This window comes from Curtobacterium sp. MCLR17_040 (assembly GCF_003234735.1).
GTDB classification, from domain to species: Bacteria; Actinomycetota; Actinomycetes; order Actinomycetales; family Microbacteriaceae; genus Curtobacterium; species Curtobacterium flaccumfaciens.
In genome coordinates, this window is the sequence record NZ_QKTE01000016.1 from 1 (window position 1) to 56,571 (window position 56,571).

Sequence of the window (56,571 nt, forward strand, 5' to 3'; positions counted from 1 at the left end):
CACCCCCACCGCCGCACCCGTCCCTCCACCCGAAACGGAACCCGACATGTCGCAGCAGCACAGCGAGCTCTCCGCACAGCAGCAGCTCGAGGCCTACGGCTACAAGCAGGAGCTCAAGCGCTCCGTCTCCACCACCGACCTGCTCATCTACGGCCTGGTCTTCATGGTCCCGATCGCCCCCTGGGCGATCTTCGGGACCGTCTACAACGCCTCCAGCGGCATGGTGCCGCTGGTGTACCTCGTCGGCCTCGTCGCGATGATCTTCACCGCCCTGGCCTACGCGCAGATGGCGAAGTCGATCCCCCTCGCCGGCAGTGTGTTCTCGTACGTCGGCCGCGGCATCCACCCCGCCGCCGGGTTCTTCGCCGGCTGGGCGATCCTGCTCGACTACCTGCTCGTCCCGACGCTGCTCTACGTGTTCGCCGCGGAGAGCATGGTCGGCATCTTCCCGGGCACGCCCCGCTGGCTGTGGGCACTCGTGTTCGTCGCGATCAACACCGTCATCAACCTGGCCGGGGTGTCCTCGCTCAAGCTCGCGAACCGCATCTTCCTGCTCATCGAGCTCGTCTTCGTCGCGATCTTCGTCGTCATCGCCATCGTCGCGCTGACCGGTGGCACGATCCCCGACGCGTCCTTCGGCACCGAGCAGATCTGGGACCCGGCCAAGGTGTCGGCGCCGCTCATCGCCTCGGCCCTGTCGATCGCGGTGCTGAGCTTCCTGGGCTTCGACGGCATCTCGACGCTGTCCGAGGAGTCCACCGGCCGTCGTGGCGGAGCCGGCACGGCGATGATCCTGGCGCTCGTCATCGTGGCGTTCCTGTTCATCCTGCAGACCTGGCTCGCATCCGCCCTGGCCGCGGGGCGGGACTCGTTCTCGGACAGCGAGGCCGGCAACGCCTTCTTCACCATCGTCGAGCAGGCCTCGTCGAGCGGGTGGGCCACCGCGTTCTTCGCCGTCAACGTGCTCGCCGTCGGCATCGCGAACGCCATGGCCGCGCAGGCCGCGACGAGCCGCCTGCTCTTCTCGATGAGCCGCGACCGTCAGCTGCCCGCGTTCCTGCACAAGCTCAACGGGCGCCAGGTGCCGCAGAACGCGATCATCGTCGTCTCGGTGCTCTCCGCGATCCTGGTGCTCTTCTTCGTCGGGCAGATCGACACGATCTCGTCGCTCGTGAACTTCGGCGCGCTCTTCGGCTTCATGCTCCTGCACGTGTCCGTCTTCGTGCACCACGTCGTCAAGGGGAAGTCGCGCAACTGGCTGCTGCACCTGGTCGTGCCGCTGGTCGGGTTCCTGATCATCGGGTACGTCCTGCTCAACGCCGCGGTCGAGGCGAAGGTCGGCGGGATCATCTGGCTGATCGTCGGCGCGGCCGTGTTCCTGTACTACCGACGCACCGGCCGCTCCACCGAGGTGGGCTCCGAAGCAGAACCGACGACGGAGGACGCACGATGACCCCGGACCACTTCCTGCCGAACACCCTCGGCCGCCCCGGGTTCTCCGCCGACCGGGAGCCCGTGCTGCGGGTCCGTCCCGGCACCGGCGAGACCATCGGCTTCGAGACCACCGACGCCGTCTACGCCGAACTCGACCAGCACCACGACATGGCGCAGCTGCAGGCACCGATCAACCCGGTGACCGGCCCGGTGTTCGTCGAGGGGGCGGAACCCGGCGACACCCTCGTGGTGACCATCCACGCCATCGAGCTGACCACGCACGGCTGGTCGGTGTCCCTGCCCGGCTCCGGGGCCCTGCAGCACGTGATGGGCGACCGGGTCTTCGCCCGCCGCTGCCCGATCTCGGACGACATGGTGCAGGTGTCCGACCGGCACCGGTTCCCCGTCCGGCCGATGATCGGGTGCATCGGCACGGCCCCGGCCGAGGGCGAGAACTCGACGATCATGCCGGCCTACCCGGAGGGCGGCAACATGGACGTCACCGAGGCCCGCCCCGGCTCGACCGTGTCCCTGCCCGTCCGGGTCCCCGGTGCGCTGCTGTCGATCGGCGACATCCACGCGCTCATGGCCGAGGGCGAGTCGTCGTTCGTCGCCATCGAGGCCCAGGGCACCGCGATCGTCTCCGTCGACCTGGTCAAGGGCGGCCCGGTGCTCCGCGCACCCCGCATCGAGACCGCCGACGACTGGCTGTTCGTCGGCCTCGGCGACCCCGTGCAGGAGAGCGTCCGGCGCGGGTACGAGGACGCCTTCGCGTTCCTCGTCGACGAGCACGGCTGGACCGCCGAGGACGCCTACGCGGTGCTCAGCGCGGTCGGTGACTCGAAGCTCGGCGGGCCGACCGGCTCCACCGCCCCGGACCCGTTGCACCCCTTCGCCGCCGTCGGTGCGGTCACCCTGCACCGGGTGCCGAAGTCGGTGCTGTGAGCGTTCGCTGATGCGGGTTCCCGGTACAACGGTCGCGCCGGGAACCTGCACAGGCATGTGCACGATGATGGGCGCATGCACGACACCATCCGCTACGTCGCGATCGGCGACAGCTTCTCGGAGGGCATCGGCGACGCCGGACCCGCTCCGTTCCCCGGCTGGACCGGACGACTCGCGAGCGCGATGGCGGGAGCCTCGGACGCCCACGTCTCGTACGCGAACCTCGCGGTGCGCGGCCGACTGCTCGCCGGCGTCCTCGACGGCCAGCTCGAGGCCGCCCTCGCGCTCGACCCGGCGCCGACCCTGATCACCTTCTGCGCCGGCGGCAATGACCTCCTGCGCCCGCGCTTCGAGGTGGATGCGCTGATCGGGCAGGTCGAGGCCGCCGCCGACCGGGTCGAGGCCACCGGGGCGCGCCTGGCACTCCTCAGCCCGGCCGACCCGAGCGCCCGCCTGCCCCTCGGTTCCCTGATCAACCGCCGCGGTGACGCCTGGGCCGAGGCGCTCGGCACCCTCGCCCGACGCCGTAGCCTGCCGTTCGTCGACGTCTCCCGCGACCCGCACCTGCGCCGCGCGGAGTTCTGGTCGGACGACCGGCTGCACATGAACGCCACCGGGCACCAGCGCGTCGCGGACCTGGCGCTGCACGCGGTCCTGGACGGCCCCGCGCCGGTCGAGCCCGCGGACCCCGGTGCCGCCCGGACCCGTCTGGGCGAGGAACTCCGCTACTACCGCGAGTACGTCCTGCCGTGGGTCCAGCGCCGGATCACCCGCACGTCGTCCGGCGACGGGCGCTCGGCGACCTACCCGACGTGGACGCCGGTGCGCGGTCAGGACGCGTAACCAGCGTCAGCCCGCGACGTACACGCGGGTGGTGACCCCGCTCAGCGCGTGCGCGAACTCCTCGCCCGTCGCCACGAAGCCGCCCGCCTCGTACAGCCGCACCGCCCGGTCGTTGTCACCGAGCACGTGCAGCACCACGCGGGGGTGTCCGGCGGCCCGGGCGTCGTGCACCGCCTCGGACAGCAGCGACCGTCCGACCCCGCGGGCCTGCACCCCGGGACGCACCGCGAGCAACGACAGGTAGGCGGCGTCCGCCGGGTCCGTCGACCGACCGGTGCCCGGTGCCGTGACGAGCACGAAGCCGTCGACCGCGCCGTCCGGGCCGGGAGCCACCAGCCAGGCGACGTGCTCCGCCGCGAACTTCTGCCGCGCGCGCTCCCGCACTGCCGGGTCCTCGGAGGCACCGTCACGGGCAGCCACGGCCGCGGCCCAGAGGTCGATGCAGGTGTCGGTCTCGTCCGGGGTCGCAGGGCGCACGACCACGGACGACTCGATCACCCGATCAGCCTACGACCGCCCGGCTCCCGATCCTGAACGACGCCCCACGGTGCTCGTCGGGCAGCCGGTCTCCGCGGCCGTGCAGCTTCTGGCGGAGTGACCCCGGCTCGTACTCCTCCGGGTAGGCCCCACGGGCACGGAGCTCCGGGATCACGAACTCGATGACGTCCTCCCACGTGCCCGGGGTCACCGCGTACGCCAGGTTGAAGCCGTCGACGTCGGTGAGCTCCTGGATCTCCTGCAGCCGGTCGGCGATCGTCGCTCCCCCACCGACCGCCACCGGGCCGAGCCCGCCGATCGCCGTCTGCCGCGCCAGGTCACGGATCGTCCACTTCGACCCGTCCTCCCCCGTCGCTGCCGCGATGTTCGCCGCCGCCGACTGGATCGCGTTCGACTCGACGTCACCGAGGGGCTGGTCCGGGTCCCACTGCGACAGGTCGACGCCCATCCAGCCGGAGTTGAGCACCAGCGCGCCGAGCTCCGACGCGTACGACAGGTAGTCCTCGTACTTCGCCTGGGCCAGCTCGTCGGTGGCGTCCGTGATCACGGTGAGCAGCGTGTAGACGCGGGCGGCGTACCGGTCGCGACCAGCTGCCTCCAGGGCGTCCCGGACCTTCGCGACGGTCGACGCGAGCTGCTCGACGGTCGGTGCGCCCACGAAGACCGCTTCCGCGTTCTCCGCGGCGAAGCGGATGCCGCGCGGTGACGCGCCCGCCTGGTAGATGACGGGCGTGCGCTGCACCGACGGTTCGGACAGGTGGATGCCGGGCACGTCGAAGTGCGTGCCGTGGTGCTCGATCGGGTGCACCTTCGCCGGATCCGTGAAGACGCCGGCTTCGCGGTCGGCGACGACGGCGTCGTCCTCCCACGAGCCCTCCCACAGCTTGTAGAGGACCTCGAGGTACTCGTCCGCCACGTCGTACCGGTCGTCGTGCGACAGCTGGTCGGTCTGGCCCATGTTCCGCGCGGCGCTCGGCAGGTACCCGGTGACGACGTTCCAGCCGACCCGCCCCTTGGTCAGGTGGTCGAGCGTCGACATGCGTCGGGCGAACGGGTACGGGTGCTCGTACGCGGTGCCGGCCGTGATGCCGAAGCCCAGGTGCTCGGTCACCGATGCCATCGCCGACACGAGCAGGATCGGGTCGTTCACCGGCACCTGCGACCCGGTGCGGAGCGCGGCCTCGTTCGAGCCGCCGTACACGTCGTAGGTGCCCAGGACGTCGGCGATGAAGATGCCGTCGAACGCGCCGCGCTCGAGCGTCTTCGCCAGGTCCGTCCAGTAGGACAGGTCGCGGTAGTCCCGCGACCGGTCGCGCGGGTGCCGCCACAGTCCGGAGGACTGGTGCGCGACGCAGTTCATGTCGAACGCGTTGAAGCGGATCTGCCGGTGCTCGCTGCTGGTGGTCACGGGTCGAGACGCTACGTCGGACACCTGCGACCGTCACGGATCGTGACGAAGCGTGACGGCCGGCTCCGGCACCGGCCTGGAGGCCCGCCCCGCGTCCGCCGCGTCGCCCGCGCCGGGCGCGTGGCCGGCTCCAGGGCTCAGGCGCGGTCGTGGAGCGTGACGTGGTAGCCGTCGGGGTCGGCGAACGTGAACGTCCGACCGAAGGGCCCGTCGATCGGCGCCGAGACGATGCGGTGGCCGTCGGCGACCAGCGCGTCGTGGATCGCCTGCACGTCCGTTGCGTGCAGCCAGACCGCGGCGCCGACGCCGGGCTGCGCCACCGCGTCGAGGTCCGTGCCGGGCACCAGGTCGCGCAGGGCGAAGGCGATCGGCGTGGTCTCGAACACGACGGCGTGCGGCGGACCGGCCTGCGAGCGGACGAGGCCGAGGTACCGCTCGTAGAACGACTGCGAGGCATCGAGGTCGCGGGTCTGCAGGGAGATGAAGTCGGGGCCGGTGACTGGCATGTGGTGCTCCTCGGGTTTGTGTCAGTCTTCTGACACAGGACAAGCTATGTCAGACTACTGACATGCGTCAAGACGACACCGGTATCCACCTCGAGACGTCGATCGGTTACCTGCTCAAGGAGACCGCGAGTGCCCTCCGCGCGTCGATGGAGGCCGTGCTGCGCCCGCTCGGCATGACGGTGACGCACTACTCCTGCCTCGAACTGCTCGCACAGCGGCCCGGCCTGTCCAACTCCGAACTCGCACGAGGAACCTTCGTCACCCGGCAGTCGATGAACGTGCTGCTGCAGACGCTGGAGCGGGACGGCTTCGTCACCCGCGCCACCGAGCCGTCGGTCGGCAAGGCACTCCCGACGCAGCTGACCGACCGCGGACGACGGAGCCTGGCGCAGGCGAGTGCGGCGATCCGGGGGGTCGAGCAGCGGATGCTCGCCGATCTGACCGCCGACCAGCAGACCGAGGCACGTCAGATCCTGCGGAGCATGGTGACGTCGCTCCGCAGTCAGGGCGCGTAGTGCACCGACGCGGCGTCCTTCGGTGCGTACCGATCCTCGAAGTCACGCTCGTTGGGGACCCACACATCTCGCCAGAGCGCATCGTGCCTGCGCCCGAGCGCGCGATCACGAGCCGTGCCCCGACGCACCGCCGTGTCGAGGTCGACGTCACACCAGATGCTGACGTCGAGGTGCGGGAGCGCCTCGGGGTGGAAGAGTCCGATCAGGTCGACGATCAGGACGTCCGTCCGCGGCAGCGGCTCGGCCGGGCCGAGGGCCCGCACCGACCAGTCGAACCGCTGGAACGTGCTCGCACGACCGGCTCGGTGCGGTTCGAGCACCGACGACACCAGACGGGGACGATCGACGCCGTCCCAGTCGGCCGACCGCTGATGGGACCGAACGGGGTCGAGGAAGTCGTCGCCGCGGATGCGGACCGCGCCGGGGAGCCCCTCGACGAGGGTGCGCGTCAGCGTCGACTTGCCGGATCCGCAGTAGCCGGAGACACCGACGACGATCGGTGCACGGGCCGAGGCGCGGCGGGACGCGACAAGGTCGATGACGCCGTCGCGGTCCATCGGGCAAGCGTACGAGGTCGATGACGGTGCACCGGAGTTCGTAGGCTGAGCGGATGGACGTCGCACTGCGGGACAGCACCACCGAGGACCTCGAGTGGCTCGTCGAGCTCCGAGCCGTGGTGCTGCGCGACGACCTGATGCGCCTCGGGGTGTTCGACGAGACGCGCGTCCGACAGCGCCTCCGCGACGCGTTCCAGCCGGAGCTGACCCGCATCGTCGTGGTCGACCGCCGCGACGTCGGGTCGGTCACCGTGCGGGTCGAGGACGACGTCCGCTGGGTCGAGCACTTCTACCTCGCGCCCGACGTCCAGGGGCGTGGAGTCGGGTCGACCGTGCTGCGCGCCGTCCTCGACGAGCCCCACGACGGCCCGACGCGGCTCAACGTGCTGGTGGGCAGCCTGGCTCGCCGACTCTACGAACGACACGGCTTCGTGCTCGACACCGACGACGGCATCGACGTGTTCATGACGCTGCGGGCCGCCGATCGAGCACCCCACGGAGCGCACTGAGCTGCTCGTCCACCACGTCGGCCATCCGGCGCTCGGCCGGTCCGGTGAGCCAGGCCTCGAGGGCCAGGTGGAACAGCATCACGGTCGTCTCGGCGATCACCGCCGCCTCGGACGGATCGAGCCCGCGGTGGACGAAGGCCTCGCGCACCGCGTCCGTCAGGTCGGCACGCTTCCGGGCGTCGCGCTCCCGGAGCGAGGACTCGGACAGCACCAGCCGCCGCACCGAGCCGACCTCGCCGTGCCGCCCCTCGAACCGCTCGTCGGCGACGGTGCGGAGGCCGTGCACGACGATGTCGAGCGGGTCGATCCCGGCCGGTGCACCCTGGATGGCGGCCCGGGCGAGGTCGGGGATCTCGTCACCGGCGAAGATCACCTCGCGCTTGTCGGCGAAGTACCGGAAGAAGGTGCGGGTCGTCAGGCCGGCCCGTGCGGTGATCTGCGGCACGGTCGTCGCCTGGTAGCCCTGCTCGGCGAAGAGCTCGAACGCCGCACGCTCGAGTCGCCCTCGGGCATCCGGAGACCAACGCATGTGTCCACAGTAGTGGTGATGACACGTCGTGTCATGGTTGACTGGGCGATGACACGTCGTGTCATGACTCACTTCGAGCAAGAGATCGGGACACCATGTCGCCATCGGGCAACGCAGCACTCTGGACCACGTCGACCGGGCGGTTCACCGTCGGGCCCGCACCGGTCCCCCAGCCCGGCCCCGGCGAACTCGTCGTCCGCGCCGAGGCGGTCGCCGTCAACCCGGTCGACGCCGTCGGCGGGCTCTTCCGGCACCTGGTGTTCCCGAAGCTGCGGTTCCCCGCGGTCCTCGGGTCGGACGTCGCCGGCACGGTCGTCGCGATCGGCCCGGACGTCGAGCGCTTCCGCGTGGGCGACCGGGTCGTCGGGCACGCCGCGGGGCAGGAACAGCACCGGAACAGTGCTGCCGAAGGCGCCTTCCAGCACCTGGTCCTGCTGCTCGACTGTGTGACGACCCCGGTTCCGGATACCCTGCCCGCCGAGCAGGCGGCGGTCCTGCCACTCGCCGTCTCGACCGCCGCGGCCGGGCTCTTCGAACCGGACCAGCTCGCGCTGTCGCTCCCGACGGCCGACACGTCCGAGCAGCCCGGGGTCGTCCTGGTGTGGGGTGCGTCCACGAGCGTCGGCGCCAATGCCGTCCAGCTCGCCCGGGCCGCCGGGTACGCCGTGATCGGTACCGCATCGCCGAAGAACCACGGGTTCGTGCAGGACCTCGGGGCCGAGGCCGTGTTCGACTACCGCGACGACGGTGCCGCACGCCGCATCCTCGAGGCACTCGCCGACCGGGAGCTCGCCGGCACCCTCGCCTTCGGCCAGGGCTCGCTGACCCGCACGCTCCCGATCGTCCGAGCCGCCACCGGCTCAGGTCGACTCGCGTCGGCGTACCCGACACCGGTGACGACGATCCGGGCGCGGCTCGAGCGCCGACACGGGGTCCACGTCACCGCGATCTGGGGCGGCCGCCCGACGGAGTCCGAGGTCGGCCCCGCGATCTACCGCGATTTCCTGCCCGAAGCGCTCCGCACCGGGCGGTACCGGGCGACGCCGACCGCGTCCGTCGTCGGATCGGGACTCGCCGCGATCCCGGACGCCCTCGCCGAACTCCGCGCCGGTGTCTCCGCCCGGAAGCTCGTCGTCACGCTTCCCTGAGCCGGTAGCGTCAGCGACGTGACCGATGCCGACGTGCCCGACGACGAGACCTTCAGCTTCACGATGTCGGGCGGTGGCACGCCACGGGGACACCTGCAGGACCCGAGCGCCGTCACGCTGCACCTGGACCCACGGCTCCTCGGCGACACCGCCAGGGGCAAGGAGATGTTCGCCCGAGCCATCGAGCAGCAGCACACCGCACTCTCCGACTACGCCACCGCCATCGCGGCCGCCGACGGTGACGTGACCGCTCCGGCGGTGCAGGACGCCGCGACCGCACTGCACCAGGCGCTCCAGTTCCTGCCGATCGCCCACACCGTGTACACGGGCGTCGGCTTCCCCACCGCCCGCGTCGGGGACGACCCCCGCCCGACCTCGCTGCGACCGGAACGCGGCGAGCGCGGCCTCGGCGTCCACCCGGACATGCTCACGGCGATCCACGGGGACACCTCGCAGCGCTGGGAGCTCGCCTGCGAAGAGGACCTCCCCCTCGCCGTCGAGATCACCCTGGCGACCGATCCGGACGAGAACGTGCGGTCCGCCTTCCTCATGATGACGAGGTCACGAGCCGTCGTCCTGCTCATGGAACAGCGAGAGACCGACCCGGGCGTCCTCGACCAGCTCGCCCAGCAGAGCTACGCGAGCCCCGAACGGAAGTTCCCGCTGCGGTTCATGCACCTCGCACCGCGTGAGCTCGACGGGCTCTACGAGCTCCTGGGTCTCGACGACCAGGCCATCGCGCGCGCGGAGGCCCGCTGGGAACAGGCGCAGGATCGGAACGAGCGCATCAGTGTCGGTGACGCGCTGCGCGAGATCGGCGTCATCAGCTGATCCGCTTGGCGTACCAGCGGTCCGAGTACGGATCGTCGTTGAACGCTGCCACCCGGACGAAGCCGAGCCGCTCGTAGAGCGCACAGGCCTCGGCGAGCTCAGCGCGGGTGTCCAGCCGCAGCGACGTGATCCCGCGTCCCCGGCAGACGTCCTCGACGTGGCGCAGGAGCGCCGAACCGACGCCTCGGCCGCGGTGCTCCGGCAGCGTGAACACCTTCGTCAGCTCGCCGACGACACCGACGAAGCGCACGCCGGCGCAGGCGACAGCGGCTTCCCCGTCACTCGCGACGACGAACACCCCGGAGTCCCCCTGCAGGTCGTCGTACGGCTCCTCGTCGAGCGCCCGGTCGACCTCGGCCGGCGTCGCCGCCCGCCCGTACCACCGCGACGCGACCTCCGTCAGGTAGGCCCGCACGATCGCGTCGGCCCGGCCTGCGCCGGGTCGCTCCGTCTCGATGATCATCGCGCCCCTTGCGTGGCCGCAGACGGGTCAGTGGGAAGCGGTCGCCTCGCGCGCGGCGGCTTCCGCCGCGACCCAGGCGAGCATGCCGCACTTGACGCGCATGACGAACTTCGAAACACCGTGGAAGGCGACGAGGTCCTCGAGGACGTCCTCGTCGGGCTCACCGACACCGCGCGAGCGCATCATGGTTCGGAACTCCTCGGTCAGTGCGAGGAACTCGGGCACCGTGCGGCCGACGGCCATGTCGGTGAGGACCGATGCCGAGGCCATCGAGATCGAGCAGCCGTCACCCTGCCAGGCGAGCCCGGCGATGCGGTCGGTGCCGGGTTCGAGCCGCAGGCTGACCGTGATCTCGTCGCCGCACGTGGGGTTCCGCTCGAAGTGCGAGGCATCCGCGACGGGCATCGCACCGTCGCCGTGACGCGCCTTCGCGTGGTCGAGGATGACCTGCTGGTACAGGCTGTCGAGGGCGTTCACGCGGTCGCTCCGAAGTAGTCGCGGATCTCGGCGACGGCTGCGAGGAACCGGTCGACGTCGTGCTCGGTCGTGTAGACGTAGGTGCTCGCGCGGCTGGTGGCGACCAGACCGAGGCGGCGGTGCAGGGGCTGGGCGCAGTGGTGGCCGGAGCGCACGGCGATGCCCTGCGCGTCGAGGTACTGCGAGACGTCGTGGGCGTGCACGCCGTCGACGTCGAACGCGACCAGGCCGGAGCGCGGGACACCGGCGGGCGGACCGACCAGGCGGATGCCGGGCACGGCGGCGAGACCGTCGAGCATCCGGCGAGCCAGGTGCTCCTCGTGGGCGCGGACGCGTTCCATGCCGATGCCCTGCAGGTAGCGGACCGCCTCGGCGAGGGCGACCGCCTGGGACACGGGCTGCGTGCCGGCCTCGAACCGCTCGGGCGCCGGCATGAACTCGGAGCCCTCCATCGTCACGGTGGTGATCATCGAGCCACCGGTGCGGAACGGCGGCAGGGCGTCGAGCAACTCCGCACGGCCCCAGAGCACGCCGATGCCGTTCGGGCCGAGCATCTTGTGCCCGGAGAACGCGGCGAAGTCGACCCCGAGCTGCTGCACGTCGAGGGGACGGTGCGGTGCGGACTGGCAGGCGTCGAGCACCACGAAGGCGCCGCGGGCGTGGGCGAGGCCGACGACCTGCTCGACGGGGGCGATCATCCCGGTGACGTTCGAGACGTGCGAGAACGCGACGACCTTCGTGCGGTCCGTGATCAGGGCCGCGGCGTCGTCGGCGGTCCAGGTGCCGTCGTCGGCGACCGGGATCCAGCGCAGGGTGGCACCGGTCAGCGCGGCGAGCTCCTGCCACGGCACGAGGTTGGCGTGGTGTTCGGCCTCGGTGACGAGGATCTCGTCACCGGCGCCCAGGCGGAAGCGCTCGGCGTCGGCACCGCCGCGGCCACGGCTGGCGTTGGCCATGCCGTAGGCGACGAGGTTGAGGGCGTCGGTGGCGTTCGCGGTCCACACGACCTCGGTCGGGGCAGCGGCGCCGATGAAGCCGGCGACGGTGGCACGGGCGTCCTCGTAGGCGTCGGTGCTGAGCGCCGCGAGCGTGTGGGCCCCGCGGTGGACGGCGGCGTTGTCGTGTTCGAGGAACCGGCGCTCGGCGTCGAGGACCTGGCGCGGGCGTTCAGCCGTCGCCCCGGAGTCCAGGTACGCCAACGGCTGTCCGTTCACGTCCTGCGCGAGGATCGGGAAGTCCCGCTTGATCGCCTCGACCTCGGTCTCGGTGAGCGGCTGGTTCGGCGCCACGACTGTCACGTCTCGTCCTCCTGGTGCTGCTGTCCGGAGCAACCCGTCCATGGTGTCCGTTGTTCCCGACCACGTCCAGTCGGCACGGCGACGGCCCAGGACCACGCCGGGTCCTGGGCCGTCGCACGTCGTTCGCTACTCGTTGCCGATCTTCTTGTCCGCTGCGTCGCGGGCACCGTCGATCTTGTCGTCGTACTTGCCGCCCGTGGCCTTCTTGACCGCGTCGGCAACGCCGCCGAGCACCTTGTCGCTGACGCCCTCGGCCTTCTCGCTCTGCAGGGCGTCCTGGACCTTGCCGTCCTTCAGGAACTCCTGGGCCTTCTTCGTGATGTCGTCGAACCCCGCCATCGGCTGCTCCTCGTCTCGGTGCGGAGCCCGTCGCTCCGTCCTGGCGCCGACAGTAGGCCCCGGGGCCGCCGTCCGTACCGGAACGCTCGGGGTCTTCACACCATCTGGGCGCTGCGACGGCGCGCGAGCACGTACCCGACGGCGACCGCACCGGACACCGCGAGCAACGAGGGCACGAGGATGTCGGTGCCCTGCTGGGTGAACTCGACGACGAGCACCAGGGCGGTGAACGGCGCCCGCATGGTGGTGGCGAGGAAGGCCGCCGCACCGACGAACGCGAAGGCCGCGAGGCTCGGGCCGTCGGCCGGCCACAACAGCAGCCACGCACCGCCCAGGCCACCGCCGATCGCGGAACCGATCGCGATCGAGGGTGTCAGGGTGCCACCGACCGCACCCGCTCCGATGGTCGCCGAGGTGGTCACGGTCCGCAGGACCCCGAGCAACAGCAGCAGGACGATCGGTGAGAGGCCGGCGAACGAGGCGTCGTCGAGCGTGGTGTTCATCGCGACGAGGCCGAGCGCCCGCCCGTTGCCGAGGATCTCCGGGAACGGGATCGCGATGAGCCCCACCATCGCGAAGACCACCGGCAGCACGACGAGCAGGTGCCAGCCCTTCGGCGCGATGCCCTGCAGCCGGTTGGTCAGCTTGACGAACCCGACCCCGGCGAGTCCCAGCACGGGTCCCACGACGATCGCCCAGACGAGCAGCGACGGCGACAGGTGCATCGCGGGCACGTGGTAGAGCACCTCGTCCGGGATCACGAGCCGGGCGGTGATGGCGGCGACGGCACTCGTGGCGAAGGCGGGCAGGGCGGTCGCGAAGCTGATCTCCCCGAGCAGGACCTCGACCGCGAACAGCGCACCACCGAGGGGTACGTCGTACACGGCGGCGAGGCCGGCCGCAGCACCGCAGGCGACGAGGATCTTCGTCTCGCGCGCGGTCAGCCCCGCACGACGGGTGACGAGCTGGGCGAGCCAGGCCCCGACCTCACGCGGCGCGACCTCTTTGCCGATGGACGCGCCGAGCCCCACGGCCAGGATCTGGATGCCGGCGTTCGCGAGCGTCGCCAGGGCCGGCATCCGCTTGCCGTCGACTGCCGCGGTGACCGAGACGATCGAGCGCCCCCACCGACGGAGCGCCCACCAGGCGAACCCGGTCAGGACCCCGGCCGCCGTGAGCGCGAGGAACCGGTTCAGACCCGACGATGCGTCGGCGGCCTCGAGGTGCCCGCCGAACCCGTACCCGAAGGCGACGAACTGGATGAGCTGGAGCGCGAGCCAGACCGCGATGCCGGCGATGCCGCCGGAGACGCCCACCAGGGCGGTGACGACGGCGAGCTTGAGGGCCCAGACCGGGGTCGCGTGTCCGGAGTGCGGCATGACCGGAAGCCTAACGGGCTGGACGCACCCGATGACGGACCGCAACGGGCCCGCCGGACGCGGGACGGGCCTCCAGGCCGGGAGCCCCGACCACCCGCCGTCAGACGGCCGTCACCCGGAACGGCACCACGCAGTCGGCCGGCATGAGCGGCGGCTGCAGGCCGACGGTGCCGAGCACCCGGCCGCTGAACACGCGCGGGCCGGACCACCAGTCCGGTCGCACCAGGTCGTGGCCGTCGCCGATGACCACCGGGTCGACGCGGTACGCCGTGTCGGGGTCGAGGTCACGGAAGGTGACCCGGCCGGTGCCGGAGACCTCGGAGCGGCCGATGCTGGCGAGGAAGAAGACGGCCTGCTGCCGGTCCGGCGCGACCGTGCCGTACACGAGCCGCGCGTCGTCGACCTCGTCGGAGCGCACCAGGTCACCGCCGTGCAGGAGCGGGCGGAGCTCGCGGTACAGCGCGATCCACTCGGTCAGTGCAGCGGACTCGTCGGCGGTCGCGCCGGCCAGGTCCCACTCGATGCCGAGGTGGCCGACCAGGGCGGTGCCGGCACGGAAGGCGAGGTCGTGGACGCGACCGGTCGTGTGGTTCCGGCCGCTCGCGATGTGCGACCCGAGCAGCTCCGGCGGCAGGAGCTGCTGCGTCCACCGGTGCATCTGCTGGCGCTCCAGCGGGTCGATGTCGTCCGACACCCACACCCGCGCGGTGTGCTCGATGACGCCGAGGTCGACCCGACCGCCACCCGACGAGCACGACTCGATCTCCAGGGACGGGAACCGCTCGCCGAGCGTCGCCATCAACCGGTACGCGGCGAGGGTCTGCTCGTGGACCGCCGCGCCGCCGCCCGGGAACCCCGCCTCGACGAGGTCGCGGTTGTGGTCCCACTTCACGGCGTCGACCGCGTACTCGCCGATGATCGCCGTCATCCGTTCGAGCACGTGGTCGAAGGCCTCGGGGATCGCCAGGTTCAGCACCTGCTGGTCGCGGGAACGCGCGGGCAGCCGACCGTCGGCCTGCAGGATCCACTCCGGGTGGGCACGGGCGAGGTCGCTGTCCTCGTTCACCATCTCGGGTTCGAACCACAGGCCGAACTCCATGCCGAGCGCACGGACGCGGTCGACCAGCGGTCCGAGACCGTCCGGCCAGACGTCCTCGTCGACGTACCAGTCACCGAGGCCGGCGTGGTCGTCGCGGCGGCCACGGAACCAGCCGTCGTCGAGCACGTAGCGTTCGACGCCGAGGGCCGCAGCACGCTCGGCGAGGTCGACGAGGCGGGCCAGGTCATGGTCGAAGTACACGGCCTCCCACACGTTGATCGTCATCGGGCGGGGCGTCATCGGGTGCTGCGGGCGGCTGCGGAGCCAGCGGTGGAACCGTCGGGCCTGGTCGTCGAGGCCGTCCCCGTGGGCGAAGTACACCCACGGCCCCTCGTACGTGGCGCCGGTGCCGAGCCGGACCTCGCCGGGCAGCAGGAGTTCGCCGCCGCCGATGACCTGGCGGCCCGTGGCGAGCCGTTCGGCGTGGTGCCGGTGGTTCCCGCTCCAGGCGGTGTGGACGCCCCAGACCCGGCCGTGGGCGAAGCCGAAGCCCGGCTCCCCCACCGTCAGCACGGTCGCGGCGTCGGTGCCGGTGCGGCCCTTCCGTCCCTCGCGCTGGTGGGTCCCCACGACGAGTTCGCGGCGCTGCGGGGTCCGCTCCTTGCCCCAGCGGCCGGCGAAGTCCAGGATCTCGCGGGCCCCGGACGGGATCGGCATCGCGAGCGTCAGGTCGTCGACGGTGTAGACGCCGTCGGCGGTGTTCGTCACGCTCGCGCGGGCCCGCACGAGCCCGGAGCCGAGCATCTCGATGGTGACCCGGACGGTGAGCCCGGCGGTGGTGTCCTCGGCGTCGGCGGTGACCGCGGAGTCGGTGACCGCGAGCGACGTCACGGTGAACGCCGGCGACCAGTCGGCGCCGTCACGGTGCCCGGCGAGCCCGGGACGACCGCTCCAGCCCCGGTGTGGCTCGGGCAGCACCGACAGGCGGACCGGGTCGTCCATCTCGTTCGGGGACACCGGGGTGACGTCGGCGTCGGCGAGGGCCGTCAGCGCGTCGGTGTCGAGCGGTCCGAGTGCCGCTCCCCAGTGCACGACGGCGGGGAGCGCGTCGTCGCGGCAGTCCAGGACGAGCGAGACGCCACCGGCGGTCAGGTGGACGAGTTCGTGCGGCATGCGGGGCTCCAGTCGGCGTCGTTGCACGTCAGAGCTTTCCGGTCCGGGGCTGTCCGCTGCAAATCCTGCTGCGGCGCGGCTCCGGTTGCGCCGCAGTCCAGGCTGCGGCGCGGCTCCGGTTGCTGCTCAGAACCAGCGCTTGACCTTGAACACCACGTACAGGATCGCGGCGAACAGGACCATCGCGACGATCGACAGCGGGTACCCCCACGTCCACCCGAGTTCGGGCATGTGCGTGAAGTTCATCCCGTAGATCGCGGCGATGAGCGTCGGCGCGAACAGGATCGCCGCCCAGCCGGAGATCTTCTTCGTGTCGTCGTTCTGCTTCTGCGCCGCCAGGGTCGAGTCGACGGTCAGGGCGTTCTGCAGCAGCTGCCGGAACGTGTCGAGGCGTTCCACCACCCGGATCGCGTGGTCGAGGACGTCGCGGAACCGCCGCTGCATCTCGATCGGCAGGTGGTACTTCTCGGCGCCGCGGTGCAGGTTCTCGATCATGTAAACCAGCGGACGCGCGGCACGCTGGAAGTCGACGACCTCGCCGAACAGCTCGTACACGCGGCGGGACACCCCGGCCTCGCCCGAGAACAGCTGGTCCTCGATCTGGTTGATGTCCTCCTCGAGTCCGTCGATCACCGGCACGTAGCCGTCGACGATCGAGTCCATCAGCGCCCAGAGCTGCGCCTGGGGGCCGACGGTCACCAGCCCCGGCTTGCCGCTCAACCGCTGTAGCGCCTTGGGAACGGTCTGCTTGCCGCGGGGGTCGGCCTTCACGACGGCGAGGAAGAAGGTCTCACCGACGAAGGCGTGCACCTCGCCGAACGCCACCTCTTCCTGCTGGTCGTTGTACAGCGCTGGCTTGAGCACCACGAACAGCGTCGAGCCGTAGCGCTCGAGCTTCGGTCGCTGGTGCCCCTCGGCGGAGTCCTCGACGGCGAGTTCGTGCAGGCCGAGGGCGACCGCGACGTCGCCGAGTTCCTCGGCGTCGGGCTGGTGCAGGACGATGCACGCGCTGGCGCCCTGCTCGTCGAGCATCCGGAAGCTGTCGTCGAGGGATGGACTCGCGATCGGTGCGATCCGGTCGATGTAGACGGTGTTCAGTTCGACGCTCACGCGCCCACCGTACGCAGGGTGGCCGGTCTCCGGCCTGGAGGCCCGTGGCGGCCCCGCCACACGCCCCGCGTCCTGCCTGAACGTGCGCTGCACGACCGCCGCCACCGGCCGCCTACGGTGCAGGTCATCAGCATGCTGACGAAAGGGACTGTCATGAAGAGGATCTGGAAGCGCATCGCGGTGGCCGTGAGCGCGGTCGTCGCCGTCATCGGCGCGTACGTGGGGTCGGGCGCTGCCGGCGGCACGCCCATCCAGGACGCCGCCGGTGGCGCCCTGTCGGCGTCCTCGACCGCGATCGCCCCGGACGGCCCGGCCTTCTCGATCTGGAGCGTCGTCTACGCCGGGCTCATCGGCTACGCGGTGCTGCAGCTCTTCCGCACCGCGAACGACGAACGGCACGAGCGGCTGGTGGTGCCGGCGGTGCTCTCCCTGCTGCTCAACGCCGCGTGGATCCTGTCGGTGCAGTTCGGGTTCCTGTGGGCGAGCGAGCCGATCATCGTCGCACTGCTCGTCGTGCTGATCTGGACGTTCACGATCCTGCGCCGGACCCCGTCCCGCGGCGTGGTCGAGGCGATCCTGACCGACGGCACCTTCGGGCTGTACCTCGGGTGGGTCTGCGTCGCGACGGCCGCGAACACCGCTGCGGTGCTGACGGCGGCGGGCTTCCGGGGCTTCGGACTCGGGCAGGACCCGTGGGGCGTGGTCGTCGCCGCGGTGGCCGGGCTCGTCGGGGTCCTCATCGCGCTGTGGGGCCGGGGACGCCTGGCGCCGATGGCCTCGGTCGCGTGGGGTCTGGCGTGGGTCGCTGTGGCACGGTTCGAGGGACCGCTCGTCTCCGTGCCGACGGCGGTCGCGGCCGTGGTGGCTGCGGCGGCCGTGGTCGTCGTGACCGTGGTGGTGCGTGCCCGCGCCGGCTGGGTCGGACGCCGTGCCGGTCGGGCGGCGGCTCCGGCGGCGGCCTGACGCGCGGCTACCTGCGCGTCAGGCCCGCGAAAGCGACAGTTCCCGCGGCCTCGCACCCGTCCGGGCCGCGAAAGCGACAGTTCCCCGCCGATGTTCGGCGGGGAACTGTCGCTTTCGCGAAGTGGGCAGCCGGACAGCCCGACGCCCCCGGCCTCAGCGCGAAGAATCAGCGCGCGGGCGCGACCAGGCCGTGCGCGGCCGCGACCGCGGCGTTCGTGACCCGGCCGTCGTGCACGTTCAGGCCGGCGGCGAGGGCGGGGTCGGCCTCGAGCGCGGCCTCCCAGCCACGGTCGGCGATCGCGACGGCGTACGGCAGCGTGGCGTTCGTCAGCGAGATCGTGCTCGTGCGCGGAACGGCGCCGGGCATGTTCGCCACGCAGTAGTACACGGTGTCGTGCACGGCGAACGTGGGGTCGTCGTGGGTGGTCGGGTGGGAGCCCTCGAAGCAGCCGCCCTGGTCGATCGCGATGTCGACCAGCACCGAGCCCGGCCGCATGTCGGCGACCATCGCGTCGGTGACGAGCTTCGGCGCGGACGCCCCGGGGATGAGCACGGAGCCGATCACCAGGTCGGCGTCACGCAGGGCCTCGGCGATGGCGTGCGCCGACGAGCGCAGGGTCGTGACGCGGCCGTCGAACCGGGCGTCCAGTGCCCGGAGCCGCGGCAGGCTGATGTCGAACACCGTGACGTCGGCGCCCATGCCGAGCGCCATCGTCGCGGCGTGCTCCCCCGCGACGCCGCCGCCGATGACGACCACGCGGCCCTTCGGCGTGCCGGGGACCCCGCCGAGCAGCAGCCCGCGCCCACCGTTCGTGCGCATCAGGTGGAACGCGCCGACCTGGGCGGACAGTCGCCCGGCGACCTCGGACATCGGCGACAGCAGGGGCAGCGAGCGGTCCGGCAGCTGCACGGTCTCGTAGGCGATCGCCGTCGCGCCCGAGTCGATGAGGGCATCGGTCAGCGGTCGGTCGGCGGCGAGGTGCAGGTAGGTGAAGAGCACCTGGCCCGGCCGGATCATCGGGTACTCCGAGGCGACCGGCTCCTTCACCTTGAGGATCAGCTCGGCGCGCTCCCACACCTCGGCCGCGGTGTCGACGATCGTGGCGCCGGCGGTGCGGAACTCGTCGTCGGAGAAGGCCGAACCGGCCCCGGCACCGGCCTGCACCAGCACCTGGTGGCCGTGCGACCCGAGCTCGGCGACACCGGCGGGCGTGGCCGCGACGCGGTACTCGTTGTTCTTGATCTCGGTGGGGACGCCGATGCGCATGCTGACTCCTTCGTGGGCGGTGCGTTCGTCCCGTCCATTGAGCACCGGATTCGCCCACAGCAGCGCTGAGCCGAACATCCGGACAGCGGCAGCACGATCCGTGTCACGAGATTCGGCGGAACCGTTCGCAGCAGCAGTGTGTCAGCGCCCGCGCAGCGACTCGCTCGGCAGCTCCCCGAAGCGGCTGCGGTAGGTCGCCGAGAAGCGCCCGAGGTGCCCGAAGCCCCACGTCCGCGCGATCTCGGCCACCGTCGTCTCGTCGAGGCCACTGCCGACCAGGTCGGTCCGGGCACCGTCGAGACGCACGCCGCGCAGGAGTTCCCCCGGCGTCTGGTCGAGGTGCCGGCGGAGGGACTGCTGCAGCCCGCGCGGGCTGAGCCCCGCCGCCGCCGCGATGTCCGGGGTGCCGATCGCTTCGCGCGCGTGCTCGTGCACGAACTCGAGCGCCCGGCGCAGGCGGTCGTGCTCCGGGCCGCTGCCGGACACCGTCGCGCGCCACTTGTTGCGCTGCGGGAAGGCCCGGATCGCCGCGGTCGCGAAGGCCTCGGCGATGTCGTGCTGCACCATCGGACTCATCGACCGGTCGACGTCGAGCCACGTGGCCGAGTACTTCCGCACCACCGACCGCCACAGCGCGATGCCGTCGGCCGTCGGGCGGCGCATCGGCTCGAAGGCGAAGTCGTCGTCGCCGGCCACGGCTCGGACGAAGTCGCGGTCCAGGTGCACCAGGTTCAGGGCGATGTCGCGGTGGTGCAGCGCGTACGGCTCGGCGAAGGGCAGCACGACGGGCACCCCGGCCTCGAGCTCGTACGTCTCACCGCCCGAGGTGATCCGGCTCGAGCCGCTGCGCATCCAGGCGACCAGGAACTCGTCGTCGACCTGGCTCTCGCTCCGCAGGTCGACCATGAACCGTGACGAGCGCAGGGACATCCGCTCGTCACCGACGCCGGCGAAGTCCCAGTGGGCGTTCTCGTGGGTGCGACGGACCAGTGGCGCACGGAAGTCGTAGTCGCCCGTGAAGAACGCGAGCGCCTGGTCGACGTCGCTGCCGACCATCCGCCGGAAGTACCGCTGACCGGGCTGTTCGAGAGAAAGCACCATGGTGGAGAACCTAGGACCGACCACCGACAAAGTGCGTCAGGTCCTGACTCAGGGCTGCAGGATCGCCTGCCCCACGCTCTCGTCCAGGATCAGGTCCGTGATGAGCCCGGCGGCCAGCGCGCCCCGCAGCGACGCCGCCTTCGACCGCCCGGCGACGACGCAGACCCGCCGCGGCGCGCGCTTGATCGTGTCGAGGTCCGGAGCGCCGGCGCGGGCGTTCACCCCGATGTCCTTCCACGAGCCGTCGGCCCGGTAGAACACCGTCGAGACGTCACCGACGACCCCCGCCTGCGTGAGCTCGTCGCGGTCCTCGGGGTCGAGGTACCCGCCGGAGTACACGTGCGAGGGCACCGGGGCCTGCGGGGCACCGACACCGAACACGACGAGGTCCATCCGCTCGTGCAGGTCGAGCACACGGCGGATCGAGCGCTCCCGGAACAGCGCTTCCTTCGTCGCGGGGTCGTCGAAGAACGCCGGCACCGGGAACTGCTGGACGAACGCCCCGTAGGCCTCGCCGAACCGGCGCAGGATCTCGGACGCGTAGACGATGCCGGTGGTGCGGGTGTTCGCGGCGCCGTTGATCTGCACGATCGTCGAGCCGTGGGTGGTCTTCGGCACCAGGTAGCGGCTGACCGCACTCACGGTCGAGCCCCACGAGATCCCGATGACCATGTTCGACTCGACGTACTGCGTCAGGATCCGGGCGGCGGACAGGGCCACCCGCTCGAGCCGGTCGACGTCGCTCGTGTGGTCCGGCACCGGGACGACGTGCGCGTGCACCCCGAAGCGGGAGCGGATGCTCCGGCTCAGCGCAGCGGCCTGGTCCAGGGGCGAACGGATCTGGATGTCGACGAGCCCGGTGTCCCTGGCGTACTTCAGCAGCCGCGACACCGACGAGCGCGAGGTGCCGAGTTCGTCGGCGATCGCGTCCATCGTCAGGTCCTGCAGGTAGTACAGGTGGGCGGCGCGCAGCGCCTGCTGCGTGCGCATGGGCTGAGCCGCATCGCTCATGGTGCTCCGATCTGTCGAACGCAACCATGCACGGACGTGCAGGGCCTCTGCAACCCCTGCCGCGCCTCCTGACCGCCGTGCCGGGCCTGGACGACACGTGTGCTGCACGTTCGTGCACGCAAGTTGCCCGCCCTGTCGAACGAGCGCACGATCGATCCTGACCCCAGGAACAGACGAAGGAAGCGACGAACCATGTCGAAGAAGACACAGCCCCGGAACACGGTGACCGCCCTCACCGAGCGCCCGAACGCGCAGGTCCTCGTCGTCGGCGGCGGCATCAACGGCATCGCGACGTTCCGCGACCTGGCGCTCCAGGGCGTCGACGTCGCCCTGGTCGAGCGTGGCGACTACGCCTCCGGCGCCTCCGCGGCCTCGAGCCACATGATCCACGGCGGCATCCGCTACCTGGAGAACGGCGAGTTCCGCCTGGTGCGCGAGAGCGTGCAGGAGCGCAACGGCCTGATCCGCATCGCCCCGCACTACGTCAAGCCGCTGCAGACGACCATGCCGATCTTCTCGACGTTCTCCGGCATCATGAACGCCCCGCTGCGCATGCTGACGCACAAGCAGCGCTCCACCAAGGAGCGCGGCGCGATGCTCATCAAGATCGGCATGACGATCTACGACTCCTTCTCGCGTGACGGCGGCTCCGTCCCGAAGCACGTCTTCCGCACCAAGAAGGCCGCGCTCGAGGACATGCCCGCCCTCAACAAGGACCTGAAGTACACGGGCACCTACTACGACGCGAGCGTGCACGAGCCCGAGCGCCTGGCCCTCGACGTCCTGAAGGACGGCCTGGCTGCCGGAGCCGACAAGGCACGCGCCGTCAACTACGTCGAGGCAGCCGGCACCCGCGACGGCGGCGTCCTGCTGCGCGACCGCGAGACCGGCGACGAGTTCGTCTTCACGGCCGACGTCGTGATCAACGCCTCCGGCCCCTGGACCGACCTGACGAACGAGGCGTTCGGCGGCGAGACGAAGTTCATGGGCGGCACGAAGGGCTCGCACATCGTCGTCCACAACGACGAGCTGCTGGAGGCCACCAAGGGCCGTGAGCTGTTCTTCGAGAACGACGACGGCCGCATCGTCCTCATCTACCCGCTCAAGGGCCGGGTGCTCATCGGCACGACCGACATCGACGCCGACCCCTCGAAGCCGGTCACGACGACCGACGAGGAGATCGACTACTTCTTCGGGCTCGTCAAGCACGTGTTCCCGCAGATCGACGTCACCCGCGACCACATCGTCTACAGCTACTCCGGTATCCGTCCGCTCCCCCGCCACGAGGACACCGCCCCCGGCTTCGTGTCCCGTGACTACCGGATCGTGGACACCCAGATCGCCGGGCTGCCGAAGTCGACCGTGCTGTCGCTCGTCGGTGGCAAGTGGACGACCTTCCGTGCCCTCGCTGCACACCTGTCCACCGAGGCGACGACCAAGCTCGGCATGAGCCGCAAGGTCGACACCACGGGCATGCCGATCGGCGGTGGCAAGGAGTTCCCGACCACGGACGCCCAGCGCGCCCTGTGGATCAAGTCGCACCGCGACGGCCTGGACGAGTCCCTGGTCGAGGGGCTGCTCGAGCGCTACGGCACCCGTGCCGCCGAGGTCGTGGACGTCCTGACCGACGGCCCGGTCGAGCCGCTCGAGTCCGACCCGTCGCTCACCCGCGCCGAGGTCGCGTACTTCGCCCGCCACGAGCAGGCCGTCCACCTGGTCGACGTCGTCCTGCGCCGCACGAACCTGGCGTTCGTCGGCGGGGTCACGATCGACCTGCTCGACGAGCTGGCCGACGTGCTCGCCGGTGCGCTCGGCTGGACGACCGAGGAGCGCGCGGACGAGGTCCAGCGCACGCTCGACGTGCTGCGTGAGTCGCACGGCGTGATCGTGCCGCTGACGTCCGCGTCGGCGTCGCAGCTCGCGTAGTCGACGCGACCGACCACAGACGGGAGGCGCGGTGCCAGCTGGCACCGCGCCTCCCGTCTGTCTGCTGGTCGCGTCAGAAACGCTCGCCGGTGGGGTCGAGCGCCGTGCGGTCGATGAGCTGGTCGCCGCCGACCGGCTCGCCTTCCCAGTCGACCAGGCGCCAGCCGTCGGCGAACGAGCCCTCGAGCTCGACGATGCCGGTGTTCTCCAGGTGACGCTTCGTGCCGAAGTGGTCCGGGGTGTTCTGCGCAGCTGCGCTCGCCCACGTGCGGATCGCGGCACCGTGACTGACGGCGGCGGCGACCGCGACCCCGGTGGCCTCGATCTGCCGGACGGCGTCGTCGTAGCGCTCGAAGAACTCGACGCCGCTCTCGGCACCGGGCATCCGGGTCGTCCGGTCGCCGCCGGACCAGCCGTGCACGGTGGAGATGTAGGTCTGCACGGACACCTTGTCGCTCTTGCCCTGGGTGTCGCCCGCCTCGATCTCACGCAGGCCCGGCAGCACCACGGGCTCGAGGCCGAGCGAGGTCGCCAGGGGCGCCGCGGTGATCTGCGTGCGGACCATCGACGACACGAACAGTCGCTCGATGCCCCGGTCGGCGAGCGCTGCGGGCAGGGCGTCGGCCTGCTGCTGCCCGAGCTCGGTCAGCCCCGGTCCGGGCACCACGGCATCGAGGATGCCGTGCACGTTCGCGGGGGTCTGGCCGTGGCGGATGAGCAGCAGTCGCATGCCGCCACCCTACGGACCGCCGCTGACGTCAGCCCTGCCGGGTGTTCCAGCGGGGGTTCTTCTTGTTGATGACGTAGACGCGACCCCGGCGTCGGACCACCTGCGAGCCGGGGATCTTCTTCAGGGCCTTGAGGGAGTTGCGGACCTTCACGACGAGCCTCCTTGTTGATAACGGTTTTCAGTTACAGTAGCGGACATGCGTGCTGCTGCCATCACCCTCGTCACCGCCCTGCACCAGGTCGACGCCGACCGCGTCGCCGCCCGGATCTCGGACGGACACCGGATGCACGTCGCCGGGAGTGCCTTCGCCACTGCCCGCGCCGTGGCCGACCGGGCCGACCAGCTCGACCGGGTCTGCGGACCCGACGCGGGCCACGGGCTCGTCGTCACCTTGCACCCCGGGGCCGATGCCCGAGCCGTCGGCATGCTGCTCGCCAACGCGGCACGGTCCGAGACCGGCGACGACCGGGTGCTGCGGCACGTCGTCGGGGTGCTGCGGGCCGACGACGTCGCGCACCTGCTGTGGTCGGACGTCGACGACGCGTTCGTGGCCGCGGACCGGATGGCCGCACTCGTCGAGTACGCGACGGTGATCGCCCTCGACCGCATCGAGCCGCTGTCCGGCCGTCGGCGACGGGCGCTCGTGTCACTGCTGCACCGGATGGCACCCCAGGCCGTGATCGTCGCCCTGCCCGCGATCCGGAGCGCCGCCGACCTGCCGGCGTCCAACGGTGGAGCCGCACGGGTGCTCGCCACCGGCGCCGGCTGGATGCGGGCGCTGTCGAGCGGCGCGGACACCGGGCGCGAAGCCCGCGATGCCCTGGTCTCGATGCGCTACCGGGAGCCGCTGCCGTTCCACCCCGGTCGACTGTCGTCCGTCATCGCCGAGGACCTGTCCGCCGGGGTGAACGGCCGCGTGCTGCGGTCGCGGGGGTTCTTCCGCCTGGCGTCCCGGCCGGACCACGTCGGCTCGTGGTCGAGTTTCGGGTCGATGCTCGCGCTCGACCCCACCGCGAACCCGTCGTGGGACGCCGATGCCCCGATCGGGCAGGCGCTGTGGTTCGTCGGCGAGCAGCTCGACGTCCGGGCGATCGAGCGGGCGCTCGACGGGGCGCTGCTCACGCCGTCGGAGCTGCTCGCCGGGCCGGACGTGTGGCGCGGCTGGCCGGACCCGTTCCCGGTGTGGCCCGCGGTGGACCCGGCGTCGGAGCACCGGCACGAGTGAGGTGGCGTGGGCGTGTGCGGGTGCGCACTCGTCTTGCGACAGAGCACGAGTCGATCGACGCGTGCGTCGTCGCCTCATGCGCACACATCCGCTCCGTGCGCATGTTGCGACAGAACGCGCGTCGATCGTCGCGTGGATCGTCGCAGTGTGCGCACGCACGGACGGGAGGCGCGGTGCGGGTCGGACCCGCACCGCGCCTCCCGTCCGTGGTCACGTCGAGAACCGCAGCGTCACCGCACCGGCGACGCCTCCCGCGCAGCAGCCTCCCGCGCGGCAGCCTCACGCGCAGCGGCAGCCGCCGCGTCCTGCGCCGCGAACGGCAGGTCACCGAGGTCCAGGTGCGGGTTCGTGTCCTGCGTGAGCACGAGCTCCTTCGCCTCGTCCTCGGTCTCCACCGCCGGCATCGACCCGGGCAGCGGGCGCTGCGACGACTCCTTCATGCAGAAGACACCGATCGCTCCGACGACGCTCATCGCCATCAGGAAGTACGCCGGCGCGAGCTCGTCACCCGTCGCGGTGAGCAGCGCCTGCACGATCAGGGGCGTGGTCCCACCGAACACCGCGATCGCGATGTTGTAGGCGAACCCCATGCCGCCGTACCGCGTCGAGGTCGGGAACAGCGCCGGCAGCGAGGCAGCCTGGTTCGACACCCACAGCGCGGTCATCAGCGCGAGCAGCCCGAGGCCGGCGAGCGTCGACCACTGCGCCCCGTGCCCGATGAGCATGAAGGCCGGCACGACGAGCACGACCGTGGTGGCGGCACCGATCCACATCACGACGCGGCGGCCGAGGCGGTCGGAGAGCTTGCCGGTCAGCGGGAGCATCACCGCGAGCAGCAGGAGCACCGGGATCGTCAGCAGCGTGCCGTCGATGGCGGAGTACCCGAGCGAGTCGGTCAGGTACGTCGGCATGTACGAGGTCAGGGCGTAGCCCACGGTGTTCGACGCGGCGACGAGCATGATCGCGATGACGATCGGGCGCCAGTGCTGACGGACCATCGCGACGACGTTGGCCGGACGCTCACCGTCGAAGGACGCACGGGACTCGGTCGCGGCCTCCTGCGCGGCCTGGGTCGCCTGGAACACCGGCGACTCCTCGATGCGCAGCCGGAAGTAGATCGCCACGACGCCGATCACACCGGCCGCCAGGAACGGGAAGCGCCAGCCGTACGCGGTCATCGCTTCTTCGCCCAGGGTGAGCTGCAGCACCGACACGACCGTGGCACCGAGCGCGAAGCCCAGGTAGCTGCCGAAGTCCAGGATGCTCGCGAAGAACCCGCGACGGCGGTCCGGGGCGTACTCCGTGACGAACGTCGTCGCCCCGGCGTACTCACCACCGGTCGAGAAGCCCTGCGCGAGCTTCAGCACGACGAGCAGGATCGGGCCGAACACGCCGATCGTCGCGTACGCGGGGAGCGCCCCGATCAGGAACGTCGACGCCGCCATCATGATCAGCGTCGTCGCGAGCACCTTCTGCCGGCCGATCTTGTCGCCCAGGCGTCCGAACACGATGCCGCCCAGGGGCCGTGCGATGTACGTCGCCGCGAAGACACCGAGGCTGAACAGGATCTGCACCGAGGGTTCGGCCGTCGGCAGGAAGACCTTCCCCATCGTGACGGCCAGGTAGCCGTACACACCGACGTCGTACCACTCCATGGTGTTGCCGACGACCATGCCGCTGACTGCTCGTCGCATCATGCTCTTGTCGACCACGGTGACGTCGCTCTCGCGCAGCCGTCGGTGTGGTCGGGTGTTGGTACTGCTGGGGTCGGAACCCATGCCTTGCTCCTCGAGAAGATCGGTGGGCCGTCGGGAACCGGCCCAGAACAGCGAGCGACGTTACCGAGCAACCGAAATGTCATTGGCCGGTGATTCTCAGGGAACGGCGTGTCACCCGAACGGGGGTCGCCGCCGATCCGCACCAGTCCGGCGAACCCGGAAGCTGAGTAACGAGGCCATAACATCGGCCCATGGCGATCGAACCCGAGACGAAGAACTGGACGTGGGTCATCGAGTCCGCGTGTCCCGAGTGCGGCTACGACGGCAGCGCGGTGACCGTCCGCGACGTGCCCGGCATCATCGACGAGAACACCGCCGGGTGGCCCGATGTCCTCGGGCGCGACGACGTGCGCGACCGCCCGGACGACCACACGTGGTCCCCGCTCGAGTACGGCGCGCACGTGCGGGACGTGCACCGGAAGATGGCGGAGCGCCTCGAGCTGATGCTCACCGAGGACGCCCCGACGTTCCCGAACTGGGACCAGGACGCCACCGCCGTCGAGGACCGTTACGGCGAGCAGGACCCGGCGGTCGTCGCTCGGGAACTGCGGGAGTCGGCCGACCGCGCGGCCCGGGCCTTCGCGGCAGTGCCCGACGAGGTGCTCGAGCGCACCGGGCTCCGGTCCGACGGCAGCGCGTTCACCGTCGCGACGCTCGCCACCTACTACGCGCACGACCCGGTGCACCACCTGTGGGACGTGCGGCGCACGCGCTAGACGTGGGGACCACCGGCCTGGAGGCGCGGTGCGGCCCCGCCCCGCGCCTCCAGGCCGCCGACGGTCGCCTCCGGAACCGGGCGTACCTGCCGAAACCGGGCGTACCTGCCGGACTCAGGCGTACCTGCCGGAATCGGGCGTACCTACCGAAACCGGGCGTACCTGCCGGACTCGGGCGTACCTACCGAAACCGGGCGTACCTGCCGGACTCGGGCGTACCTACCGGACTCGGGCGTACCTGCCACGAAGAAACGACCAGGTATGCCCGAAAGCACCATCCATCGCACGCGTGATGGGAAGGATCGGGCACCGAGCCGGAGCGCTCAGGCGAGTGCGTCGAGCACGGCGCGCGCCGTCGCGGCGTCGGTCACCAGCTCGTTGACGAGCCCGCCCCGCACCGCGGCCACGATGCTCGTGACCTTGGCGCTGCCCACGGCGACCCCGACCGCGTGCGGCACGGTCGACAGGATCTCGCGCGAGGTCCGCACCATCCGGTCGCTGCCGGGGAACTCGATCGGCGAGCCGTCCGCGGCGTAGAAGTTCAGGCAGACATCGCCCGCGGCACGGTCGAACGCGACGTCCTCGACCGGGATGCCCCGGGCCAGCGCGTCCCGCGTGTGGGTCGGCGCCCCGATGCCGAGGATGGCGCCCTTCGCCCGGCTCCACAGCCCGACGACGTGCTGGAACGCCGGGTCCTCGTCGAGGGTGGACCGCATCGCCGGGGACGGCAGCGCCTGGGCGAACAGGAACGCCGGGATCGCGCCGGAGTGCTCCGCGGCCGTCCGGGTGATCTCGTTCGTCTGGAACCACGGCATCGGGTCGGCCTGCCCGCCCACCGTCGGGACGAGCTGCACCCCGGGCATGGTCGGCATGCCGGACCGTGCGACGTCGTAGACGGTGCGGCCGGACGACATCAGGACGGCGTCGCCGGGGACGAGTCCCATGCCCTCGACCGCGGCGGCCAGTGGTGCGGCCAGGTCGGCGCCGAGCGTGGCGGCGTGGGTGACCGCGGCGAGGTGGACCGCGCGGAGCCCGAGCACGACCTGCAGCCGTTCGGCGAGCGCCACGGTCTCGTCCTGGAACGGGTCGACGACCTCGATGCGGACGAGTCCCGCCTTGCGGGCCTCGGCGACGAGCCGCGAGACGGTCGGCCGTGAGACACCGAGGCGCGAGGCGATCTCGACCTGCGTGGCGTCCTCGAGGTAGTACATCCGCGCCGCCTGGTAGACGGTGTCCAGCGGGAACCGGGTGCGCGACGCGTCGGCGGCGGGGCCGGGGCCAGCGGTGCTCTCGGACGACATGGAGCAGGACCCTTCGACTCGATCGGACACCGCGATCGTAGTCCGAGCAGGGCTCAGCGGATCGTGAACCCGCCGTCCACACGGAGGTCCGCACCGTTCACCATGGCGCTCGACTCCCCTGCCAGGAACAGCACGGCCGCGGCGATCTCGTCGGGGGTCGCGAAGCGGCCGGTGGGGATCTCGTCCTGGTGCCGGATGCCGTTCTCGTTCGCCCAGGCCGCACGGCCGAGGTCGGTGAGGACGACGGTCGGCGACACGGTGTTCACGGTGACGCCGCGTCCGCCCCACTCGAGCGCGAGCACGTTCGTCAGACCGATGACGCCGGCCTTCGAGGCGCAGTAGGCGGCGTGCCCGTCGATGCCGACGTGGGCCGCCTGCGACGCGATGTTCACGATCCGCCCGTACCCGGCGTCGAGCATGTGCCGGCCGACGGCCTGCGCCACGCGGAACGTGCCGGTCAGGTTGACGTCGATGGTCGCCGCCCAGGTGTCGGCTGCCAGGTCCTCCGCCGGGGCGAGCGCGGCGATGCCGGCGCAGTTCACCAGCACGTCGACGCCGCCGAAGTGCCGGACGACGTCCGCCACGGTGCGGGTCACGGAGTCGGCATCGGTCACGTCGCAGGCGAACCCGGCGTGGAGGCTCGTGGCCGCGCCCGCCCCGTCGGCGGCGGCGTCCGGCCCGGCCGTCACGGGCAGCGCGGACGTGGGCAGGTCGGCCGCGGCCGACGTGGCGCCGTCAGCACGGACGTCGACGACGGCGACACGGGCACCCCGTGCAGCCAGGGCCCGGGCGATGGCGTTGCCGATGCCCGACGCCCCGCCGGTCACCACCGCCGTACGGCCGCTGAAGTCGTTGGTCAGGTCGATCGTGTCGGGGCCCGGTCGGAGGGCCGCGGCGAAGTCCGTCGTCATGTTCGCTCCCTTGCGTTCGGTGCCGAACCTACCAGAAATTGTGTTCTGGACAAACGTTCTGGAAGGTGTACAGTCATCGCCGAAGCCACCCAACGGAGGAACAGCTCATGTCGACGACGACCGAGAACGCGGCCACGACCGCCCCCACCACGATCCCCACGACGATGCGCGCCGTCGTCGTCCACGGCCCCGGTGACTACCGGCTCGAGGAGCGTCCCGTCCCGACGCCCGGCCCCGGGGAACTCCTGCTCCGCACCGACGCCGTCGGCATCTGCGCGAGCGACTTGAAGTGCTACCACGGTGCCGCGAAGTTCTGGGGCGACGAGAACCGTGCGGCCTGGGCGGAGCGCGACCGCATCCCCGGACACGAGTTCGTCGGCACGATCGTCGCCGGTGACGACGCCGCCCTGGCCAAGCGCGGCGTCGACCTGGGCGACCGGATCGCCTGCGAGCAGATCGTGCCGTGCTGGGAGTGCCGCTACTGCCTCGAGGGCGCCTACTGGATGTGCAACGTGCACGACATGTTCGGCTTCAAGGGCTACGACGGCGCGATGGCCGAGTACGTGCTCGTGCCGGCGAAGGCGCTGACCCATCCGGTGTCGAAGGCGCTGCCCGGCCAGGTCGCCGCGTTCTCCGAGCCGCTGTCCTGCGCGTTCCACGCCGTCGAGCGCGGGGACATCAAGTTCGGCGACACCGTGGTGATCGCCGGAGCCGGCCCGATCGGCCTCTCCGCCATCGCCGGTGCGCGGCAGAAGAACCCGCTGCGGATCATCGCGCTCGACGTGGTCGAGGCGAAGCTCGAGCTGGCCCGCAAGGTCGGCGCCGACCTCACGATCAACATCGCCCAGGAGGACGCGGTCGCCCGGGTCAAGGAGCTCACCGACGGCTACGGCGCCGACGTCTACATCGAGGCCACCGGGCACCCGTCCGCGGTGCCGCAGGGACTGAACCTGCTCCGCAAGCTCGGGACCTTCGTCGAGTACTCGGTGTTCAAGGACGACGTGTCCGTGGACTGGTCGATCATCTCCGACGACAAGGAGCTCGACGTGCGCGGCGCCCACCTCGGCCCGCACACCTGGCCGGCGGCGATCAAGCTGCTCGAGGCCGAGACCCTGCCGATGTCGGAGATCTGCACGCACCAGTTCCCGCTCGAGCAGTTCCAGGAGGCCCTCGACCTGGTCGGCGACTCCGCCGGTGCCAGCGTCAAGGTGTCGATCATCCCGTCCCTGACCGCCCCCACCACGGCCGCACAGGCCGCACAGGCCTGACCGACCCCGCCAGCAGGGAGAGAACGAGCATGTCAGCGACGACAGCCCGCGCCACCGGCGCCCGCACGACCGCGCCCCGCACCGAGGGCCGCCTGGACCGGATGGGCATCCCCCGTCCGCTCGCCCTCGGGTTCGTCGCCGTCCTGGTCTTCATGACCGGGAACGGCGTCGAATCGAACTTCATCACGCCGCACATGGTGGCGGTCCTCGGCAGCCCCGAGGCCACCGTGGCGACGATCGTCACGTTCTACAGCCTGGCCGCACTGATCGGCAGCTACATCTCGGGGGCCCTGTCCGACCTGGTCGGGCCGCGCCGCGTGATGATCCTCGGCTTCGCCGTCTGGGTCGTGTTCGAGGTCCTGTTCCTGCTGGCACTCGGCGCTGGCAGTGTCCCGTTCGCCGCCGTCACCTACGCGTTGCGTGGGTTCGGCTACCCCCTGTTCGCCTTCGCGTTCCTGGTCTGGGTGAACATCACCACCCCGGTCGAACGGAACGGCTCGGCGGTCGGCTGGTTCTACGTCGCCTTCACGGGTGGCCTGCCGACCCTCGGCTCGCTGTTCGCGATCGGTGCCATCCCGGTGTTCGGCGGCGGAACGGTCGGTGAGACCGGCGCGATGGTCGCCTCGATCGGTCTCGTCGTGATCGGGTTCCTCATCATGCTGTTCGGCGTCCGGCTGCCGAACGGGTTCACGCGCATCGCCCCCGCCGGCGAGAGCGCCTGGCAGGTGCTGACGAGCGGCATCCGCCTGACGGTCACGCGACCGAAGATCCTGATGGGCTTCCTCGTCCGCCTGATCAACACCGCGCCGGAGTTCGGCATGTTCGTCGTGCTCCCCGCGGTCATCGCGAACGAGCGCGGCTGGGGCCAGAGCCGCTGGCTGCTCATGACCGTCTGCGTCTACGCGACGAACATCCTGGTCAACGCCCTGTTCGGCTGGGTGGGCGACAAGATCGGCTGGCAGCGCACCGTCAAGTGGTTCGGCATCGTCGGCTCCGCCCTCGGGCTCATCGCCTGGTGGTACGTGCCGCAGCTCGTCCCCGCCGGTTCGGACTGGGGCTACGTGCTCTCCGTCGTCGCCGGGTGCGTGTTCGGCTGTCTGCTCGCCGGGTTCGTGCCGATGGGCGCGATCATGCCGGCGCTCGCCCCCGAGCACAAGGGCGCCGCGATGGCGATGTACACCACGGCCGCCGGGGGCGCGGCGTTCCTCGGCACCGGTGTCGTCGCCGCGGTCTTCGCCCTGGGCGGCGGCGGCCAGGCCGCCACGTGGACGTTCGTCGGCCTGTACGCCTGCGCGTTCGTGATGATCCACTTCCTCAAGGTCCCGCAGGGCGACCGAGGACACTGAGTTCCGGGCGACGACGGCCGTCCCGTCGTCGCCCGGTGCACCACCCACCACCATCCCCGGAGGACCCGCACCATGACCACGATCCACGACGACCCGGACGAGTTCGCCGAAGACCAGCTGAGCGGCTGGCTCGCGCTCTACGCCGATCGGGTCCGCGGCGTCCACGGCGGCGTCGTCACCCTGCCCACCGAGGGCGCCGCACCGCAGGTCGCCGTCGTCGTCGGGGGCGGCTCCGGCCACTACCCCGCGTTCTGCGGCGTCGTCGGTCCGGGCTTCGCCACCGGCGCCGTCGTCGGCAACGTCTTCACCTCGCCGTCGACCGCGCAGGTCTACTCGGTCGCCAAGGCCGCCGACCAGGGTCGCGGTGTCGTGCTGTCGTTCGGCAACTACGCCGGCGACACCATGAACTTCGGGCTCGCGGCCGAGCGGCTGCGTGCCGAGGGCATCGACACCCGCATCGTCGTGGTCACCGACGACGTCGCCAGTGCCGACGACGAGACGAAGCGGCGCGGCATCGCCGGCGACTTCTCCGTCTTCAAGGCGATGGGCGCCGCCGCTGCCGAGGGAGCCGACCTCGACGAGGTCGAGCGGATCGGCCGTGCGTCGAACGCCGCGACCCGCACCATCGGCGTCGCGTTCTCGGGCTGCACCATGCCGGGCGCGACCGAACCGCTGTTCACCGTCCCCGACGGCCACCTCGGCCTGGGGCTCGGCATCCACGGCGAGCCGGGCATCCAGGACGTCCCGCTGCTCCGGGCGACGGACCTGGCGTCCCTGCTCGCCGAACGGCTGCTCACCGACCGCCCCGCAGCCGCCGGCTCCCGGGTCGCCCCGATCCTCAACGGGCTCGGTGACACCAAGTACGAGGAACTCTTCCTGCTCTGGGGCCGGGTGCTGCCCCTGCTGCAGGACGCGGGGCTCGAGGTCGTCGAACCCGAGGTCGGCGAACTCGTCACGAGCCTCGACATGGGCGGCTGCTCGCTGACGCTGCAGTGGCTCGACGACGAACTCGAACGGCTCTGGCGCGCCGACGCCTACACGCCCGCGTACCGCAAGGTGGCGGCGCCGGTCGCGGCGCTCGTGCCGGCCGACGCGGTGGACGCCGCCGAGGACGAGGCGACGGTCGTGCCGGAGGCGACCGATGCCTCCCGGCAGGCCGCGCAGACGGCGCGAGCCGCCGTCGAGGCGATGGACGCGCTCCTGCGCGAGCACGAGGAGACGCTCGGCCGCATCGACGCGGTCGCCGGGGACGGCGACCACGGCCGCGGCATGGTCAAGGGGATCGGTGCGGCGCGCAAGGCGGTCGACGGGCTCGGCCCGGAGACAGGGGTCGCCTTCGTCCTCGGACGCGCCGGTGACGCGTGGGCCGCGTTCGCGGGCGGCACCTCCGGTGTCCTGTGGGGCGCCGCACTCGAGGCGTTCGGCCGCTCCCTCGGCGACGACCGCGAGTCGTACCAGGCCGCCGACGTCGTCGACGCGGCGCAGGCCTTCGCCGACTCGATCGTCCACCTGGGCGGGGCGTCCCGCGGGGACAAGACGCTGCTCGACGCGCTGCTGCCGTTCGTGGACGAACTGCGCCGGGCCGTCGACACCGGCGCACCGCTCGTGGCAGCGTGGGAGACCGCGGCGCGGGTCGCGGTCGAGCAGGCCGAGGCCACCGCCGACCTCACGCCGAAGGTCGGACGGGCCAGGCCGCTGGCCGAGAAGAGCCTGGGGACACCCGACGCGGGTGCCACCTCGATGGGGATGATCCTCACGCGGATCGGCGAGGTCCTCGCCGCCCGTGCTGACAAGGAAGGAACACACGCATGACGTACCGTCTCGTGATCGGGTCCGACGACGCCGGGTTCGACTACAAGGAGATCATCAAGGCCGACCTGCTCGCCGACGACCGGGTGTCGGACGTCACCGACGTCGGCGTCGACGCGGACGGCCACACCGCCTACCCGCACGTCGCCGTGGACGCTGCGCGCCTGGTGGCGAGCGGCGAGGCCGACCGGGCGATCCTGATCTGCGGCACCGGCCTCGGTGTGGCGATCAGCGCGAACAAGGTGCCGGGCATCCGTGCCGTCACCGCGCACGACTCGTACAGCGTGGAGCGGTCGATCCTGTCGAACGACGCCCAGGTGCTCTGCATGGGGCAGCGTGTCGTCGGCGTCGAGCTCGCCCGTCGGCTGGCGAAGGAGTGGCTCGGCTACGAGTTCGACCGTTCCAGTGCCAGCGCCGAGAAGGTCAACGCCATCTGCGAGTACGACGGCAGCGCACCGGCCGGGGTCGACGCCCAGGCGTAGGCAGGGTTCCGCACGACACCGGTGTTCGCGCGCTGAACACGCCCGTTCGGGTGTTCGGCACGCGAACACCGGTGTCTTGCGAGCCATCCCGCGCCGCTCACCCGCGCGCGGCCAAGCGGTGCACGACGGCCTTCGTCGCCTCGTACAGCTCGCGGTAGTCCCGGTAGCCGGCCTCGTACGCCGCGGTCGCCGCAGGGTCCGGTTCGATCACCGTCGCCGGCGGGTTCCACGCACCGATGTCCACGGTGTCGCCCGGCCCCGCGACGAGCTCGGCAGCCAGGTACGCCGAGCCGAAGCACGCACCGATCGTCACGCTCGGCACCGTCTGCCGCAGCCCGGTGACGTCCGACACGATCGTGGGCCACAGCCGTCCGAGCAGCCCGCCGCCGGCCCCGACGAGTTCGCAGACCTCGACCCCGGCGTCGCGCAGCGCCTCGAGGTGGTGCCGTACCGCGTACGCCGTCGCCTCGAGCGTCGCCCGGTAGATGTCCCCGCGCGTGTGCCGGACCGTCAGCCCCGCGAGCACTCCGCGGGCGTCGGGGTCGGCGATCGGCGTCCGCTCCCCCGCGAAGTACGGCAGCATCAGCAGCCCGTTCGCCCCGATGCCGGAGCACCGCGCTTCCTCGAGCATGGTCGACCACTCGCCGTCGACCAGCCGTCGCAACCAGTCCGTGATCGCCCCGGAGGTCGCCATCCCCCCGGACACGCTCGGCTGGCCCGGGTGCGTGCCGACGGTCGTCCACATCCCCGGCACCGCCGTGGGTTCGGCCGTCGGCACGATCATGAACATCGTGGTGCCGTACTGCAGGAACATCCGGCCCGGCACGGATTCGCCGACGCTCACGCCCTCCGCCCAGGCGTCGATGGTCCCGGCCGTCACGGGGATGCCGGCCGGGAGGCCCGTGGCCGCGGCCGCCTCGGGCGTCACGACGCCCGCCTGGTCGCCCGACCACAGCAGGCGCGGCATGGCGAGACCGGGTGCCAGCCGGTCGCACCACTCCGGGATCCACCGGTTCGCGTGCACGTCGTAGAGCGGTGTCGTCTGACTGGCCGAGTGGTGGTCGAGGACGTACTCGCCCGTCAGCCGCTCGACCACGCGGGACGACGGCATCGTGAACCGGGCAGCCCGCGCCCAGACGTCGGGTTCGTGCCGGGCGAGCCAGGCGAGCTTCACGCCGGCGGCCTGGGTGCTCAGGGCGGACCCGCAGCGGGCCCGGATCGCGTCCTCGCCGCCGAGCTCGGCCGCGACGTCGTCGAGCAGCTCCGCCGTGCGTGTGTCGATGCCGTACAGGATCGCCGGACCGAGCGGCGCACCGTCGACGTCGGTCAGCAGCGCACACGGTCCGATGCCACTCACGCCGACCGCCTGCACCTCGACGTCGGGCACGCGGTCGAGCAGGGAGCGGGTGAGGGCGGTGAACTCCTCCCACCAGACGTCGGAGTCCATCTCGACGAGGCCCTGCTCGGGGCGGTCGACCTCGTGGCGACGGCTCACCTCGGCGAGCACGGTGCCGTCGAACCGGGCCAGCAACGCCTTCGTGCTCGACGTCCCGATGTCCAGACCGAGCACCGCTCGCATGCCGCCTCCTTCGCCGCCACACGACCGCCGCCGGTCGCGCCACGAGTCTACGAGCGACGCCCAGCTGCCTGTCGGGGGCCGGACGTACGGTACCGACGACTCCAATGCTCCACGAGGGGAACCCGATGAAGAAGTCAGCCTGGCTGCCAGCCGTCATCGCACCGGTCGTCGTCGCCGGCGCCGTTGCCGCCCCGATGATCGCGAACGCCGCGAACGACCCGATCGCGGGGACGAACCCCAGCGCGGCGGCCGTCATCGCCAGCATCGCGAAGTCGTCGGACGCCCAGTACTCGGGCAAGCTCTCGCAGACGAGCGCACTCGGGCTCCCCGAACTGCCCACCGGGTCCGGCGGCTCCTCGCTCGAGGGCGACGCCTCCGACGTGCTCGGGCTGCTCACCGCGTCGCACACCGCCCGTGTCTACGTCGACGGCCCCGACAAGCAGCGCGTCCAGCTGACGCAGCAGCTCGCCGAGCAGGACGTCGTCCGCAACGGCTCGGACGTCTGGACCTGGGACTCGAAGGAGCGCACGGCCACGCACGTGACGCTGCCGAGCGACACCGCGAAGGACCCGCAGGGCGGCACGACCACCCCGGCCGACATCGCGAAGCAGGCCATCGACGCGATCACCCCGACCACCACCGTGTCGAAGCCGACCGAGGTCAGCGTCGCCGGACACGACGCCTGGCAGATCACCCTCACGCCAAAGTCCTCCGACACCCTCGTCGGAGCCGTCCGGCTGGCCGTCGACCAGCAGACCGGACTCCCGCTCCGCGCGAGCGTCCAGGCCGCCGGCGCGGACGACCCCGCGGTGCAGGTCGGGTTCACGAGCCTCGACTACGGCGCCCCGGCGGCCCGGCTCTTCGACTTCACCCCGCCGTCGAACGCCAAGGTCACCGAGAAGGACCTGTCCGACGCCGGATCCCACGCGAAGGGCGAGCACGGCGACCACCGTGGCACCCCGAGCGGTGACGAGCCGACCTTCACCGGCACGGGCTGGAGCACCATCGCCGAGCTCCCTGCGGGTACGGTCGACCGGTCCGGGCTCGAGGGCGAGGCCTCGGGCCTGCTCGACCAGCTGACGAAGCCCGTCGACGGCGGCCGTGCCGTGCAGACGTCGCTCGTCTCGGTCTACCTGACCGACGACGGCCGCGTGCTCGCGGGTGCCGTGCCGGTCGCCTCCCTGGTCGACGCCGCGAAGTGAGCGCGGACGACCACCAGGTGAGCACGGCCGGGCCGGCACCCGACCTGGCGATCCGCACCACGGACCTCCAGAAGGTGTTCCGCAAGCAGCGTGCGGTCGACGGGATCGACCTGGCGGTGCCGCGCGGCGCGGTGTTCGGGTTCCTCGGGCCGAACGGTTCCGGCAAGACCACCACGATCCGGATGCTGCTCGGGCTCTCGAGCGCGAGCGGCGGCACCATCGAGCTGCTCGGCGAACCGATGCCGAGGGCGCTGCACGACGTCCTGCCCCGCGTCGGTGCACTCGTCGAGGGGCCGGCCTTCTACCCGTACCTGTCCGGCCGGGCGAACCTGCAGCGCTTCGACGCCGCCGACCCCACGTCGGACCCGCGTACCCGCAAGGCCCGCGTGGCCGGTGCCCTCGACCGCGTCGGGCTGACCCACGCGGCCGACAAGAAGGCGCACGCGTACTCCCTCGGCATGAAGCAGCGACTCGGTCTCGCGAACGCCCTGCTGTCCCCGCGCGACCTGCTGGTGCTCGACGAGCCGACGAACGGCCTCGACCCGCAGGGCACCCGCGAGGTCCGCAACCTCATCCGCTCCCTGGCCGACGACGGCACCACGGTGTTCGTGTCGAGCCACCTGCTGGCCGAGATCGAACAGGTCTGCACGCACGCGGCCGTCATGCGGACGGGCAAGATCGTCGCGCAGGGGCCCCTCGACGAGCTGCGCGCGGCCGGGGCGCGGACCGTGACCGTGCGGACACCCGACGTCGGGCAGGCCGGTACCGTCCTCAGCCGACTCGGGCTCACCCCGCGGCACGACGGCGGGGCCGACGTGTTGGTGGCCGACCTGCCGAACGCGCTGCTGCCCGAGACGATCACCGCGGAGCTCGTGCGCGCCGACGTCCGCGTGCGCGGCCTGACGGTGGGCAGCGGCACCCTCGAGGACCTGTTCGTCGCACTCACCGGAGAGGGATTCGATGTCGCAGCCTGACGCGGCCGTGCGCGACCTGCCCGTCCGCCGCCGACAGCGCCCGTTCGCACTGCTCGGTTCCGAACTCGCGCTGGTGTTCCGGCGTCGCCGCACCTGGGCGATGCTCGGGGCACTCGCGCTCGTGCCGATCCTGATCGCGGTCGCCGTGAAGCTCACCACCGACGGCGACGACGGCGGGCCGGCGTTCCTCGGCGACATCACCAACAACGGCCTGTTCGTCGCGTTCACCGCACTGACCGTGTCGATCCCGCTGTTCCTGCCGCTGACCGTCGGCGTGGTCGCCGGGGACACCGTCGCGGGCGAGGCCAGCCACGGCACGATCCGCTACCTGCTCGTCGCACCGACGGGCCGCGTGCGGTTCATCCTGGTGAAGTTCGCCGGTGCCGTCGCGTTCTGCCTGGCCGCGACGCTGCTGGTGGTGCTGGTCGGTGCGGCGATCGGCGCCGTGCTGTTCCCGATCGGCCCCGTCACGCTGCTCTCCGGCACCCAGGTGGGCGGCTGGTCGTACGCCGGCCGCGCCCTGCTGCTCGCGCTGTACGTCGCGATGTCGATGCTCGGGCTCGTGGCGATCGGCATGTTCACGTCGACGCTGACGAACGTGCCGGTCGGCGCGATGGCCGCGACGGTCGTGCTCGCCGGGGCGTCGCAGGTGCTCGACCAGCTCCCCCAGCTCGACTGGCTGCACCCGTTCCTGTTCTCGCACCAGTGGCTCGGGTTCGGCGATCTGCTGCGCGACCCGATCTCGTTCGACTCGTTCGGGTCGAACGCGGTGCTGCAGCTCGGGTACGTCGTGGTGTTCGGGGCGCTGGCGTACAGCCGGTTCGCCTCCAAGGACATCCTGAGCTGACGTCGCAGGGGCCCGACACGAAGGTGTCGGGCCCCTGCGACGGGCAGCTCGCTCAGCTCGCGGGCGACGCCGATCCGCCGGCCATCGTCTCCGTGTCGGTCCCCCGCGCATCGGCGTACCGGTCACGCAGGTCACGGGCCTTCTCGGAGCGGTACCAGTCGAGCCGCGCCCCGGTCTCCACCGTCTGCATCCCGATCACGACCTTGCCGCGGGACTTCATCTCGGCCAGGTCCTCGTAGGCCTCGACGATGTACTCGAACGGGTAGAAGCCCGAGATCAGCACCTGCACGCGACGGTCCTGCACGGCCTTCGCCAGCAGGGTGAGCAGCTCGCGCGTCTCCTCGTCCTCGGCGGGTGCACGGAGGAACCGGACCTCGATGTCCCGGCGCTCCTCGGACGACACGAAGCGCTCCTGGCCGACGCCGAGCCGTTCGGCCAGCAGCTCGGCGTTGCTCTCGCCGTGGTTGTCGATGAACGCGGTGATCGGCCGGCCGTCGGCGATGTCGCGGATACGGTCTTCCTCGCCCTCACCGTAGGCGACGGGCAGCGTGCCGATCTGTCGCAGGTAGTCGTGGTTGCGGGGGCTGCCGAGGGCGATCACGGTCGCGCCGGCGTCGTGCGCCAGCTGGCACTCGATGTGTCCGACGCCACCGGCTGCGGCCGAGATCACGACGGTGTCCTGCGGTCCGAGCCGGAGCGACCGGACGACCGACACCGCGGTGCAGCCCGCCAGGTACAGGCCGCCGGCGACCTCCCACCCGACGTGCTCCGGCTTCTTGATGACGGCGCCGCGCGGCACCGCGATCCAGGTGGCGTGGGCGCCGCCGGTCGGCGCGTGTCCCATCACCTCGTCGCCGATGCGGAGGTCCTTCACGCCGTCGCCCCGCGCGCGCACGATGCCGGCGAAGTCGACGCCCTGGTGTGCGGGGAACTCGAGGTCGACGTGGTCGCGGAGCTTCCCCTCGCGCAGGAACCGCTCGATGTGGTTCAGGCCCGCGGCCACGATCTCGACGACGATCTCGCCCGGTCCGGCCTCGGGCTTCTGCTGGGGGACGAGCTCGACGACGTCGAAGTCGCCGTACCGGTCGTACTGCACTGCACTGCCGACTCGCATGGGTGCTCCTTCGCTCCAGGTGTGCGTCCGTGCTACTCGGTGTTCCCGCACGCAACCCGAAGACGTGGGGTACCGCGGCTGTGGACGTGACCAGACGACGGACTGGAGGCCCGTGGCGGCGCCGCCACGGGCCTCCAGGCCGCCGTCACGCGCGTCCACCGCGCGTGGGGCCCACGCGTGGAGCCGACGCAACCGGGCTCAGTGCTTGCCGGCCGCCGCGATGACGGCGCGGACCGTCTCGGGGTCCAGGCGGAACGCCCGCGGGTCGGCGTCGCCCCGGGGCACGCGGACCGGTGTCGACCAGACCGAGCCGTCCGCGGCGACGTCGACGACGAGCGCGCCGCTGTCGACGACGGCGGATTCCTCGTCGTACGGGCCGACGACGTCGGTGTCGTTCGCGACACCGGGGGCGACGAGGACCGGGACGCCGGCGAGCGACCCGGCGAAGTGGTGGTGGTAGTGGCCGGCGAGGACGACCCGCACGTCGGAACCGCGGATGACGTCGGCGAGCGCCTCGGGGTTCTGCAGGCGGAGGGCTTCGTGCAGCTCGGTCGGGGCGGGCAGCGGTGGGTGGTGCAGGACGACGACGGTGCCGTGCGGGGCGTCGTCCGGGCCGCTGTGGGCGTCTTCGGCGAGGGCCGTGCGCAGGTGCTCGAGCGCCGTGTCGCTGAGCTCGCCGTACCCGGCACCCGGGACGCTCGTGTCGACGGTCACGATCCGTCGACCCGCGACGACCGACTGCCCGGAGACCGGCACCGTCGGCGGCAGGTACTCCAGCGTGTGCAGCAGCGCCGTGCCGCCCTCGCCCAGGACGTGCCCGTTCGCCAGGACCTGCCGGAAGCCCTCGCGCAGGTCGTGGTTGCCGGGCACCGCGACGAGGGCCGCTCCGTGCCGCTCCGCCCAGCCGCCGACGCGGTCCCGCACGATCGCGTAGGACTCGGGGCTGCCGTCCTCGGAGACGTCGCCCGAGACCACCACCAGCCCGATGCCGGGCACCTCGTCGACGTGGGCGAGCAGCCGTTCGAGCGCGGCCGTGGTGTCGACCGCGCCCTGGTGCAGGGCTCCGTCGCCGGTCAGGTGGGTGTCGGAGAGGTGGAGGATGCGGAGGGTCCCGGCTGCTGGCGGCTGCATGCGTCCACGGTAGCCACGGCCCCCGTCAGTCCGGCGCTGCCGCGAGCTGGTCCTCGAGGTTGAAGACCTCGGGCAGCACCCGCGCCGTCTGGTCGGCGCGCCCGGTGGCCCCGGCGAAGAGGTCCTGCATGTGCGCCTCCCACGCCGTGGCCACCTCGGACGCGGCGAGCGCGGCGTCCGCATCGGCCACCGAGTCCGTCTCGTAGTACCCGATGAGCAGTCCGTCGTCGTCGAGGAACAGCGAGTAGTTCCGCCGCCCCGCCGCCGCGATCGCCCGGAGCATCGCCGGCCACACGGCGCCGTGCCGCCCGCGGTAGGCGTCGAGCAGCTCGACCTGCACCTGCAGCCGGAAGCAGACGCGGGTCACCGGCCGGCCTGTTCGCGGCGACGCTGCTCGGCGTCGTGGACGCTGCGCTCGTCGGCGGTGCGGACCGTCCCGGTGACGGTGGTGACGGTGCCGTAGCGCTCGGCCTCGATCGCCTCGAGGGTCTTGCCCTGCGTCCTCGGTGCCCAGATCGTGCCGACCAGGAACGACAGCGCGAGGAGCCCGAGGATCAGGCCGCCGAGGGCCCGCAGCCCGATGTCCGACAGCAGCAGCGGGAACCAGATGCTCAGCAGGCCGACCATGACACGGGCGGCCAGGAACAGCACGCCCTGGGCGCTGGCGCGGTACCGGGTGGCGAAGAGCTCGCTCGTCCACAGGCCGTAGAACGCCTGCGCGCCGATGCCCGACGAGATGCCCCACGCCACGGCGAAGAACAGCAGGGTGCCGAGGTTGGCGGGCGCGTAGATGAGGACGGCCCACGCGATGATCGCCAGCACGGCCCCGGCGGCGTAGAGCGCGCGGCGGCTGACCCGGTCGGCGTACCGCATGAAGCCGAAGTACGTCGCGGCCACGGTGCAGCCCCAGACCAGGATCTGCAGTCCGTACTGCTCGGTGACGCTCGTGACCCCGGTCGCCGCGTACACCCGGGGCTGGAAGATGCCGGCCTGCCCGGCGACGGTGTTCCAGAGCGCGTAGACACCGAACAGGAACAGCATCGCGGTCAGGTTCTTCCGGCGGCTGAACAGCTGCGTGATCCCGTGGAAGAAGTTCGCCGTGCCGGTGGCCGCGCGCTCGTCCTTCCAGATCGCCGACTCGGGCAGCCCGCGGCGGAGCCACCACACGATCGCGGCGACGACGAACAGGTGGGCGAAGATGAGGCGGCTCCCGAGCAGACCGAGCGGGGCGGCGGCGATCGCCAGGGCGAACCCGACCATCGGCCCGATCGACCACGCGAGCTGTGCCGTGCCGACGTGGGCCGCGCGCTTGTCCGCAGGGGCCTGCTCGGCGATGTAGGTCCAGCTCGCCGGCACACCCGCACCGACGGCGATGCCGGTCAGGATGAAGCCGACCAGGAGCATGCCGTAGCTGCCGGCGAACACCGCGAGCAGGATGCCGAGCATGTAGAGGAGCAGGTCGTACGTGTAGATGAACTTCCGGCCGTACCGGTCGCACAGCGGTCCGCCGACGATCGCGCCGAGGGCGGCACCGAAGGCGTTCGCGGACAGGCTCGCGAGCAGGCCGACCTCGAGGTCCCCGATCCGGAACTCCGCCTGCCACAGGCTCAGGCTCGTGGCGATCGCGATGATCGACCCCGACTCGATGTAGTTCGACATGGCCACCGAGACGGTGGCCTTCCAGCCCGTGGTGTTCCGGGCTCCGATGCGGACCGCCATTGGTCCTCCGTTCGCGTGTTCGTCGGTGAATCGTTTCAACGGGACGACGAGGACGATAGCGCTCCGGTGTGCGCGCTGGCAAGGGCGGGTTCGTCGGGCTGGTCCTCGCACCGTGCGCGGGCAGTCGACGCGACCACCCCACGGACGGGAGGCCCGGTACCGGCCCGCCCCGCGCCTCCCGTCCGCGTTTTCCACAGATCACGGCGCGGGCCGACCGCGCGGACCGCGCCGATGCCAGGATGGCCACATGGCGGTCAGTGTGCGAGAGGTGGCAGCGCTCGCGGGCGTGTCCCTCGGCACGGTGTCGAACGTGCTGAACCGCCCCGACAAGGTCGCTCCCGGCACGGTGGAACGCGTGCAGTCGGCGATCGCGACGCTCGGGTTCGTCCGCAACGACTCCGCACGGCAGCTCCGGGCCGGACGCAGCTCCACCGTCGGCCTCATCGTGCTCGACGGCGGCAACCCGTTCTTCACCGACGTCGCCCGGGGTGCCGAGGACGCCGCGATGGACAACGGCCTCGCGGTGCTGATCGGCAACTCCGACGAGTCGACCGACCGTGAACGCACCTACGTCGACCTGTTCGAGGAACGCCGGGTCGCCGGACTCCTGATCTCGCCCGCCGGCGACGACCTGTCCCGCCTCGCGCGGCTGCGTGACCAGGGCACCGCGGTGGTGCTGGTGGACCGTCGCGCCGACGACGAGCACTTCGCCTCGGTCTCCGTCGACGACGTCGCCGGCGGCCGCATCGCGGTCGAGCACCTCGCGGCGATCGGCCGCACCCACATCGCCTTCGTCGGCGGGCCGTTCGGCATCCGCCAGGTCGCCGACCGGCACACCGGGGCACTCGCCGCCGCCCAGGCCGCGGGCATCCGGCTCGAAGCCCTGCCGACCACCTCGCTGTCCGTGCTCGAAGGGCGCCGCATCGGCGAAGCGATCCAGGCCCGCCCGGCCGCCGATCGCCCGGACGCCGTCTTCGCCGCCAACGACCTGCTCGCCGTCGGGCTCGAACAGGCCTTCATCATGCGCGGCACCATCGCGGTGCCCGAGCAGATCGCCATCGTCGGGTACGACGACATCGCATTCGCCGAGTCCGCGGTGGTCCCGCTGACGTCCGTGCGGCAGCCGGCGCAGGACCTCGGGCGCCGCGCGATCGAACTCCTGACGAAGCAGGTCGAGCAGGGGCAGGACATCGACCTCGAGCACGTGGAGTTCACACCGGAGCTCGTGGTGCGGCAGTCCTCCGTCGCCGACGCCTAGGGCCCGGTCCGGACACGGCTCCCCCGCCGCCTACGATCGGAGCATGGTGCATGTCCCCCGGCGCGACGGTCCGCCGAGCGTGCACCACGTCGCAGCCCGAGCCGGCGTCTCGCTCGCCACGGTCTCGAACGTCCTGAACCACCCCGAGCGGGTCGCCGACGCGACCGCCGCACGCGTGCGGGACGCGATCGACGCACTCGGGTACACGCCGAACCGCAACGCCCGGGCCCTGGTGTCCGGCAGCACGCGCGCGATCGGTCTGGTCGTGATGTCACTGCGGAACTCCCTGTTCAGCGACATGGTCAACGGCGCGCAGCTGGCCGCCCGGGAACGCGGCTTCACCCTGCTGATCGCCAGCAGCGAGGACGACCTGCAGGCGCAGGGCGAACACCTCGCCTACCTCGAGAGCGCCCGGGTGTCGGGGATCCTGCTCGCCTCGATGACGGAGTCCCGCGACCAGGTCGAGGCCGCGCGGCGCCACGGCCGACCCGTCGTGTACGTCAACTACGAACCGACCGAGCTCGACGCGTGTGCGGTGGTCGTGGACAACGAGCAGGCCGGGTTCCTGGCGACCGAGCACCTGATCGACCGCGGCTGCCGACGCATCGGGTTCGTGAGCGCCCGTCCGGACCTGCAGCCCGTCGACCGCCGACGGGCCGGCGTGCTGCGGGCCGTCGCGGCGCACCCGGGGGTCGAACTCGTCGACGTCGACGCCGGGGACATCGACCCTCCCGGAGGCACCGACGCCGGGCTCCGCATCGCGCGGATGCCCGCGGACGAACGCCCCGACGGGGTACTGGGTGTGACCGACCTGCTCGCGATGGCCGTCGTCTCCGAACTCCGGGCCGCCGGGATCCGCGTCCCCGAGGACATCCCCGTGTCGGGCTGCGACCACAACTCCGTGGCGTGGGGTGGTGCGGTGCCGCTGACCTCGGTGACGATGCACGGCTCGGAGATGGGTGCGGCTGCGGTGGAACTGCTGCTCGAGGAGCTCACCGACCCGATGCACGTGCACCGGACCGTCGTGCTCGGCAGCGAGCTGGTGCCGCGCGAGAGCACGCTCGGTCGCGAGGGCGCGGCCGCAGCAGCCGCCGCCGCAGCCGTCGCGGGCACGACACCGAGCGACCCGAGGCGTACCGAGGCCTGACCGGCGGCGGACCAACCCGCGAAAGCGACACATCCGCGGGTCGTCGCCGCGTCCGGTCCGCGAGAGCGACAGATCGGCGCGAACGTTCGGCGGCACACTGTCGCTTTCGCGGACAGTGGGCCGCGGACAGTGGGCAGCGGGCTGCGGGCCGCGGGCTGCGGGCAGCGGGCAGCGGGCTGCCGGGCTGGGCCGGCGCGCACGAGGCGATGCGGGCCCGCGGACGCGACCGCGCACCGGACGGGAGGCGCGGGGCGGGGCCGGTACGGGCCTCCCGGCCGGCGGGCGGCGCGACCACCGCACGGTGCAGCACCGCGCGTCGGCTCGGTGCGAGGTTGCGCACTCCGTGCGAGCCCGCGCGCCCGTCACCGAGTGTTGAACCTCGCACCGAACGCCAAACGACGAGCGAGCGAACGAGCTGCGCGTAACGAAATCGGCACAGCGATTGACACGCTTCAATCCTCGTGGTTCCATCCTGATTGAAACGTTCTAAAACGCAGTAACCGGACCCCGCGACGGCGCGGGATCCGGGTCCGTTTCACCCGGGGTACCCCAGCCCCGGGCCTTACGAGGAGGTAAGGAATGTCAGTTCGTTCCGTGACCAAGCGCGCGATCGCCATCGGCGGCGCGACGGTCCTGATCGGCGGGCTCGCAGCGTGCTCGTCCGGCGGCTCCGCCGACGAAGGCGGCGGCAAGGTCGAGATCACCTACCAGGCCGACAACGCCCCGGCCACCGCGGCCACCGCGAAGCCGCTCATCGAGGCCTTCGAGAAGGCCAACCCCGACATCACCGTCAAGTTCGACACCCGACCCCAGGGCACCGACGGCGACAACCTGATCAAGACCCGGCTGTCGACCGGCGAGGCCGCCGACGTCTTCAACTACAACTCCGGCTCGCTCATGCAGGCCCTCAACCCGGACAACACCCTGGTGGACCTGTCCGACGAGAAGTGGGCGAGTGACGTCGACCCGCAGTTCACCAAGGTCGTCAGCACCGACAAGGGCATGTACGGCGCCCCGTTCGGCACGAGCTTCGGCGGCGCGGTGCTCTACAACACGAAGGTCTACGACGACCTCGGCCTCAAGGTCCCGACCACGTGGGACGAGTTCATCAGCAACAGCGAGAAGATCAAGGACGCCGGGGACGTCGCCCCGATCATCCAGACCTACGGCGACACCTGGACCAGCCAGCTCTTCGTCCTCGGCGACTTCGCGAACATCACCGCGCAGGACGACAAGTGGGCGGACGACTACACCGCCAACAAGGAGTCCTACGCCGACGAACCCGCTCTCGCCGGGTTCGAGCACCTCGCCGAGGGCAAGGACAAGGACCTCTACAACGAGGACTACGCCTCGGCCACGCAGGCGAACGGCCTGAAGATGCTGGCCGACGGCACCGGCGCGCAGTACCCGATGCTCACGAACGCGATCTCGGCGATCCAGCAGGACTCCCCCGACGCCGTCGACGAGATCGGCGCGTTCGCCCTGCCGGCCGAGGACGCCGCGGACACGAACCTGACGATCTGGGAGCCGAACGGCCTGTACATCCCGAAGACGACCACGGGCGACAAGCTGGCGGCCGCGAAGAAGTTCGTCGCCTTCGCGAACTCCACCGAGGGCTGCCAGGTGCAGAACGACACCGGCACCCCCGCCGGCCCGTACGTCATCTCGACCTGCTCGCTGCCGGACGACGTGCCCCCGATGATCGACGACCTGCAGCAGTACCTGGACGACGGCAAGGCGAGCCCCGCGCTCGAGTTCCTGTCCCCGATCAAGGGCCCGAACCTCGAGAAGATCTGCGTGCAGGTCGGCTCGGGCATCACCACCGCGAGCAAGGGCGCCGACCAGTACGACGACGACGTCGTCCAGCAGGCACAGCAGCTCGGCATCAAGGGCTGGTGATCGGCGTGACCGCGACCCTCACGACGGCGGTGGCCCCGCCGCAGACACGCAAGGCCGGCCGCCCCGGACCAGCGCGCAAGCGGATGCGCTCGTTCTACCCCGCGTGGTTCTTCATCCCCGCGATCGCGCTGTACGTCGTGTTCTTCGCGGTCCCGACCTTCGCCGGGTTCTACTTCTCGCTCACCCGCTGGACACTGTTCGACCAGACCTTCATCGGCTTCGACAACTTCGTCCGGTTCTTCCAGGACCCGCAGCTCGTCTCCGGGTTCGTGCACACCTTCCAGTACGGCTTCGTGACGAGCGCGGCGAAGGTGGTCCTCGGACTCGCCCTCGCCCTGCTCCTCACGTCGCCCGTGCTGGGGCGCGGCTACCTGCGGGCGGTCGTGTTCTTCCCGGTGCTCGTGTCGACCATCGGCATCGGCATCACGTTCAAGGCGCTGATGGACCCGTTCCACGGGATCATCAACGGCGTGCTGGGTTCGGTCGGCCTGCCCACCCCCGGGTGGCTGACCGACCCGGCGCTCGCCCTGTGGAGCGTCGCAGCGGTGGACGTCTGGAAGGGCGTCGGCATCGCGACGCTCATCTTCATCGCCGGCATCGTGGCGATCCCGCAGGAGTACTTCGAGGCGGCACGGGTCGACGGCGCGAGCGCGTGGTCGATCTTCCGGAACATCACGTTGCCGCTGTCCCGCCCCGCGATGGGCACCGTCATCATCCTGTCGCTCATCGGCGGCCTGCGGTCGTTCGACCTGATCTGGGCGATGACCGGCGGCGGGCCGGGGTTCACGAGCGACGTGATCGCGAGCGTGATCTACAAGCAGTACCAGGCCGGGTTCTACGGCCTGTCCACCGCCGGCAACGTGGTCCTGTTCGTCGTCGTCACCGCGATCATGGTGCCGATCTCGTGGCTCCTCAACCGCAAGGAGGCAGAGCTGTGACCACGCTCGCCAGCCCCCGCGTCAGCACCCCGACGCGGTCCCGCCACCCCGGCCGCGCCCGCCGGTGGATCATCGGCTCGATCGCCATCGTCGTCAGCTTCGTCGTCTTCCTGGTGCCGTTCGTCTTCGTCCTGCTCCAGGCGGCGAAGAACCCGGCCGAGGCGAACCAGCTCGGCTTCAGCCTGCCGACCGACTGGCAGCTGTGGCAGAACCTGCAGGCGGTGTTCCAGAGCGGCGACGGCGGAATCCTCCGCGCGTTCTGGAACAGCGCCCTGCTCACCGTCGGCAGCGTCACCGTCATGGTCGTGTTCTCCGCGATGGTCGGGTACGTCCTGCAGCGGCGGCCGAGCCGGTGGAACGCCCTGATCAACTTCTTCGTGCTGGCGGGGCTCATCGTGCCGCCGGCGATCGTGCCGACCATCTGGGTGCTGCAGGGGCTCAACCTGTTCAAGACCATGGGCGGGATGATCCTCATCGAGGCGACCTTCGGCCTGTCGTTCTGCATCCTGCTGTTCCGGGCGTTCGTCGCGACGATCCCGAAGGAACTCGACGAGGCGGCCGTGCTCGACGGTGCCGGCCCGATCCGCCTGTTCTTCGGGGTGGTGCTGCCGCTGCTCAAGCCGGTGATCATCACGGTCGTGCTCGTGCAGTCGGTGACGGTCTTCAACGACTTCACCAACCCGCTGTACTTCCTGCCGGGGTCCGAGAACGCGACGGTGCAGCAGACGCTCTACGCGTTCCAGAGCCAGTCGGTCAGCCAGCTGAACCTGCTGTTCACCGACGTGCTGCTCATCACGATCCCGCCGCTGATCCTCTACGTCTTCTTCAACCGTCAGATCGTCGCCGGCATGACCAGCGGCGCCGTAAAGGGCTGACCGCCCACCCCGGCCTGGAGGCGCGACCCGCCTCCGCCACACCGCCCACCCGGGCGGACGGTCGGGCCCACGACCCCCGCACCGGTCGACGACGACCGGTCGCGTGAAAGGACCACCACATGACCACCTGGACCGCACCGTTCATCGCGGCCGACACGGACCTCGGCAGCGCTCCGATCCTGCGTCGGGAGTTCACCCTCGACGACGGCCACGGTGCCGTCACCGCCGCCACCCTCGACGTCAGCGCCCTCGGCGTCGTCGAGGCCTGGCTCGGCGGGCAGCGCGTCTCCGACCACCTGCTCGAACCGGGGTGGACGAGCTACGAGTGGCGCATCCGCGTCGTCTCGCACGACGTCACCGAGCACCTGACGGACACGGTCCCCGGGCAGCCGGCGGTCCTCGCGCTCGTCGTCGGCAACGGCTGGGCCGCCGGACGCCTGGCCTGGGGCGGCGGCGGTGGCTGGTACACCGACGAGCGCGCCGGGTTCGCCGAACTCCGGATCACCTTCGCCGACGGGCACGAGCAGCACGTCACGACCGACACCGACTGGCAGGCCCTGTCGAGCGCGATCACCGCCGACCAGCTCTACGACGGGCAGGACATCGACGCCCGACTCCGCGACGGCTCGTTCCTGACGCCCGGCGAGGTCACCGTGCCCAGCGTCGACGGGCACCAGGGACGGACGAGCACGGTGCACACGGTCGACATCGGCGAGCGCGAACTCGTCGCCGACACGGTGCCGCCGGTGCGCCCGCTGGCCGAGATCGCCCCGGTGGCGATCTGGACGAGCCCGTCGGGAGCGACCCTGCTCGACTTCGGCGTGAACCTGGTCGGGTGGCTCCGCGTCACCGCGACCGGCCCGGCCGGCACCGTGCTCACCCTGCAGCACGCCGAGGTGCTCGAGCACGACGAGCTCGGCACCCGCCCCTTGCGCACCGCGAAGGCGACGGACCACTTCACCCTGCGCGGTGACGACGAGCCCGAGACGTTCGAGCCCCGGTTCACGTTCCACGGGTTCCGGTACGCGCAGGTCGACGGCTGGCCGGGCACGCACGACGAACTCCGCGCAGCGGTCACCGCCGTGCAGGTCGGGTCGGACCTCACCCGCACCGGCACGTTCGCGTCGAGTCACGAGCTGCTGAACACCTTCCACGACAACGTCGTCCGGGGCATGCAGGGCAATTTCCTGAGCGTGCCGACGGACTGCCCGCAGCGCGACGAGCGACTCGGCTGGACGGGCGACATCGCCGCGTTCGCCCCGACGGCCTCGTACCTGTTCGACACCCGGACGTTCCTGGCCGACTGGCTGCGCGACGTCTGGCTCGAGCAGCAGCACGCCGACGGGGTCATCCCGTTCGTGGTGCCGGACGTGCTGAAGTACTCCCCCGCCGAGGACTTCGGTACGCCCGATGCGACCGCCGTCTGGTCGGACGCCGGGGTCTGGGTGCCGTGGACCCTGTACCAGGCGTACGGCGACACCGCGGTGCTCGAGGAGCAGTTCGACTCGATGGCCGCACACCTGCGCCGGGTCCGTGACCACCTGTCCCCGGAGGACCTGTGGGACACCGTGTTCCAGTTCGGCGACTGGCTCGACCCGGATGCCCCGCCCGAGGCCCCGGCCGACGCGAAGGCCGACAAGGGCGTCGTCGCGACGATCTGCGCCTACCGGTCCGCGACGATCGTGGCGGACGCGGCGGAGCTGTTGGGCGGTCACGAGGCGGAAGCAGCGGAGTTCCGGGAACTCGCCACGCGCCTCCAGGCCGGGTTCCGCACCCACTACCTGCAGGACGACGGGCGGATCCTGTCGGACGCGACCACGGTGTACACACTGGCGATCGTGTTCGGGATCCTGTCCGAGCAGGAGCAGGCCGTGGCCGGCGAGCGTCTCGCCGAGCTGGTCGAGGCGTCCGGCTACCGGATCTCGACGGGCTTCGCGGGAACGCCCTTCATCACAGACGCGCTGACGCAGACCGGCCACCTGGAGGACGCCTACCGGCTGCTGCTGCAGACGGAGTGCCCGTCGTGGCTGTACCCGGTGACGATGGGCGCGACGACGGTGTGGGAGCGCTGGGACTCGATGCTGCCGGACGGCACGATCAACCCGGGTGAGATGACCTCGTTCAACCACTACGCACTCGGTGCCGTGGCGGACTGGATGCACCGGGTGGTGGGTGGTCTGTCGCCGCTGTCGCCGGGGTACGAGTCCGTGCTCATCGCGCCGCAGCCGGGCGGTGGGCTGACGTGGGCGGAGACCTCGCTCGACACCGTGCACGGGCACGTCGCAGTGCGGTGGGAGCTCGTCGACGGGGAGTTGCGCGTCCGGGCGACCGTGCCCGAGGGCGTGACCGCGGTGGTGCGCTTGCCGGGTGCCCCCGAGCAGCGGCTCGGCGGCGGAACGCACGCCCTCCGCGCACCCGCCGCGGTCCCCGCCGCGTAGGGGTCTGCCGGAACCAGGTTCCGGACACAACACCGCGGAAGTGCGTGGTGCTGTGTCCGGAACCTGGTTCCCCGCCCCGCCCACAGCACCCGCGGCACCACGGTTGCGGCAGACCGCCGCGCGCCGTACTGTATGAAACGATTCAATCGCACACGAGGAAGTGACACGATGACATCGACCCCGAGCTTCGCCGGCATCGCCAACCAGCTGGCACGACAGCAGATCGAGCTGCCCAGCTGGGCCTTCGGCAACTCCGGCACCCGCTTCAAGGTGTTCAGCACGCCGGGCACCCCGCGCGACCCGTACGAGAAGATCGCCGACGCCGCCCAGGTGCAGGAGTACACCGGCCTGGCGCCCACCGTCGCACTGCACATCCCGTGGGACCTGGTGGACGACTTCGCCGACCTCAAGCGCCACGCCGAGGAGCACGGGGTGTCGCTCGGCACCGTCAACTCGAACACGTTCCAGGACGACGACTACAAGTTCGGCGCCCTGACCCACGTCGACGAGACGATCCGGCAGAAGGCGATCGACCACCACCTGCGCTGCATCGACGTGATGGACGCCACCGGGAGCCGCGACCTGAAGATCTGGCTCGCCGAGGGCTCGAACTACCCGGGGCAGGAGGACATGCGCTCCCGCCAGGACCGTCTGCACGAGTCGCTCAGCACGATCTACGACCGCCTCGGTGCCGACCAGCGGCTCGTGCTCGAGTACAAGTTCTTCGAGCCGTCGTTCTACCACACGGACGTTCCCGACTGGGGTACCAGCTACGTGCAGACGGCGGCACTCGGGCCGAAAGCGATGGTCTGCCTCGACACCGGCCACCACGCCCCCGGCACGAACATCGAGTTCATCGTGATGCAGCTCCTGCGCCTCGGCAAGCTCGGTTCCTTCGACTTCAACTCGCGCTTCTACGCCGACGACGACCTGATCGTGGGGGCAGCGGACCCGTTCCAGCTGTTCCGGATCCTGGTCGAGGTCATCCGCGGCGGCGGGTACGACAACCCCGACGTCGCGTTCATGCTCGACCAGTGCCACAACATCGAGGACAAGATCCCCGGCCAGATCCGCTCGGTGCTCAACGTGCAGGAGATGACGGCCCGCGCACTGCTCCTCGACCGCGTCGCACTGACCGCCGCGCAAGAGGCCCACGACGTCCTCGGTGCCAACGAGGTCTTCATGGACGCATACCAGACCGACGTCCGGAAGGACCTGGCCGAGTGGCGCGAGTCCCGCGGGCTGCCGGCGAACCCGATGCGCGCGTACCTGGATTCGGGCTACCAGCAGTCCATCGCCGAGGACCGCGTCGGCGGCGTCCAGGCCGGCTGGGGCGCGTAGGAACATGACGAACACAGTGGAGGCACGGGTGGACCCCGCAATGCACGGCACCGACGCAGACACCACGATCCGGGCGCTGGTCGCGCGCTCGAACGCGCTCGGCTCGGATCCGCGGATCACGAACTACGCGGGCGGGAACACCTCCGCCAAGGGCACCGACACCGACCCCGTCACGGGCGAACCGGTCGAGCTGCTCTGGGTGAAGGGCTCCGGGGGCGACCTCGGCACCCTCACCCCGGCGGGCCTCGCGGTCCTGCGCGTCGACCGCGTCCGTGCCCTCCAGGACGTCTACCCCGGGGTGGAGCGCGAGGACGAGATGGTCGCCGCGTTCGACTACACGCTGCACGGCAAAGGTGGTGCAGCGCCGTCGATCGACACCGCCATGCACGCCCTCGTCGACGCCGCCCACGTCGACCACCTGCACCCCGACGCCGGCATCGCGATCGCCACGGCAGCGGACGGTCCGGCCCTGACCGAGCGCATCTTCGGCGACCGGGTCGTCTGGGTGCCGTGGCGCCGGCCCGGGTTCCAGCTCGGGCTCGACATCGCAGGCGTCAAGCGTGACCACCCGCAGGCGATCGGCACGATCCTGGGCGGCCACGGGATCACCGCGTGGGGGGACACGAGCGACGAGGCCGAAGCGAACTCCCGCTGGATCATCGACACCGCCGAGCAGTACCTCGCGGAACACGGCACGGCGGACCCCTTCGGCGGCCTCCGAGCTGGGTTCGACGCACTGCCGACCGACGAACGTCGCGCACGCGCCGCAGCCCTCGCCCCGACGATCCGCGGCATCGCCGGGCACGACAAGCCGGTCGTCGGGCACTTCACCGACTCGGCCGTCGTGCTCGAGTTCCTGGCGAGCGAGCGCGCCGAAGCACTCGCGGCCCTCGGCACCAGCTGCCCGGACCACTTCCTGCGCACCAAGGTCAAGCCGCTCGTCCTCGACCTGCCGGCCTCGTCGAGCGTCGACGAGCAGACCGCCCGCCTGCACGAACTGCACGAGCAGTACCGCGCGGACTACCAGGCGTACTACGACCGGCACGCGACGCCGGACTCCCCCGCGATCCGCGGCGCCGACCCGCTCATCGTGCTGGTGCCCGGTGTCGGGATGTTCTCGTACGGCAAGGACGCCCAGACCGCCCGCGTCGCCGGCGAGTTCTACGTGAACGCGATCAACGTGATGCGCGGTGCCGAGTCCGTCAGCACCTACGCCCCCATCGACGAGGCCGAGAAGTTCCGGATCGAGTACTGGGCACTCGAAGAGGCGAAGCTGCAGCGGATGCCCGCACCCAGGAAGCTCGCGACGCGCATCGCCCTGGTCACCGGAGCCGCATCGGGCATCGGCAAGGCGATCGCGAAGCGCCTGGCGGCCGAGGGCGCCGCCGTCGTCATCGCCGACCTCGACCTGGCGAAGGCACAGGAGACCGCCGCCGAGATCGGCGGCCTCGACCAAGCCATCGGCGTCGCCGCAAACGTGACGGACGCCGCCGCGATCGACCAGGCGATCCAGCAGACGCTGCTGCACTTCGGCGGCCTCGACCTCGTCGTGAACAACGCGGGTCTTTCGCTGTCCAAGAGCCTGCTCGAGACCACCGAGCAGGACTGGGACCTGCAGCACGACGTGATGGCGAAGGGGTCGTTCCTGGTGTCGAAGGCCGCGGCGAAGGTGCTCATCGAGCAGGGCCTGGGCGGCGACATCGTCTACATCTCGTCGAAGAACTCGGTGTTCGCCGGGCCGAACAACATCGCGTACTCCGCCACGAAGGCCGACCAGGCCCACCAGGTGCGGCTGCTCGCGGCCGAGCTCGGGGAGCACGGCGTCCGCGTGAACGGCATCAACCCCGACGGCGTCGTGCGCGGCTCCGGCATCTTCGCGAGCGGCTGGGGCGCCAACCGCGCCAAGACGTACGGCATCGAGGAGCAGGACCTCGGCAAGTTCTACGCGCAGCGCACGATCCTCAAGCGCGAGGTCGTGCCCGAGAACGTCGCGAACGCCGTCTACGCCATCTGCACCGACGACTTCTCGCACACCACCGGCCTGCACGTGCCCGTCGACGCCGGCGTCGCCGCGGCCTTCCTGCGGTAGCGACGACCGACGACCAACGAGCGACGACCAACGAACCGAGCAGGAGCACGGCATGCACACCAGCGGCAGCGTCGCCGCGGTCGACCTCGGGGCCACCAGCGGCCGGGTGATCGTCGGCCACGTCGACCCCGACGGGGTCCGGATGGACCACGTCGCCCGGTTCCCGAACGGCCCCGTCACCCTGCACGAGGGCGACGCCGACACCGGCCGCGACTCCCTGCACTGGGACGTCGTCGAGCTGTACCGACAGGTGACCGAGGGGCTGCGGCGTGCGTTCGCCGAGCACCCCGCGATCGCCAGCATCGGCATCGACTCGTGGGCGGTCGACTACGGCCTGCTCCGCGACGGCCGACTGCTCGGGCTGCCGTCGCACTACCGCGACGACCGGCACCAGGGCGGTGTCGTCCCCGTGCACGACCGGATGTCCGCCACCGAGCTGTACGCCCGGAACGGCCTGCAGCACCTGCCGTTCAACACCCTGTTCCAGTGGGCTGCCGACCCGTCACTGCAGCTCGCGCAGCGTGCGCTGCTGGTCCCCGACCTGCTCGGGTACTGGCTGACGGGGGTCGAGGCGGCCGAGCGCACGAACGCCTCGACGACCGGGGCACTGAACGCGACCACCCGTGGGTGGGACCCCGCGATGCGGGCTGCTGCGGGCCTCCCGGCCGGGCTGCTGCCCACGCTGCGTGACCCGGGCGACCGACTGGGCCCCCTGCTGCCGTCCGTCGCCGAGCTCGTCGGCGGGCAGGCCGACGTGACCCTGGTCGGCTCGCACGACACGGCGAGCGCCGTCGTCGCGGTCCCCGCGACGGAGCCGGACTTCGCCTACATCTCGTCGGGCACGTGGTCGCTCGTCGGCGTCGAGCTCGACGCGCCCGTCCTGTCGGACGCGGCACGACGCGCGAACTGCACGAACGAGGGCGGTGTCGACGGCCGCGTCCGGTTCCTGAAGAACGTGTCCGGACTGTGGCTGCTGTCGGAGAGCGTCCGCGCCTGGGAGCGCGGTGGCGACCACGTCGACCTGGAGGCCCTGCTCGCCTCCGCCGCGGCCGTCACCGCCCCGGTCCCCGTCTTCGACCCCGCGGACGAGTCGTTCACGGCACCCGGCGACATGCCGGCGCGGATCGCCGCGTGGTGCGCGGCGCACGGGCTGAGCGCCCCCGCCTCGCGGGCGGAGTTCGTCCG

General features: G+C 71.4%; 52 protein-coding genes (1 of these 52 only partly in view). 27 read left to right on the forward strand and 25 right to left on the reverse strand.

Annotated elements, in window-relative coordinates; genetic code table 11:
• The first annotated feature begins 46 nt into the window (after positions 1-46).
• The 3 genes from DEJ01_RS13260 (at position 47) to DEJ01_RS13270 (ending at position 3,222) form a co-directional block, all read left to right on the forward strand.
• Positions 47-1,453: an APC family permease gene (locus DEJ01_RS13260; protein WP_111093264.1), complete on the forward strand. Its 1,407-nt coding sequence runs from the start codon at positions 47-49 to the stop codon at positions 1,451-1,453.
• Positions 1,450-2,379, forward strand: coding sequence for an acetamidase/formamidase family protein (locus tag DEJ01_RS13265; protein WP_111047252.1), 930 nt, complete (start codon positions 1,450-1,452; stop codon positions 2,377-2,379). Before DEJ01_RS13260 ends, DEJ01_RS13265 begins: the two co-directional genes overlap by 4 nt.
• A gap of 75 nt (positions 2,380-2,454) precedes the next feature.
• Entirely contained in the window at positions 2,455-3,222 is a 768-nt protein-coding gene (locus DEJ01_RS13270) for an SGNH/GDSL hydrolase family protein (RefSeq protein WP_258375721.1), read from the forward strand.
• 6 nt (positions 3,223-3,228) lie between these two features.
• Here the strand turns inward: DEJ01_RS13270 and DEJ01_RS13275 are convergent, their stop codons facing one another.
• The 3 genes from DEJ01_RS13275 to DEJ01_RS13285 all read right to left on the reverse strand — a co-directional run bounded on the left by DEJ01_RS13275 (position 3,229) and on the right by DEJ01_RS13285 (position 5,634).
• Positions 3,229-3,720, reverse strand: a complete 492-nt coding sequence (locus DEJ01_RS13275; RefSeq protein WP_111093265.1) for a GNAT family N-acetyltransferase — start codon at positions 3,718-3,720, stop codon at positions 3,229-3,231.
• 4 nt (positions 3,721-3,724) lie between these two features.
• The gene (locus DEJ01_RS13280) at positions 3,725-5,128 is read right to left on the reverse strand and encodes an LLM class flavin-dependent oxidoreductase (RefSeq protein ID WP_220038695.1); all 1,404 of its coding nucleotides are present in this window, start codon (positions 5,126-5,128) and stop codon (positions 3,725-3,727) included.
• Between the two features lie 137 nt (positions 5,129-5,265).
• Positions 5,266-5,634, reverse strand: coding sequence for a VOC family protein (locus DEJ01_RS13285; protein ID WP_111093266.1), 369 nt, complete (start codon positions 5,632-5,634; stop codon positions 5,266-5,268).
• A 62-nt stretch (positions 5,635-5,696) separates the two neighbouring features.
• On the opposite strand from DEJ01_RS13285, the gene DEJ01_RS13290 reads away from it, so the two are divergent.
• Positions 5,697-6,149, forward strand: a complete 453-nt coding sequence (locus tag DEJ01_RS13290) for a MarR family winged helix-turn-helix transcriptional regulator (protein ID WP_111093267.1) — start codon at positions 5,697-5,699, stop codon at positions 6,147-6,149.
• On the opposite strand, the gene DEJ01_RS13295 is transcribed toward DEJ01_RS13290, so the two are convergent.
• Positions 6,137-6,706 (reverse strand): uridine kinase, encoded by a 570-nt coding sequence (locus DEJ01_RS13295; protein WP_111093268.1) that lies wholly within the window; start codon positions 6,704-6,706, stop codon positions 6,137-6,139. The two genes, DEJ01_RS13290 and DEJ01_RS13295, sit on opposite strands and share 13 nt — an antisense overlap.
• Before the next feature lie 53 nt (positions 6,707-6,759).
• Between DEJ01_RS13295 and DEJ01_RS13300 the strand changes: the two genes are divergently transcribed.
• Positions 6,760-7,215, forward strand: coding sequence for a GNAT family N-acetyltransferase (locus DEJ01_RS13300; protein WP_111093269.1), 456 nt, complete (start codon positions 6,760-6,762; stop codon positions 7,213-7,215).
• Here DEJ01_RS13300 and DEJ01_RS13305 read toward each other — a convergent pair.
• Positions 7,169-7,744, reverse strand: a complete 576-nt coding sequence (locus DEJ01_RS13305) for a TetR family transcriptional regulator (RefSeq protein WP_111093270.1) — start codon at positions 7,742-7,744, stop codon at positions 7,169-7,171. The genes DEJ01_RS13300 and DEJ01_RS13305 overlap by 47 nt on opposite strands.
• A gap of 95 nt (positions 7,745-7,839) precedes the next feature.
• On the opposite strand from DEJ01_RS13305, the gene DEJ01_RS13310 reads away from it, so the two are divergent.
• Positions 7,840-8,892: a zinc-binding alcohol dehydrogenase family protein gene (locus tag DEJ01_RS13310; protein WP_111093271.1), complete on the forward strand. Its 1,053-nt coding sequence runs from the start codon at positions 7,840-7,842 to the stop codon at positions 8,890-8,892.
• A gap of 18 nt (positions 8,893-8,910) precedes the next feature.
• Positions 8,911-9,723 (forward strand): hypothetical protein, encoded by an 813-nt coding sequence (locus tag DEJ01_RS13315; RefSeq protein WP_146247622.1) that lies wholly within the window; start codon positions 8,911-8,913, stop codon positions 9,721-9,723.
• Here the strand turns inward: DEJ01_RS13315 and DEJ01_RS13320 are convergent.
• The 7 genes from DEJ01_RS13320 to DEJ01_RS13350 all read right to left on the reverse strand — a co-directional run bounded on the left by DEJ01_RS13320 (position 9,716) and on the right by DEJ01_RS13350 (position 17,001).
• Positions 9,716-10,186, reverse strand: a complete 471-nt coding sequence (locus DEJ01_RS13320) for a GNAT family N-acetyltransferase (RefSeq protein ID WP_111093273.1) — start codon at positions 10,184-10,186, stop codon at positions 9,716-9,718. The genes DEJ01_RS13315 and DEJ01_RS13320 overlap by 8 nt on opposite strands.
• Positions 10,187-10,213: 27 nt before the next feature.
• Positions 10,214-10,663, reverse strand: coding sequence for a Fe-S cluster assembly sulfur transfer protein SufU (gene sufU / locus DEJ01_RS13325; protein WP_111093274.1), 450 nt, complete (start codon positions 10,661-10,663; stop codon positions 10,214-10,216).
• Positions 10,660-11,952, reverse strand: a complete 1,293-nt coding sequence (locus DEJ01_RS13330) for an aminotransferase class V-fold PLP-dependent enzyme (protein WP_111093275.1) — start codon at positions 11,950-11,952, stop codon at positions 10,660-10,662. The genes sufU and DEJ01_RS13330 overlap by 4 nt, the downstream gene beginning before the upstream one ends.
• A gap of 135 nt (positions 11,953-12,087) precedes the next feature.
• The gene (locus DEJ01_RS13335; protein WP_071247674.1) at positions 12,088-12,300 is read right to left on the reverse strand and encodes an Rv0909 family putative TA system antitoxin; all 213 of its coding nucleotides are present in this window, start codon (positions 12,298-12,300) and stop codon (positions 12,088-12,090) included.
• A gap of 95 nt (positions 12,301-12,395) precedes the next feature.
• A complete protein-coding gene (locus DEJ01_RS13340; RefSeq protein ID WP_071405054.1) occupies positions 12,396-13,679 on the reverse strand; it encodes a chloride channel protein in 1,284 nt (427 codons plus the stop codon).
• 100 nt (positions 13,680-13,779) lie between these two features.
• Positions 13,780-15,891: an alpha-galactosidase gene (locus DEJ01_RS13345; protein ID WP_111093276.1), complete on the reverse strand. Its 2,112-nt coding sequence runs from the start codon at positions 15,889-15,891 to the stop codon at positions 13,780-13,782.
• A gap of 126 nt (positions 15,892-16,017) precedes the next feature.
• The gene (locus DEJ01_RS13350) at positions 16,018-17,001 is read right to left on the reverse strand and encodes a magnesium and cobalt transport protein CorA (protein ID WP_111093277.1); all 984 of its coding nucleotides are present in this window, start codon (positions 16,999-17,001) and stop codon (positions 16,018-16,020) included.
• A 153-nt stretch (positions 17,002-17,154) separates the two neighbouring features.
• Here DEJ01_RS13350 and DEJ01_RS13355 point away from each other — a divergent pair, with 153 nt between their 5' ends.
• Positions 17,155-17,964, forward strand: coding sequence for a tryptophan-rich sensory protein (locus DEJ01_RS13355; RefSeq protein WP_111093278.1), 810 nt, complete (start codon positions 17,155-17,157; stop codon positions 17,962-17,964).
• A 166-nt stretch (positions 17,965-18,130) separates the two neighbouring features.
• On the opposite strand, the gene ald is transcribed toward DEJ01_RS13355, so the two are convergent.
• From ald to DEJ01_RS13370, 3 genes are all read right to left on the reverse strand, one after another.
• Positions 18,131-19,231, reverse strand: coding sequence for an alanine dehydrogenase (gene ald / locus DEJ01_RS13360; protein WP_111093279.1), 1,101 nt, complete (start codon positions 19,229-19,231; stop codon positions 18,131-18,133).
• A 141-nt stretch (positions 19,232-19,372) separates the two neighbouring features.
• Positions 19,373-20,332 (reverse strand): AraC family transcriptional regulator, encoded by a 960-nt coding sequence (locus DEJ01_RS13365; protein ID WP_111093280.1) that lies wholly within the window; start codon positions 20,330-20,332, stop codon positions 19,373-19,375.
• Between the two features lie 48 nt (positions 20,333-20,380).
• Positions 20,381-21,343, reverse strand: coding sequence for a sugar-binding transcriptional regulator (locus tag DEJ01_RS13370; protein ID WP_027466231.1), 963 nt, complete (start codon positions 21,341-21,343; stop codon positions 20,381-20,383).
• A gap of 192 nt (positions 21,344-21,535) precedes the next feature.
• Here DEJ01_RS13370 and DEJ01_RS13375 point away from each other — a divergent pair, with 192 nt between their 5' ends.
• Complete coding sequence (locus DEJ01_RS13375) at positions 21,536-23,269, forward strand: glycerol-3-phosphate dehydrogenase/oxidase (protein WP_042538186.1); 1,734 nt, start codon at positions 21,536-21,538, stop codon at positions 23,267-23,269.
• A gap of 73 nt (positions 23,270-23,342) precedes the next feature.
• On the opposite strand, the gene DEJ01_RS13380 is transcribed toward DEJ01_RS13375, so the two are convergent.
• Entirely contained in the window at positions 23,343-23,999 is a 657-nt protein-coding gene (locus DEJ01_RS13380) for a histidine phosphatase family protein (RefSeq protein ID WP_042538188.1), read from the reverse strand.
• Positions 24,000-24,027: 28 nt separating this feature from the next.
• Positions 24,028-24,150, reverse strand: a complete 123-nt coding sequence (ykgO, locus tag DEJ01_RS13385) for a type B 50S ribosomal protein L36 (RefSeq protein WP_017888460.1) — start codon at positions 24,148-24,150, stop codon at positions 24,028-24,030.
• Between the two features lie 45 nt (positions 24,151-24,195).
• Between ykgO and DEJ01_RS13390 the strand changes: the two genes are divergently transcribed.
• Positions 24,196-25,224, forward strand: coding sequence for a GTP-binding protein (locus DEJ01_RS13390; RefSeq protein WP_111093281.1), 1,029 nt, complete (start codon positions 24,196-24,198; stop codon positions 25,222-25,224).
• Between the two features lie 230 nt (positions 25,225-25,454).
• Here DEJ01_RS13390 and DEJ01_RS13395 read toward each other — a convergent pair whose 3' ends face one another.
• On the reverse strand, positions 25,455-27,002 hold the full coding sequence (locus tag DEJ01_RS13395; protein WP_111093282.1) for an MFS transporter: 1,548 nt from the start codon (positions 27,000-27,002) through the stop codon (positions 25,455-25,457).
• Between the two features lie 191 nt (positions 27,003-27,193).
• On the opposite strand from DEJ01_RS13395, the gene DEJ01_RS13400 reads away from it, so the two are divergent.
• Complete coding sequence (locus DEJ01_RS13400; RefSeq protein ID WP_111093283.1) at positions 27,194-27,718, forward strand: DinB family protein; 525 nt, start codon at positions 27,194-27,196, stop codon at positions 27,716-27,718.
• A gap of 323 nt (positions 27,719-28,041) precedes the next feature.
• Here DEJ01_RS13400 and DEJ01_RS13405 read toward each other — a convergent pair whose 3' ends face one another.
• Positions 28,042-29,019 carry a sugar-binding transcriptional regulator gene (locus DEJ01_RS13405; RefSeq protein ID WP_111093284.1) on the reverse strand — a complete coding sequence of 326 codons (978 nt, stop codon included), beginning with the start codon at positions 29,017-29,019 and terminating at the stop codon, positions 28,042-28,044.
• A 53-nt stretch (positions 29,020-29,072) separates the two neighbouring features.
• Entirely contained in the window at positions 29,073-29,930 is an 858-nt protein-coding gene (locus DEJ01_RS13410; RefSeq protein WP_111093285.1) for a GolD/DthD family dehydrogenase, read from the reverse strand.
• Positions 29,931-30,037: 107 nt separating this feature from the next.
• On the opposite strand from DEJ01_RS13410, the gene DEJ01_RS13415 reads away from it, so the two are divergent.
• The 4 genes from DEJ01_RS13415 to DEJ01_RS13430 all read left to right on the forward strand — a co-directional run bounded on the left by DEJ01_RS13415 (position 30,038) and on the right by DEJ01_RS13430 (position 34,835).
• Positions 30,038-31,198 (forward strand): zinc-binding dehydrogenase, encoded by a 1,161-nt coding sequence (locus tag DEJ01_RS13415; RefSeq protein WP_111038191.1) that lies wholly within the window; start codon positions 30,038-30,040, stop codon positions 31,196-31,198.
• A 29-nt stretch (positions 31,199-31,227) separates the two neighbouring features.
• Positions 31,228-32,544, forward strand: a complete 1,317-nt coding sequence (locus DEJ01_RS13420) for an MFS transporter (RefSeq protein ID WP_209082617.1) — start codon at positions 31,228-31,230, stop codon at positions 32,542-32,544.
• A gap of 72 nt (positions 32,545-32,616) precedes the next feature.
• Positions 32,617-34,356, forward strand: coding sequence for a dihydroxyacetone kinase family protein (locus DEJ01_RS13425; RefSeq protein WP_111093286.1), 1,740 nt, complete (start codon positions 32,617-32,619; stop codon positions 34,354-34,356).
• Positions 34,353-34,835: a ribose-5-phosphate isomerase gene (locus tag DEJ01_RS13430; protein WP_111093287.1), complete on the forward strand. Its 483-nt coding sequence runs from the start codon at positions 34,353-34,355 to the stop codon at positions 34,833-34,835. The genes DEJ01_RS13425 and DEJ01_RS13430 overlap by 4 nt, the downstream gene beginning before the upstream one ends.
• 97 nt (positions 34,836-34,932) lie before the next feature.
• On the opposite strand, the gene DEJ01_RS13435 is transcribed toward DEJ01_RS13430, so the two are convergent.
• Complete coding sequence (locus DEJ01_RS13435) at positions 34,933-36,414, reverse strand: FGGY-family carbohydrate kinase (protein ID WP_111093288.1); 1,482 nt, start codon at positions 36,412-36,414, stop codon at positions 34,933-34,935.
• Positions 36,415-36,539: 125 nt separating this feature from the next.
• Here DEJ01_RS13435 and DEJ01_RS13440 point away from each other — a divergent pair, with 125 nt between their 5' ends.
• Genes DEJ01_RS13440 through DEJ01_RS13450 form a run of 3 tightly spaced genes read left to right on the forward strand, consistent with a single transcriptional unit; the run spans position 36,540 to position 39,437 of the window.
• Positions 36,540-37,616 (forward strand): outer membrane lipoprotein carrier protein LolA, encoded by a 1,077-nt coding sequence (locus tag DEJ01_RS13440; protein ID WP_146247623.1) that lies wholly within the window; start codon positions 36,540-36,542, stop codon positions 37,614-37,616.
• Positions 37,613-38,590: an ABC transporter ATP-binding protein gene (locus DEJ01_RS13445; RefSeq protein WP_111093290.1), complete on the forward strand. Its 978-nt coding sequence runs from the start codon at positions 37,613-37,615 to the stop codon at positions 38,588-38,590. Before DEJ01_RS13440 ends, DEJ01_RS13445 begins: the two co-directional genes overlap by 4 nt.
• Complete coding sequence (locus DEJ01_RS13450) at positions 38,577-39,437, forward strand: ABC transporter permease (protein WP_027466217.1); 861 nt, start codon at positions 38,577-38,579, stop codon at positions 39,435-39,437. The genes DEJ01_RS13445 and DEJ01_RS13450 overlap by 14 nt, the downstream gene beginning before the upstream one ends.
• 52 nt (positions 39,438-39,489) lie before the next feature.
• Here DEJ01_RS13450 and DEJ01_RS13455 read toward each other — a convergent pair whose 3' ends face one another.
• The 4 genes from DEJ01_RS13455 to DEJ01_RS13470 all read right to left on the reverse strand — a co-directional run bounded on the left by DEJ01_RS13455 (position 39,490) and on the right by DEJ01_RS13470 (position 43,401).
• Complete coding sequence (locus DEJ01_RS13455) at positions 39,490-40,551, reverse strand: NADP-dependent oxidoreductase (protein ID WP_051596869.1); 1,062 nt, start codon at positions 40,549-40,551, stop codon at positions 39,490-39,492.
• A 198-nt stretch (positions 40,552-40,749) separates the two neighbouring features.
• The gene (locus DEJ01_RS13460) at positions 40,750-41,682 is read right to left on the reverse strand and encodes a metallophosphoesterase (protein ID WP_111093291.1); all 933 of its coding nucleotides are present in this window, start codon (positions 41,680-41,682) and stop codon (positions 40,750-40,752) included.
• A gap of 25 nt (positions 41,683-41,707) precedes the next feature.
• Positions 41,708-42,049, reverse strand: a complete 342-nt coding sequence (locus DEJ01_RS13465; RefSeq protein ID WP_111093292.1) for an L-rhamnose mutarotase — start codon at positions 42,047-42,049, stop codon at positions 41,708-41,710.
• Positions 42,046-43,401 (reverse strand): MFS transporter, encoded by a 1,356-nt coding sequence (locus DEJ01_RS13470; protein ID WP_220034902.1) that lies wholly within the window; start codon positions 43,399-43,401, stop codon positions 42,046-42,048. Before DEJ01_RS13470 ends, DEJ01_RS13465 begins: the two co-directional genes overlap by 4 nt.
• Before the next feature lie 247 nt (positions 43,402-43,648).
• On the opposite strand from DEJ01_RS13470, the gene DEJ01_RS13475 reads away from it, so the two are divergent.
• From DEJ01_RS13475 to DEJ01_RS13515, 9 genes are all read left to right on the forward strand, one after another.
• A complete protein-coding gene (locus DEJ01_RS13475; RefSeq protein ID WP_111093293.1) occupies positions 43,649-44,659 on the forward strand; it encodes a LacI family DNA-binding transcriptional regulator in 1,011 nt (336 codons plus the stop codon).
• Positions 44,660-44,702: 43 nt separating this feature from the next.
• The gene (locus DEJ01_RS13480) at positions 44,703-45,806 is read left to right on the forward strand and encodes a LacI family DNA-binding transcriptional regulator (RefSeq protein ID WP_111093294.1); all 1,104 of its coding nucleotides are present in this window, start codon (positions 44,703-44,705) and stop codon (positions 45,804-45,806) included.
• A 579-nt stretch (positions 45,807-46,385) separates the two neighbouring features.
• A complete protein-coding gene (locus tag DEJ01_RS13485) occupies positions 46,386-47,705 on the forward strand; it encodes an ABC transporter substrate-binding protein (protein WP_111093295.1) in 1,320 nt (439 codons plus the stop codon).
• Between the two features lie 5 nt (positions 47,706-47,710).
• Positions 47,711-48,643: a carbohydrate ABC transporter permease gene (locus tag DEJ01_RS13490; RefSeq protein ID WP_241660435.1), complete on the forward strand. Its 933-nt coding sequence runs from the start codon at positions 47,711-47,713 to the stop codon at positions 48,641-48,643.
• Positions 48,640-49,518 carry a carbohydrate ABC transporter permease gene (locus tag DEJ01_RS13495; protein WP_111093296.1) on the forward strand — a complete coding sequence of 293 codons (879 nt, stop codon included), beginning with the start codon at positions 48,640-48,642 and terminating at the stop codon, positions 49,516-49,518. Before DEJ01_RS13490 ends, DEJ01_RS13495 begins: the two co-directional genes overlap by 4 nt.
• 119 nt (positions 49,519-49,637) lie before the next feature.
• Entirely contained in the window at positions 49,638-51,956 is a 2,319-nt protein-coding gene (locus tag DEJ01_RS13500) for a family 78 glycoside hydrolase catalytic domain (protein ID WP_111093297.1), read from the forward strand.
• A gap of 168 nt (positions 51,957-52,124) precedes the next feature.
• Complete coding sequence (rhaI, locus tag DEJ01_RS13505) at positions 52,125-53,297, forward strand: L-rhamnose isomerase (protein ID WP_111093298.1); 1,173 nt, start codon at positions 52,125-52,127, stop codon at positions 53,295-53,297.
• Between the two features lie 40 nt (positions 53,298-53,337).
• On the forward strand, positions 53,338-55,386 hold the full coding sequence (locus DEJ01_RS13510; RefSeq protein ID WP_111093299.1) for a bifunctional aldolase/short-chain dehydrogenase: 2,049 nt from the start codon (positions 53,338-53,340) through the stop codon (positions 55,384-55,386).
• Between the two features lie 52 nt (positions 55,387-55,438).
• Positions 55,439-56,571: the 5' portion of a rhamnulokinase family protein gene (locus DEJ01_RS13515; RefSeq protein WP_111093300.1), read on the forward strand. Its footprint extends 355 nt past the window's final position; only the first 1,133 of its 1,488 coding nucleotides appear in the window; the start codon lies at positions 55,439-55,441; its stop codon lies beyond the right edge, outside the window.

Coding starts and splice junctions, on each gene's coding strand:
- DEJ01_RS13460 (WP_111093291.1), bottom strand. CDS start 41,682: ATGCAGCCGCCAGCAGCCGGGACCCTCCGCATCCTCCACCTCTCCGAC.
- DEJ01_RS13305 (WP_111093270.1), bottom strand. CDS start 7,744: ATGCGTTGGTCTCCGGATGCCCGAGGGCGACTCGAGCGTGCGGCGTTC.
- DEJ01_RS13320 (WP_111093273.1), bottom strand. CDS start 10,186: ATGATCATCGAGACGGAGCGACCCGGCGCAGGCCGGGCCGACGCGATC.
- DEJ01_RS13415 (WP_111038191.1), top strand. CDS start 30,038: ATGTCGACGACGACCGAGAACGCGGCCACGACCGCCCCCACCACGATC.
- DEJ01_RS13470 (WP_220034902.1), bottom strand. CDS start 43,401: ATGGCGGTCCGCATCGGAGCCCGGAACACCACGGGCTGGAAGGCCACC.
- DEJ01_RS13430 (WP_111093287.1), top strand. CDS start 34,353: ATGACGTACCGTCTCGTGATCGGGTCCGACGACGCCGGGTTCGACTAC.
- DEJ01_RS13345 (WP_111093276.1), bottom strand. CDS start 15,891: ATGCCGCACGAACTCGTCCACCTGACCGCCGGTGGCGTCTCGCTCGTC.
- DEJ01_RS13500 (WP_111093297.1), top strand. CDS start 49,638: ATGACCACCTGGACCGCACCGTTCATCGCGGCCGACACGGACCTCGGC.
- DEJ01_RS13340 (WP_071405054.1), bottom strand. CDS start 13,679: ATGCCGCACTCCGGACACGCGACCCCGGTCTGGGCCCTCAAGCTCGCC.
- DEJ01_RS13265 (WP_111047252.1), top strand. CDS start 1,450: ATGACCCCGGACCACTTCCTGCCGAACACCCTCGGCCGCCCCGGGTTC.
- DEJ01_RS13425 (WP_111093286.1), top strand. CDS start 32,617: ATGACCACGATCCACGACGACCCGGACGAGTTCGCCGAAGACCAGCTG.
- DEJ01_RS13370 (WP_027466231.1), bottom strand. CDS start 21,343: ATGAGCGATGCGGCTCAGCCCATGCGCACGCAGCAGGCGCTGCGCGCC.
- ald (WP_111093279.1), bottom strand. CDS start 19,231: ATGCGCATCGGCGTCCCCACCGAGATCAAGAACAACGAGTACCGCGTC.
- DEJ01_RS13290 (WP_111093267.1), top strand. CDS start 5,697: ATGCGTCAAGACGACACCGGTATCCACCTCGAGACGTCGATCGGTTAC.
- DEJ01_RS13300 (WP_111093269.1), top strand. CDS start 6,760: ATGGACGTCGCACTGCGGGACAGCACCACCGAGGACCTCGAGTGGCTC.
- DEJ01_RS13405 (WP_111093284.1), bottom strand. CDS start 29,019: ATGTCGTCCGAGAGCACCGCTGGCCCCGGCCCCGCCGCCGACGCGTCG.
- DEJ01_RS13410 (WP_111093285.1), bottom strand. CDS start 29,930: ATGACGACGGACTTCGCCGCGGCCCTCCGACCGGGCCCCGACACGATC.
- DEJ01_RS13510 (WP_111093299.1), top strand. CDS start 53,338: ATGCACGGCACCGACGCAGACACCACGATCCGGGCGCTGGTCGCGCGC.
- DEJ01_RS13440 (WP_146247623.1), top strand. CDS start 36,540: ATGAAGAAGTCAGCCTGGCTGCCAGCCGTCATCGCACCGGTCGTCGTC.
- DEJ01_RS13400 (WP_111093283.1), top strand. CDS start 27,194: ATGGCGATCGAACCCGAGACGAAGAACTGGACGTGGGTCATCGAGTCC.
- DEJ01_RS13480 (WP_111093294.1), top strand. CDS start 44,703: ATGGTGCATGTCCCCCGGCGCGACGGTCCGCCGAGCGTGCACCACGTC.
- DEJ01_RS13420 (WP_209082617.1), top strand. CDS start 31,228: ATGTCAGCGACGACAGCCCGCGCCACCGGCGCCCGCACGACCGCGCCC.
- DEJ01_RS13395 (WP_111093282.1), bottom strand. CDS start 27,002: ATGGGTTCCGACCCCAGCAGTACCAACACCCGACCACACCGACGGCTG.
- DEJ01_RS13285 (WP_111093266.1), bottom strand. CDS start 5,634: ATGCCAGTCACCGGCCCCGACTTCATCTCCCTGCAGACCCGCGACCTC.
- DEJ01_RS13380 (WP_042538188.1), bottom strand. CDS start 23,999: ATGCGACTGCTGCTCATCCGCCACGGCCAGACCCCCGCGAACGTGCAC.
- rhaI (WP_111093298.1), top strand. CDS start 52,125: ATGACATCGACCCCGAGCTTCGCCGGCATCGCCAACCAGCTGGCACGA.
- DEJ01_RS13375 (WP_042538186.1), top strand. CDS start 21,536: ATGTCGAAGAAGACACAGCCCCGGAACACGGTGACCGCCCTCACCGAG.
- DEJ01_RS13295 (WP_111093268.1), bottom strand. CDS start 6,706: ATGGACCGCGACGGCGTCATCGACCTTGTCGCGTCCCGCCGCGCCTCG.
- DEJ01_RS13310 (WP_111093271.1), top strand. CDS start 7,840: ATGTCGCCATCGGGCAACGCAGCACTCTGGACCACGTCGACCGGGCGG.
- DEJ01_RS13260 (WP_111093264.1), top strand. CDS start 47: ATGTCGCAGCAGCACAGCGAGCTCTCCGCACAGCAGCAGCTCGAGGCC.
- DEJ01_RS13355 (WP_111093278.1), top strand. CDS start 17,155: ATGAAGAGGATCTGGAAGCGCATCGCGGTGGCCGTGAGCGCGGTCGTC.
- DEJ01_RS13270 (WP_258375721.1), top strand. CDS start 2,455: ATGCACGACACCATCCGCTACGTCGCGATCGGCGACAGCTTCTCGGAG.
- DEJ01_RS13365 (WP_111093280.1), bottom strand. CDS start 20,332: ATGGTGCTTTCTCTCGAACAGCCCGGTCAGCGGTACTTCCGGCGGATG.
- DEJ01_RS13485 (WP_111093295.1), top strand. CDS start 46,386: ATGTCAGTTCGTTCCGTGACCAAGCGCGCGATCGCCATCGGCGGCGCG.
- DEJ01_RS13455 (WP_051596869.1), bottom strand. CDS start 40,551: ATGCGAGTCGGCAGTGCAGTGCAGTACGACCGGTACGGCGACTTCGAC.
- DEJ01_RS13390 (WP_111093281.1), top strand. CDS start 24,196: ATGCGTGCTGCTGCCATCACCCTCGTCACCGCCCTGCACCAGGTCGAC.
- DEJ01_RS13450 (WP_027466217.1), top strand. CDS start 38,577: ATGTCGCAGCCTGACGCGGCCGTGCGCGACCTGCCCGTCCGCCGCCGA.
- DEJ01_RS13435 (WP_111093288.1), bottom strand. CDS start 36,414: ATGCGAGCGGTGCTCGGTCTGGACATCGGGACGTCGAGCACGAAGGCG.
- DEJ01_RS13335 (WP_071247674.1), bottom strand. CDS start 12,300: ATGGCGGGGTTCGACGACATCACGAAGAAGGCCCAGGAGTTCCTGAAG.
- DEJ01_RS13475 (WP_111093293.1), top strand. CDS start 43,649: ATGGCGGTCAGTGTGCGAGAGGTGGCAGCGCTCGCGGGCGTGTCCCTC.